Here is a 55,041-nt window from a genome sequence, read left to right on the forward strand (position 1 = left end):
CCCAGGCGATGGAAACCATGCAGAAGGACGCCGCCGTCCACGACAAGTACGCGGCCCACATACAGGAACTGGGGAAGCGGAGCAAGGAGGCGGGCGGCTGGCTGACCGGCAACACGACTGAGGAGCCGCTGATCCGGGCCACCGTGAGGCAACACCAGCCGGTTCGGGTGTCGCGAAAGCCACTTTCGCGACGTCTGATGTCCCGAAAGTGGCTTTCGCGACACAGCCTCCGGACCTGCAATCACTCGCACCCAGAATCCAGTAGGTACGTAAGACACTCCTGGTTCTAACCCGAATCGCCACTCACGACCACCTCGACCCAGGGCTCACGGCCACTCTCGTTCGTGCTCGCGCGTGACGCTCTTCCGCAAGCAGCCGTCTGCGTCCGGAGAGCGGAAGGGGCCCTTCACCGCGTGACATGCGGTGAAGGGCCCCTTCGTTACGTCTTATGCGGGGAAAGTCCCCTTCAGCTCCTAGAGCTCGTCCGGGCCGTAACCGGGCATCTTGCCGGTCACCACGAAGATCATCCGGCGCGCGACCGAGACGGCGTGGTCGGCGAAGCGCTCGTAGAAGCGGCCCAGCAGGGTGACGTCCACGGCCGCGGCGACGCCGTGGTCCCAGTCCCGGTCCATGATGACCGTGAACAGGTGCTTGTGGATCTCGTCGACCTCGTCGTCGTCCGACTCGATCGTGCGGGCGGCCTCGACGTCCTTGGACTTGATGACCTGCTCGGCCTGCCGGGCCAGCTTGACGGCCACCTCGCCCATCTTGGCGAAGTCGCCTCGCACGGCGTCGGGCAGGACGGGGTCCGGGTGACGGCGGCGCGCGGCCTTGGCCACGTGCAGCGCCAGATCGCCCATCCGCTCCAGGCTTTCCGCCGCGTGGATCGCGGCGAGGACGGTCCGGAGGTCGGTCGCGACGGGTGCCTGCAGGGCCAGCAGCGCGTACGCCTGCTCCTCGCATTCGGCGCGCGCGTCGTCGACCTTCGCGTCGTCGCTGATCACCTGCTCGGCGAGTCCGAGATCGACCTCGAGCAACGCCCGGGTCGCCCGTTCCATCGCGTCGGCGACCTGGAGCGACATGCTCGCTAGGTTCTCGGCGAGCTGTTCGAGTTCGACATGGTAAGCCTCACGCATGGCCCAACCCTACGGGGAACAGGGGCCAAAAGCCGCATCCCAGAGTGAACCTGACGTGAACCCGGACTAACGAATGATCCTCAGCCTGAGCTGCCGCTCTTCTTGGAGCCGCTGGTCTTGGCGGAGCCGGTCGGAGCGGTCTCCGTATCGCCCGCCGGGGGCGCCGGGGCCTTCTCTTCCAGCGGCGTGTTGTTGATCAACGCCTGGAAGAGCGTCTTCGATTTGCTCTGCAACAGCACTTCGTTGCCGCGCTTGTTCGCCTCTTCGGTGGTGGGCACGGTGAGGAACTTGACCTTGTCCGATCCCATCCCCTTCATCGACTTCGCCAGCGTCATCATCTGGTTGATGCCGAGGTTCTCGCCGAAGGTGGCCTTGGCGAACGCGTCGATGAAGCCGCTGAGCTTGCCGGTGTCCAGGATGACGTCCTTCGACATCACCGTCTTCAGCAGCGCGCCGAGGAAGGCTTGCTGCCGTTTGATCCGGCCGTAGTCCGACGTCGGGTCGCCCTTGACGTGCCGCGCCCGGACGTAGTTCAGCGCCTGGTCACCGGAGATCCGCACCTCGCCCGCCTGCGGGATGACCATGCCGAGGGTGTCGTCGTCGATGGGCTTCTCGTTGTAGACGGTGACACCCTGCACGGCGTCGACCATGGACTTGAAGCCGTTGAAGTCGATCCCCACGAAGTGGTTCATCTTCATGCCGGTGATCTGCTGGATGACCTTCGTGACGCACTGCGGGCCACCGACCGCGTAGGCGGTGTTCAGCTTCGTGATCTTCTGCGCGGGCGAGACCTTGTCCGAGTACGACGACGTCGCCGGATCCCAGCGCTTGCATTCGGGACGGCTGATCTCGAGGTCGCGCGGGAAGGACACCATGACGACGCGCTGCCGGTCGGCGGGGACGTGCGCGATCATGACCGTGTCCGAACGGGCGCCCGGGTTGCTTTCCGCGTCGCCGACGCCGTCTTCGGCGGCCGCGCCGTCACGGCTGTCGGAGCCGACCATCAGGAAGTTCTCGTCACCGGTCTGGCCCGCGGCGTCCTGGATGTCGGCCGAGTCCTCGTCGAGTGAGGCGACGTTGTTGAACTTCGCGTCGAACCAGGTCTGGGCACCCCACGCCGAACCGATGGACAGGAACACGAGCGCGGCCATCACGGCGGCCGAGATCCGGCCCGCCTTGGCCGCCTGCCTGGTCTTGCGTTCCTTCTTCTCCTGCAGGCGGGTCTGCGGAGACGACTGCTCGGCGCTCTCGGCCGGTTCGGCGTCCGTGGTCGTGACCACCCGCTGCAGGGCCGTGCGGGTCTGCTCCAGCAGCGCGGCAGGACGCGAGGCGAGCCGTTCGCGGCGCTCGCGCTTCTTGGCCTCTTCGGCTTCGAGCTCGTCGTGCGCGGCGGAGAACCGGGCGAGCGTGTGGTCGATCTTGCGCTTGGTGATCGTCGCGTCGTCGATCGCTTCGAGCTCGTCGGTCATCGTGAGCCGGTCCATCTCGGATCGCGGCGGGACGCCGGGCGAAAGGGACGGCGACTGCTGGACCGGCGGCTGGACCGGCGGCGGCTGGATCGGGCGCTGAACAGGGCGGCGAGGACGGCGCGGCGGTGCCGGCGCCGCGGGCTGCTGCTGCGCGCCCGGGTTCACCACCGGCGGACGGCGCTGCGTCGGCGCTTCCGGGCCGGGCGCGGCCTGCGTGGAGCGGCGCGGGAGGCGGGCACGAGGCGCGCGCGGGGCCTCGGCGGGCTGGGGGTTCCGCGGCGGCGTCTGTGCCTGCGGCGGAGCGGGATCGGCCGCGCGAGGCGCGGGCTGCTGCGGCTCGACAGGGGCAGCAGGGGCCGCCGGGCGGGGACGACGGGGCGCGGGCGCCTCCGCCCTGGCCGTGCGCGGACGGGGTCTCGGCGGCTCGGGCGTCGGCTCGTCCTGCCGGAGACGGCGCGGAGCGGGTGTCTCGGCGGCGGGGTCGAAGACCGGGCGTTCACCCGTATGACGTGCGACGACGTCGGAAACGCTGATCCCGCCGTGGGTGTCCATCGAGCGGCGGCGGCCGCCGCCGCTCTCACCGGCACTCCTGTCGGTGTGACTGTGGCGACCGGTTCCCGGGTTGTGGTGCTCGTCGGGCACTCGGTCTCCTTTCACAACTGGCGTCGAAGCTCTTTCGTTATCGTACGGACACCTCAGGTTCGTGACGACAACCATCCCGGAATTTTCTTCACCCAAGGTACCGATAAGCGCCGAACGGTCCATGCGATCGGGTGAGCGGTCCTGGTTAAAGCTGCGTTAAAAGGGAGGAACCGTTACGCAGAGTGCGACGGTTAACCGAGTGAGTGGCTAGGCGCCCGCGGACTCCGCGGCGTTCATCGTGTGGGGAATCATCTGCGACGATTCCTTATCGTGATAGGCCACTTTGTTCCGGCCTGCCCGTTTCGCCATATACAACAAAGCGTCGGCGCGGCGCAACTGCCGCTCGGGTTCCACCGTGCGATCCGGTTCCGCGTGAATCTCGTGCGCGAGCCCGACACTGATCGTCACCGAGAGGCCGGGCCGGATCCGCGGCCACGGATGGCGGGCCACCCGGATACGGGCGGTGTCGGCGATGCGCACCGCGCGTGCGGCGTCGACGTCCGGGATGACGAGCGCGAACTCCTCACCGCCGTAGCGAGCGCAGAAGGCCTCGGGCGGAAGCCCCTGTTGCAGCAGGTCGGCCACCTCGCGCAGCACCCGATCGCCCACCAGATGCCCGAAAGTGTCGTTGACGCCCTTGAACAGGTCGAGGTCCACCAGCGCGATCGCGATCCCCGGCGGGCCGCGGTGTTCGACGGCCGGGCCGTGCAGCCATTGGTCGAGGTAACGGCGGTTGTAGCTGGACGTCAGCGTGTCCCGCAGGCTGCCGGCACGGGCGAGGTCGAAGGCGGATTTGAGGTGGTGGTAGGCGCGTCGCCAGTCACCCTGGGTGGCGAGAACCCCGGCGATCGACTCGTGGAGGCTGAGCAGATCGGTACTCGGCGCGCCCGGTGGGAACGCGGCCTCGTCGTCGGCTACCACGTTCACCTCCGCCACGAATTGGTTTTCGTCGTATAGGAGGCGGCTCTTGAGGTATCGGTACGGTCCGAAGTGAATATCGCTCAAGTGGACGACGGTTTCGCACCATTGTCACGCACCGAAGTGCCGTTCTGTATGGCCGAAAACGGCTCGACGTCTTTGAGCTGCGAAAACTGATCTTTCGCCCAGTAACTCACGTCTGTCACATCATCATTCAGCAACAGTGCGTAATCACTCCAGCTCAGCCACCGCCAGTCGCCGACTTCGTCCGGATGCGGTTCCGGGTCTTCGTCGACCCAGGCCACGAAGACCGGGCAGAACTCGTTCTCGACCACGCCCTCGAACGGTGGTGTCCGGTAGCGGTACGCCGGAAGGACGCACCGGAGCCCGTCCAGCCGGGGAAGCCCGAGCTCGAAGGCGGCGCGGCGCCGGACGGCCTCCTCGATCGGTTCACCCGGTGCGGGGTGCCCGCAGACACTGTTGGTCCATACCCGCGGCCACACCTTCTTCGACGCGGCGCGGCTGGTGATGAGCAGGGCCTGGTCGCTGCTGCGCAACAGATAGCAGGAGAACGCCAGGTGCAGCCGGGTGTTCTCGTGGTGCGCGGACAGTTTGGGCGCGGTTTCGCCGGTCGGCTCGCCGTCCTCGGTGACATAGACGATACGTTCGGTGTCCACTTCGGTCGCGTTGTTCACCGGACCCACTGAACCAGCAGGCTCGCTGTAACCGGTACCGCGACCAGAGTTACCCCTGTTAGTGGGACGAGAGGTGCTCCACTAGCAAAGAAGTGACGGCCTCGGGTGCCTCTTCCACCACCCAGTGGGAGGCGTCCTCGATCATCTCGAAGCGGTACGGGCCGGTGACGCGGTTCGCGGTGTCGAGCGCGGCCGTCGAACCGAAGGCGGCGTCCTCGGTGCTCCAGATGTAGAGCGTCGGGACCTCGATCGGCCCGATCTTCCCGCCGGGACGGCCGGCGCGGTACCAGTTGAGCGCCGCTGTCAGCGCGCCCGGTTCGGACAGTCGCCGGACGTACTCGTCGATCTTGCTCGGCGACACCTTCCAGTCGAAGATGCGGCGCAGCGCGTCGGCGTTGTTCTCGAGCATCCGCCGTTCGGTGACGCGGGTCTGCCGCCACTCGGTCATGTACCCCGAACGGAGATGCTGGTCCTCGTCGGTCTTCATGGCCTCCGCCAGCGCCGCCGGATGCGGCGTCGAAACGACGGCGAGACTGCGGAGCCTGCCGGGATGCGCGTCGGCCGTCCACCACGCGACGGCGCCGCCCCAATCGTGTCCGACGAGATCGAATTCGTTCCACCCCAAACGATCCGCGATCGCGAGGACGTCACCGACGAGTTCGTCGATACCGTATTCGGAGGCCTGTTCCGGCCGGACGTCCGGCGAGTAGCCGCGCTGATCCGGTGCCACCGCGCGATATCCGAGCAAGCCGAGCGTCGCGACCTGGTGCTCCCATTCGACCGCGGCCTCGGGAAAACCGTGCAGCAGCAGGACAGGGCGGCCGTCTTCGGGGCCGGCCGCGATGGCGTCGAAGGTACCGGCCGCGGTCGGGATGCTCAGCTGCTCGATCACGACGACGACTTTACGGGGGCGGTTTCGGGCGACCGGCGAGGGATTGACGGCGTGTGTCCGATTCCCTTCTAATGATCACCGCGGCCGGCTCTCGGCCGCACTGGGGAAACTGGGGTAGTACATGTCGAACAGCTGGAGGCGCCGGCTCGCCGCCGGCGCCGCTTCCGTCGCGCTCGCGGGCGGAATCGGTGTCACCACGGCGAATGTCGCGGTGGCCGAAGGAACACCTGTTTCGATCGCGGGGGTCTGTGACGGAAATCCCGGGTGTCAGCTCGGGCCGTTCTCGACTCTGAGCAGTTGTCAGATCGAACAGAGCAATATGGCCCGGTACTACACGATCACCATGCGGTGCTTCGAGGTCGACCACGGCCAGTGGAAGTTCGCCTACAAGACCAGGGGCACCTGAGTCGTGAACGAAGACGCTCCCGCCCGCACGGCCGGCGGGAGCGTTTTTCGTTGTCTAGCCCCCCGAGTGCATGTCCTCGGCCTCGGGGACGCAGTCGTCGTCCGGATCGTCGAGCCAGCCGTGCGGCAGCGTGACCTTGCCCGGCGATCCCTGCCGCCCGCGCGGACCGGTGGCCGCGCTGGGGAACGGCGCGTCGTGGTCGAGCTGGGCGATCAGGTCGTCGAGCTGGTCCAAACTGGACAGCATCGCGAAACCGCGGCGAAGTTCGGAGCCGACCGGGAAACCCATGAAGTACCAGGCCATGTGCTTGCGGATGTCGCGCATGGCCTTGTCGTGGCCGTCGTGTTCGACGAGCAGTTCCGTGTGGCGGCGCAGTACCTTGGCGACCTCGCCGAGATTCGGCGGTGTGGGCTGCGCGCGCCCGGCAAAGGCGGCTTCCAGTTCGCCGAACAGCCACGGCCTGCCCAGGCAGCCTCGACCGACCACGACGCCGTCGCAGCCGGTCTCGTCGACCATGCGCAGCGCGTCCTCGGCCGAGAAGATGTCGCCGTTGCCGAGCACCGGGATGCTCGTGACCGCTTCTTTGAGGGCGGCGATCTTCGTCCAGTCGGCCTGACCGGAGTAGCGCTGCGCGGCGGTGCGCGCGTGCAGGCTGACCGCCGCGGCGCCCTCGGCCTCGGCGATGCGTCCGGCGTCGAGGTACGTCAGGTGGTCGTCGTCGATGCCCACGCGGAACTTGACCGTGAACGGCACGCCCGCCTCGGCCGCGGCCTTCGCCGACTCGCGCACGATGTCGGCGAACAGCTTGCGCTTGAACGGCAAGGCAGCGCCGCCGCCCTTGCGCGTCACCTTCGCCACCGGGCAGCCGAAGTTGCTGTCGATGTGGTCGGCGAGACCCTCGCCGGTGATGATGCGGACGGCTTCGGCCATCGTCTTGGGGTCGACCCCGTAAAGCTGCATGGACCTGGGCTTTTCGTTCTCGCCGAAGGTCATCATGTGCATGGTGCCGGGGTGGCGCTCGACCACCGCGCGGGCGGTGATCATCTCGCAGACGTAGATGCCCGCGCCGTACTCCTGGCACAGCTGCCGGAAGGCGACGTTGGTGATGCCCGCCATGGGAGCGAGCACGACCGGGGGATCGACCTCGTAGGGGCCGATCTTCAGGCTGGGCTTGCTCAGGGTGGCTGTCACGTCCTCCATTGTCGCTGATGACCTAGGTCACGTGGTGAGCGTGTCGGCATACGGTGCGATCGCCTCGTCAGTTTCACGGCCGCTTGGCCGCGGCGGCGGTGAGGAGCTCGTAGGTCTCTTCGTCGAAGGCGACCAGGCGGATCAGCTCGACCGCCGTCGGCGTCTCGCGCAGCGTGCGGACCGCGATCCTCGCGGCCTGATCCGGCGGGTAGCCGTAGATTCCGGTCGAGATCGCCGGGAAGGCGATACTGCGTACCCCTAGCTCGTCCGCGACCGTGAGGCTGCGGCGATAGCACGACGACAGCAGGTCGGCCTCGCCATAGGTGCCGCCGTCCCAGACGGGGCCGACGGTATGGATGACGTGTTTGATCGGCGCGAGGCCGAACGCGGGTGTCGCCTTGGCGTCCCCCGGTTCGCAGGGGGCGATCACGCTGCCGGCCTCGGCCAGTTCGGGACCGGCCGTGCGGTGAATCGCCCCATCCACACCGCTGCCGCCCAGAAGCGACTCGTTCGCCGCCGTCACGACTGCGTCGACATGCTCGTGCGTGATGTCACCGAGTACCACCTCGATTGTGGTCATGCCCCGATCCTGCCGTACCGCCGGTGTCGGCAGCTCGAGGTTTCTCGCCGCGCGAACAAGACCCGAGTTCCTGTGACGTGCGTAAGGCCAGGGTCCCGGTATTCCCCGGGTGCACCTGGCCTCGCGGCTCGTGTGATGCCCACGGCATCGCACTCTTGGTCACCGGGAAACCGCTCCGGTGACACGTCGACGGTAACCGAATTCGGTAGCACGGAAGCCGTTTCCGTGGACTCACTTTCCTCCCACCTCTACACAGCGGGTAGTCCGGAGCTGGACCTGATCATCCGGACCAGCGGCGAAGTCCGTCTTTCCGGTTCCTCCTCTGGCAGGCAGGCGCTCCGCGTCTACGCGGCCAAGAGCTCACCCCTTCGTAACGCCTGTCGTCAGGTCGGCCACTTCGGTCCACCAAGCGGGGCGACCACGGACCACGCCCTCGTCCCCTTGACGCGGGTCCCGTCGATGTAGGTCAAACTGCTGGCGACGACCACGCCCGTGTGGTCCGGCGACCTCAGTTCGATCCGCAGGTAGGGGAATCTGTACCGCTCGCTCTGGAGAACCTCGTCTTCGGCTCGGTAGACCGTCAGCTCGGGAAAGTCGAGTCTGTCGAAGTGCACCGATCGGACGGCTTCGAAGTAGAGCTCGACCGGGGTCTCGTCCGGCGGGAATCTCGACCGGAGTATCAGCTCCGAGTGTCCCGCGCCGTAGCTCCACAGCTGGAAATGGCGAGACGAGCTGAACAGCGTGTCACCCGGGTTCATCAGACCAGTATGGAGAAACCGCCGGGTGGCCGGCGACCGATGATCTTGCAGGTCGCGACCACATCGTCATCACGATTGAGTAGTGCTACGGATCCCGCGGCGGCCCTGAAGCCGCATGCTGTTCGCCATGACCACCGATGGGGATGTGCTCCTCAGGCTCGCCGGGGAGATCGACGACCTTGGGGCCCGCCTCGCGCGGGTCGGTACGGAGCTGCGGACCGCCCGGTCCGAAGCGGAACCGACGCACGAAGAGGCGCCTGAGCAGGCGCCCAAGGAGCAGGCCGAGCAGCCCGCCGAGCCGCAAACGCCACCGCAGGCGCAGCAGGCCCCGACGCCGCCCGCGCAGCCGCAACCAGCCCAACCGCAGGTGCCGCCCCTCCAGGCCCAGCCGCACCAGCAGCCTCAGCCCCAGATCCCGCAGCAGCCGTACCCGCGGTACTTCACGCACCCGCAGCACCCGCAGCACCCTCAGTACCAGGCCCAGTACCAGCAGGCCCAGTACGCGCAGTGGCAGCAGCAGAACCGCCAGCAGTACCCGCTGCCCCCGCAGCAGCCGTACCGCCCGTATCAGCCGGTCCCGAGGACCACGCTGTCCGAGAAGCTGAGCAAGGAGGGCGCCGGCAGCAGGCTGCTGGCCTGGGTCGGCGGCGCGGTCACGTTGCTCGGCATCGTGCTGTTCCTCGTGCTCGCCATCCAGCGCGGCTGGTTCGGACCGCTGCCGCGGGTGATCGGGGGCGCCGTCCTCGGCCTCACGCTGGTCGGGATCGGCCTGAAGCTGCACCGCACCCCGGCGGGCCGCACCGGCGCGTTCGCGCTCGCCGCGACCGGGATCGGGGCGTTGTACCTCGACGCCATCGCCGCGACGACGATGTACGAGTACCTCCCGGCCTACGCCGGTCTCGCGATCGGGCTCCTGATCGCGGTGGGCGGGTTGCTGCTGGCCGTGCGGTGGAAGTCGTCGCTGCTCGCGACGGCCGTCGTGCTCGGCTGTGTGGTCTGCGCGCCGTTGATCACGCAGGGTTTCACCCCCGAACTGGTCGCGTTCCTGCTGGTGGTCCAGGTCGCCTCGACGCCGGTGCAGCTGCGCCAGTCGTGGCCGTCGGTCGCGGTCGCCGCCGGGATCCCGCCGCTGGTCGCGTCGATCTTCAGCACGGCGTTCACCGGCTTCGGCGGCAGCGTCGCCAACACCGCCGCCGCGCTGGCCGCGGGTGCCGTCGGACTCACGCTCGCCCTGATCGTCACCACCAAGCGTCCCGGTGACGCCGCCGCGCTCGCCCTGCTCGCCGTCGCACCGGCGCCGTCGTTGCTCGCCGCGCTGTTCCTGCCGAAGACGTCGGCCGTGCTCGTCACCGCGTCGGTCGCGCTGGTGCTGCTGGGCGTGTGGGCGGCGGGCCAGTGGCTCAACGGCTGGACCGGCGACCTCGCGGGCGCCGCGGGGCTCCTCGCGGCCTTGCAGACGACGATGACGCTCTTCGACGGCAGCGCCCGTTCGGCGATCCTGATCGGCGAAGGGGTCTTGCTGGCCCTGGTCGCGTTGTGGACGAAGAAGCACGTCGCGCTCTTCGGCGGGCTGGGCTTCGCCGTCATCGGCGGGTTCATCGCGCTCGCCTTCGACGTTCCGCCGACGCTCTTCTTCTTGATCAGGAACCGGCCTGACGCCAACCTCGCCGCCGCCCTGCTGGTCGCCGTCGCGATCGTGGCCGTCTCGATCACGCTTCCGTGGGTCGCGCACCGGCTCGGGCTGTTCAAGACCGCGTCGGAGAACGTGGCGCCGTGGCTCTTCGCCGGGGTCTGCGCGCTCTACGGCGCCGGCGCGATGGTCCTGTGCGGCGCGCTGCTGGCCGTCCCCGGCCGTTCGGGTTTCCTTGTCGGCCACGTGGTGATCACGGTGTCCTGGACGGTCGCCGCGCTCGTGCTGCTCATCCGCGGCATCTCGGTGGTCGGCCTGCGGGTGACCGGTCTGGTGCTGGTCGGCGCGGCGGTGCTGAAGCTGGTCCTGTTCGACCTCTCCGCGCTCGACGGCCTCGCCAGGGTCGCGGCCTTCCTTCTCGCCGGTCTGGTGCTGCTCGGCGCCGGGACGCGCTACGCCAAACTCGTCGCGTCTCGCTGAGGCGGACACGGAAGAAATACCGGCGGGTCGTGGTTGGTCGGTTCATGACCTACCAACCCGACCCGCGCCTCGCCGAGCGGGCGAAGGAGAGCGTCGCCTGGCTGACCACCATCAGCCCGAAGGGCAGGCCTTCGCCTCGCCCGGTGTGGTTCGTGCTCGACGGTGAAGACATCGTCATCTTCAGCCGGCCGGACACGGCGAAGACCCGGCACATCGAAGCCAACCCCGAGGTCAGCCTCCACTTCAACAGCGACGAGCACGGCGGCTCGATCCTGGTGATCGGCGGCAAGGCCGAGATCCTGCCGGACGGTGTCGCGTCAGAGCAGCCTGGCTTCCTCGGCAAGTACGAGAAGCACTACCCCGCGCTCGACTACGACACCCCGAAGTTCGACAGGGAGTACAACGTCCGGATCAGGATCCGGCCGGAGCGCACCTGGGGGTTTTAGAAAACACGGCTAGAAGTCGACCGTCACGCACGCCAGCCGTGCGCCCGCCGTCCCGGCGTGACCCGGGTCGGTGTGCGTATGCGTTTCGTGGATCACGATCGACTTGGCCCGCCGGGCGTCGAAAGTCCAGTCCACTTTGGACACGGAGGCGCCGCGGCCGGCGGCGTCGGTGGTGAGGTCGAGCCAGATCTCGTTGCGGGGGTTGGCATAGGCGGGATCCACCGACGGCTTCACCGGGTCTTCGACGTTCTGGTGGTGCGGGCCCGCGAGGTCTCCGGTGGCACCGCACGGTTTCGTGTGCGCGTGCGCGCCGTATTCCCGGTTGGGCAGCAGGCCGGTCACGAGGACCGCGGTCGAGGTGCCGTAAGCCTTCGAGGTCAACCCGAAGACGTGCGCGCGGGCACCGGGCGGGACCAAGTCCGGTTTGTAGACCGTGAGGCCGCTCTTGGCGGTGATGACGTGCACCCGGGAACCGGGGGCGGCGGCGGTGGCGGGCCCGGCGCCGGAGGTGAAGGCCAAGGCGGCGGCGGACAGGACAAGGGTGACTAAGGGGACAGGGCGCATGCGCCCTGCTTAGTCCGCAAGACATCGGGCACGCCAGAGCGGTCACTCGGTCGGGCGATCATTCTCAAACTATGAGCACAGTGCGCGCGCCAGCGTCCGTTGAGGGCGGCGGCGGGGGCATGGATGGAAGGGTAAGTGAGTACTAATCCTCCGGATCGCACTTGGCTGGTCGCGGTCGCGGCCGCACTTTGGGGCACAGACGGACTTCTGCGGCTTCCGCTCGCCGAAGCGCTCCCCGCGGCCACCGTCGTCTTCTGGGAGCACTTGCTGGTGGTGCTCGTGTTGAGTCCCCTCATCCCGGGCGCCTTCCGCGCGCTGCGCCGGGTCGGACCGCGGGAGTGGCTGGCCGTGCTCGCCATCGGCGGCGGTTCTTCCGCGCTCGCGACGGCGATGTTCACCGCGGCCTTCAAACTGGGCGACCCCGTGACGCCGTTGGTGCTGCAGAAGCTTCAGCCGGTGTTCGCCGTTCTGGCGGCGTATTTCGTCCTCCGCGAGCGGGTCCGCCCCGGATACGCCTTCTTCGCGATCCCGGCGCTGCTGGGTGCGTGGCTGCTGGCGTTCAAGGATCCGCTGAACATCCAGGTCGCCGCCGCGAAGGCGGCGCTGCTGGCGATCGGCGCGGCGGCGTTGTGGGCGGCGGGAACGGTGCTCGGCAGGATGCTCTCCACCGAGCTGGCGCCGAAGGAGGTCACCACACTTCGCTTCACCGTCGGGCTTCCGGTCGCGGCGGGGATCGTGGCGGTCCAGGGCGGCGGGTTCGCGGTCGGCTGGGACAACGCGCTCGGCCTCGTCCTGCTCGCGCTGGTTCCCGGTCTGCTGGCGCTGAGCCTGTACTACGTGGGCCTGCGGTCGACTCCCGCCGCCAGGGCGACGTTGGCGGAGCTGGCTTTCCCTGTCACCGCGGCCGTTATCGGCGTATCGTTCCTGAACGCGCATTTGTCCGGTACGCAGTGGTTCGGCCTCGCCGTCGTGGTCGTATCGGTGACTTCGCTCGGCTGGCACGAAAAAGTCAGGCGTCAACCGATGGTCTTGGAGCCGCCGCATGGTCGAGCACACCGAAGAGACGAAGAACGAGCGCCTGACCCGCAACGTCAGTGAACTCCTGCAGGAGCTCCGGGTCGCTCAGGCCGGTGTCCAGATCCTCTTCGGGTTCCTGCTCACGGTGGTGTTCACCGACGAATTTCACGAGGCGAGCGGATTCGAGAAGTCCGTTCACCTGGTGGCCGTCCTGCTCACGGTGTGCTCGACAGTGTTGCTGACGGCGCCGGCCGCGTGGCACCGGCTGCTGTTCCGCACCGGGAACCGTGAGCGGATCCTCACCTTCGGCAACCGGTCCGTCCTGGTCGGGCTCGGCTGCCTCGCGGCCGCGATCACCACGACCGTCGCGCTCATCGCCAAGGTCGTCTTCGGACCGATCGCGATGACGATCCTCGGCGTGGTGACGGCGGTGCTGTTCGTCGTCCTGTGGTTCGTCGTGCCGAAGCTGATCGACCGGAACGGCGACTGATCAGCTCCGCGCGCGGACCGGGGTGTCGTCCGGCAGGCCGAACGCGGCGGCCGACACCGTCTTCGGGTCGTCCGGGCTCGCGCCGTGGATCACCCGGCGCGCGCCGATCCACGAGAACATCGCCTTGACCGAAGGCGAGTAGCCCGCCCCGTCCTCCGCGAGTTTCCGGTCGAGCACGCGGTACCCGGACGGTGTGCGCTCGACGAGATAGACCATCGGCTGCCGTCGGAATCCGCTGCCGACGACGAGCCCGCCGCCTTCTTTCGTGACCTCGTCGCAGCTCGCGACCAGGCCGATCTTGACGCGCTCCCCGTCCGGCCGGGTCTCGATCACCTTCTGCGTGCACACCCAGCGGACATCCGGGAAGCCGGTGGCCGCGAGCGTCCCCGCCCAGAGCTTCGCGCGCAGATGCTCGTCGATCGGCGGCAGCGCCTCCCGGGCGACGGCGTCGTCCACCGCGGGCATCTCGTCCACGATCCACCAGGTCGCCGCGGCCACCACCACACCGACCCCGGCGAGTACGGGCCAGCGTTTGACGTTCCCCATGAGACGAAGCTACCGAGCGGAGCAAGTGTTCATCCGCGGTTCGAGACGCGTTGCCCACGGATGCGTAGGTTGCGGCCGTGAACGACTCCTCCAGACGGACCTTCCTGCGCGGCGCGGGCCTGCTCGGCGCCGGTGCGGCGGTGTCCGCGTTGCCCGCGCTCGGTGCCCCGGCGGCCTCCGCGTCCTTCGGCCATCACGGCCCGGACGCCGAAGACGCTTGCTTCATCCTCGCGGTCCTGCCCGACACCCAGTACCTCTTCGACGCCGACCGCGGTGACCCCGCGCCACTGGACGCCACGCTGCGCCACGTCACCGGCGGCGACGAGAACATCGTGTTCCTGGCGCATCTCGGCGACCTCACCGAGAACGGGCAGCAGGGCGAGTTCGACCAGATCAGCCGGTCTTTCCAGCATCTCGACCGCCGCCGGTTCCCGTACAGCACGCTCGCGGGCAACCACGACATCAAGTCCTCGACCGACGACCAGCGCGGCCGCACGCCGTACCTCGACGCGTTCGGCCCGCAGCGGCAACGCGGTTCACGGACCTTCCGCGGCGCGAGCCCGGACGGCTACAACAGCCACCACGTCTTCCGGGCCGGCGGGCGCGAGTGGCTGCTGCTCGCGCTCGACTGGCGGCCGTCGGCGGGCGGGCTGGAGTGGGCGCGGTCGGTGCTCGCGCGGAACCCGCGGCTTCCGGCGATCCTGACCATCCATGAATTGGTATGGGCCGACGAGGCGGGTCAGGCTCAGCTTTCCGAGTTCGGGCAGAAGGTCTGGGACGAGCTGATCGACGGGAACGACCAGATCTTCCTGACGCTCAACGGGCACTACTGGCCGCCGGGCCGCGCGGTGAAGCGCAACAAGGCGGGCAACGACGTCCATTTGCACATCACCAACTACCAGGACCGCTACTACGGCGGCAGCGCGATGATCCGGCTCTACCGGTTCGACCTCACGCGGAACGTGATCGACGTCCGCACGGTCTCGCCGTGGCTCGCCGACCAGGCGCCGAGGCTGAACGAGTTGCAGCGGCAGGAAATCGAACGCACCGGCCCGGCGGACTACTTCAGTCTGGAGGTCGATTTCGAGACGAGGTTCGCCGGTTTCGCGCCGGTCCCGGTCCCGCCCGCGCGGCCCGCCGAACGGCAACTGATCCGCGGGACCGTGGCGTACTGGCGGTTCGAAGGCCGTGACGGCGCACCGGTCGACAGCGTCCGCGACCTGTCCGGCAGGGGCAACGACCTGGTCCGGGTGACCCTGCCCGGCAGTGCCGCGGGCGCGCTGCGGTTCTCCGGCGAGTTCTCCGGGCGGCAGCCGTCGAGGTCGAGCCTCCGGTTCGACGGCGGCAAGAAACCGGCTCGCGGGGCGTATCTGCGCACGGCGGACTCCGCGCCGATGAACGCGGAGGCGTTCGCGCGCGGCTACACCGTCGAAGCGTTCGTGAAGCTGCCCGAGGATTTCAAGGACGGCGGCCACGCGTGGGCCGCGATCTTCGGCAGGCAGGGTGCCGGCGGGAAGGCGGGGAAGACCGGCGACGATCCCGGCGAGCCCGCGGCCACACTGTCCCTTTCGGACGGTGCGGCGTTCCAGTGGGCGGTGTTCCCGGTGAACCAGAACGGGATCTCCACCTGCTGGGGCCACGAACTGGCGTTGAAGGAATGGATCCACGTCGCCGCCGTCAACGACGGCAGGCGGACGACGCTTTACGTCGACGGGTGTCCGGTGTTGCGGAATCCGAAGACGACGGCGGCGGGGATCGCGAATCCCGGCGGCTCCTGGCTGATCGGCGCCTACGCCTACGACTCGATCGTCGAGCAGGCGTTCCACGGCTGGCTGGGCGACGTCCGCGTGGTGGGGCGGGCGCTGGAACCCCGCGAGTTCATGCTCGGCTGAGTGGTTCGAGGCAACGCGGATCGTGCGCGGTAATGGCGGGCTGTGGTTCCCATTATCGCGCACGATCATTTCCGGAGTGATACCGGGTCCCTCTTGACAGGTGGTGGACAATAAAAAATCGGCGCCTGATCAGGAATGCTGATCTGAACGCCGAATACCTGAGTAGTCTAAACGCTGTGAGGGGAACTTGTCAAATCAGGGGTACGACGAGGAATTGCGATCCGAACGGGAGTACATCGCGTCGCTCTACGAGCGGCTGGACACCGAACGTACGCGGGTGGGCGAAGCGTATGCCGGTGCCCTGCGGGGAGAAGGCTTCGTGCTGTCCGACCGGGAAGTCTCCGTCAGCACGAAAGCCCGCGAGATGGCCAGGCTGAAGATCGCCGACGAGGGCCTTTGTTTCGGCCGTTTGGACGCCCTTTCGGGAGGGCGGACGTACGTCGGCCGGGTCGGCCTTTTCGACGAACGGAACGACTACGAACCTTTGGTGCTGGATTGGCGGGCACCGGCGTCGCGCGCGTTCTACTGCGCGACCGGCGCGTCCCCCGAAGGAATGGTGCGACGCCGTCAGTTCCGCACCCTCGGGCGTAAGGTCCTCGATTTCACCGACGAGGTCTTCGGGCGTCCGGATCCGGCGGGGGAACGGGGTGACGTCGCGCTGCTGGCCGCGGTCAACGCGCCGCGCGGCGAGGGGATGCGGGACATCGTCGCGACCATCCAGGCGGAGCAGGACGAGATCATCCGGCTGGACCACGCGGGCGTCCTCGTGGTGGAGGGCGGCCCCGGCACCGGCAAGACCGCGGTGGCGCTGCACCGCGTGGCGTACCTGCTCTACACGAAGCGGGAGCGCATGGAACGCCGCGGCGTGCTCGTCGTCGGGCCGAGCAGTGGCTTCCTCGACCACATCGGCCGAGTCCTGCCGTCGCTCGGCGAGACCAGTGCCGTCTTCACGACGCCGGGAGGCCTCGTCCCCGGCCTGCGCACCGAACGCGAGGACCCGCCGCCGGTGCAGCGGCTCAAGGGCTCGCTGGCGATCCTGGACGTGCTCGAGGCGGCGGTGCGGGACCGGCAGGAACTGCCCTCCGAACCGGAGCCGATCGAACTCGACGACGTCACCGTGCCGCTCGACGCCGAGATCGCGGCGGCCGCGCGCGAGGTGGCCAGGGACAGCGGCCTGCTGCACAACGAGGCGAAGGCCGTCTTCGAACGCGAGGTGATCACCGCGCTCGCGGCCCGCGCGGTCGATCGGATCGGGGCGGGCTGGCTGCCGGTGGACGACGGGAACACCCGCCCGGAGATGCTGAAGAACGTCCGGCGCGATCTGGAGGGCAGCGTGGGGCTCGGCACGGTGCTCGACCGTCTGTGGCCGGTGCTGACGCCGCAGCGGCTGCTAGCCGGCCTCTACGCCTCGCCGGAGCGGTTGCGGGCGGCAGGGGCCGATCCGGCGCTGTTCCGCGAGGACGCGGCCGCGTGGACGGTGTCCGACGTGCCCCTGCTGGACGAGGCCGTCGAACTGCTCGGCTGGGACCGCACGGCCGAGCGGCGGGCGGAGGAGCGACGGCAGCTGGCGCAGAAGGAGTACGCCGAGCGGGTGCTGGAACTCATCGAGGTCGAAGAGGATCACGACGACTACGAGTTCGCGCTCCGGCCGACCGATGTGCTGAAGGCCGAGGATCTGGCGGAGCGGTTCGCGAAACGCGACGATCGGGATCTGGCCGAGCGCGCCGCCGCCGACCGGGAATGGACCTACGGGCACGTCGTCGTCGACGAGGCGCAAGAACTGTCCGAAATGGACTGGCGGGTTCTGATGCGGCGTTGCCCCAGCCGGTCTTTCACCGTGGTCGGGGATCTCGCGCAGCGCCGGTCGCCGTCCGGCGCGCGGTCGTGGGACGCGATGCTCTCCCGGTACGTCGCCGACCGCTGGCTGTACCGGAAGCTGACCGTCAACTACCGGACGCCGTCGGAGATCATGGCGGTGGCGGCTTCCCTGCTGGCGAGTTTCGCGCCCGACGTCGTTCCGCCGGAATCCGTGCGCTCGTGCGGCGTTCGGCCCTGGGCCCGTCGACTGTCCGAAGTGGACATCGAAGACGCCGTCGCGGAGTTCACCCGCGAGGAATCGGGGCGGGAGGGGACGTCCGTGGTCATCGGGCCGCCGGGTGTGCCGGGAGCGATCGTGCCGTCCGCGGCCAAGGGGCTGGAGTACGACGCCGTGCTGGTGGTGGAGCCGGAGCGGATCCTCGCGGAAGGCCCGAGCGGCGAGGCGGAACTGTACGTCGCGCTGACGCGGGCGACGCAGCGGCTCGGGGTGCTGTACAGCGGTTCGCTGCCGAAGGTCCTCCGCGGTCTCGAATCCGGACGGCGGACTCCGGACGCGTATCTGCGTTGCGTCTAGCCTTCCGCGCGTGCAATGAAAGGCCCGTTACTTGCAAAATTTGCAAGTAACGGGCCTTTCATTGCACTGAGCCGCGGGCTACCGGGTCAGGTTGCCCCAGGCGTATGTCTGTTTTGCGAGTTTCAGGTAGATCAGGGTCTCGGTGCTGACGACACCCGGGATGGGCCGGATGTCGTCGTTCAGCACACTCAAGAGGTGTTCGTCGTCCCGGCAGGCGATCTCGGCGAGCAGATCGAAGCTTCCGGCCGTGAGCACGACGTAATGGACGTCCGGCAACCCGGAGAGCTGATCGGAAACAGCTCGCGGATCGCCTTGGACTCTGATCCCGACCATCGCCTGACGGCCGAGCCCGACATTCGCCGGATCCGTGACCGCGACGATCTGCATCGTCTCGTCCCGCAGCAGCCGTTGGACGCGCTGCCGTACGGCGCCCTCCGACAGTCCGACGGCCTTGGCCAGCGCTGTGAACGAGGCCCGCCCGTCGACTTGCAGTAGAGCGATCAGAGTGCGATCGGTATTGTCCAAACCTCTAGGTGTGCGCTGCTCCATCTGCGCGCGTGGTTCGTCACCCATGCCGTCCCTCCCTTTGTTTCGGCATGCGATTCTTGTCGCGCAGCGTATCGATCAATGTCCAGAATGCTACCGCCGTTAAGTTGTTTGTCGCGATTCTCTTTCTCGGAGCCGTCGTGCGAAGGATTCTGTCGCACGACAGGGAGGGCGCCGAGGTTTTCGGAAGGCTTGTCAGCCGAGGTCGCGTTTCAGCAGGTCTTCCTCGGTTTCGCGCCGGACGAGCAGGGTCGCGGCGCCGTTCGAGACGCCGACGACCGGCGGCCTGCCGACGAGGTTGTAATTCGAGGCGAGCGAGTGGTGGTATGCCCCGGTGCACGGGACGGCCAGCAGGTCGCCGGGGTGGACGTCGTCGGGCAGTGAGAGCCCGTCGGCGAGGATGTCGCCCGATTCGCAGTGCCGCCCGACCACCGTCATCGGCCGCCTGGCCGCGCGGCTGCGCCTGCCGATCAGGCGTGCGGTGTACGCCGCCCCGTAGAGCGCGGGCCGCGCGTTGTCGCTCATCCCGCCGTCGACGGCGACGAACGTGCGCGAACCGCGTTTCACCGCGCAGACCCGGTACACGGTGATGCCCGCCTGGCCGACGATCGCGCGGCCGGGTTCGATCGTCAGTTTCGGCAGAGGGAAGGCGCGCGACGTGCATTCGTAGGCGAGTGCGACACGCAGACGCCGGACATAACCGGCGATGTCGAAACCGGTGTCCCCCGGCAGATAGCGGACGGCGTGCCCGCCGCCGAGGTCCAGTTCCCGCAGGGTGACGCCGTGGGTCTCGCGGAGCCCGGCGAGCACCCCGATCATCTTGCGGGCGGCCTGTTCGTAGAAGTCCACACGCGACACCTGCGAACCGATGTGGCAGTGCAGCCCGGCCAGGCGGAGCCCCGGCTGCGCGAGGACGGCGGAGACGGCTCGTCCGAGGTTGTCGCGGACCTCTTCGCGCAGTGAGAAGCCGAACTTCTGCCCTTCGGTGCCGGTGGTGATCGCCGCGTGCGTGCCGGCGGCGACGTCGGGTGTCACGCGGATCAGCACCTGCTGCGCGCCGGTGGCGAGCGCTCCGAGCTGCTCGATCTCGTCGAGCGAGTCCACCACGATCCGGCGGACGCCGTAGGACAGCGCGGCCTTGAGGTCTTCGGGGGTTTTCGCGTTGCCGTGCAGCAGGATCCGCTCGGCGGGGAAACCGATCGACCGCGCGACGGCGATCTCGCCCGCCGAGCAGGTGTCGAGTGAAAGTCCTTCCTCGGCGACCCAGCGCAGGACCGCGCGAGTGCACAGCGCCTTGCTCGCGTACGCCACCTCGGCGTCGGGAAGGGCCCGGCGGTACGCGCGGGCGTTCTGCCGGACCTCGTCCTCGTCGAGCAGATACGCCGGTGTCCCGAACCTCGCGGCGAGGTGGGACACCGGCGCACCGGCGAACAACAGTTCCCCGCCCGGTCCGAGCTTGGTGCTCCGGGGCCAGACGCCGGGTTCGAGATGGTCGGCGGCCTCGCAGCCGAGGCTGGGAAGGAGCTCGCTGAGCGTCACGGTTACCTCCGCGTCGATCGGTCAGTGCCCTGTCAGCACAACTCCGATCGACCCGGCCCGGCCGCTTCGCCAACACCTCCCTGACGCCTTCCGGGGTGTCACTGACGCGTTGTTAACGCGCGAGTAACCCCGGCCACAGTGGTTCAGGAGGCCAGTGTCAGCGGACCGGCTCCGGGACGGTGTCGAGCGCCCGCACCATGTGCACGGCCAGTGAGAACGCCGCCTCGTTGTCGAGTTCGGTGTGCTCGTTGACGATCTTCTTCACGGTGTCGACCCGGATCTCGTAGCGGGAGACGGGGACGGTGTCGGCGTTCATGGCGATCCTCTATTCGGTTGTTTCGGGTTTCGTGGCGCAGGTGCAACCGCGGCTGAAGCCGCCGGCCGCGGTCGCGGTGCAGAAGCGCCGGGCGATCGCGTCGTGCGCGGACATCGGATGCGGGCAGTTCGGGCAGCGGTCGTCGGCGGCGGGTTCCTCCACGACGCCGAGGGAGCGGGAGGCGGTCATCGCGCGACCGCCGTCGCCGGGGCGCGCAACGGGGCGCCGACCTCGTGCAGATGTTTGAGAACGTACCCGTAGGACGCGGCCCAGCCGCATTGCGCGTAGTCGATGCCGTGCTTCTCGCAGAACTCCCGCACGATCACCTGCGCGTGCTTGAGGTTCGGCCGCGCCATGCTCGGGAACAGGTGGTGCTCGATCTGGTAGTTGAGCCCGCCGAGGGCGAAGTCCACCACCGGCCCGCCGCGCACGTTGCGCGAGGTGAGCACCTGCTTGCGCAGGAAGTCGAGCTTGTGACCGGCCGACAGCGTCGGCATGCCCTTGTGGTTCGGGGCGAACGAGCAGCCCATGTACACACCCCAGAGGCCTTGGTGCACGGCGATGAAGACGAAGCCGACACCGGGCGAGAGGACCACGAACACGGCTGTCAGGTACGCGGCGACGTGGGCGAGCATCAGCGCCGCCTCGAGCTTCCGGCGTTTGAAGCCGCGCTGGAACATCGCGGTCACGCTCGACGCGTGCAGGTTCAGGCCTTCCAGCAACAGCAGCGGGAAGAACAGGAACGCCTGGTATTTCGCCATCCAGCGCAGGAAACCACGCCGCTCGGTGCCCTGCGCCTTGGTGAAGATGAGCGCGGCGAGGTTGACGTCCGGATCCTCGTCCTCGTGGTTCGGGTTGGCGTGGTGACGGGTGTGCGTGCCGATCCACCAGCCGTAGCTGAGCCCGGTCAGTCCGCCGTGGACGAATCCGGTGACGTCGTTCGCCTTGCGGCCGCGGAAGATCTGCTTGTGTCCCGCGTCGTGGCCGATGAAGGACAGCTGCGTGAACATCATCGCGAAGAACGCGGCGAGGAACAGCTGCCACCACGAGTCGCCCAAGTGCGCGAACGCGACCCAGCCGCCCGCGAAAGCGAGGAGGTTCAAGGAGATCTTCACCGCGTAGTACACGCGCCTGCGTTTGAGCAGGCCGGCGTCGATGACCAATTTGGACAGTTCGGCGAAGTCGCTGCCCTGCCTCGTCTGTGTGGAGGTCATGGGAGATCACACCGTTCTGGTTCTCGTGAAAGTGGGCAAATCCAGCAACGGGTTCAGAACACCGAAGGGGTCCGGTTCGGCCGAGAAGGCACTGGTACCACAACACGCCACGGACGCTCCGTGGTCTTCTCCAAGCGTCCCATGCGAGCGGGGCGGAAGCAATTCACCAAATCAGCACGATCTGGCGTACAGTCAAGGACATCGAGGGAAACTTCCCCCGGTTCCGTCCGGTCGCGAGGTTCGACCGGAGACAGGAGCACCGGCCAGACATCGTTTCCCTCGCGTTCATGGTCCCGCCGGCTTTGTCCGGTGAGCAGCCGCCCGCCGCGCTCCACCGCGCGCCCCGAGGCGCCCATAAGGGCCAAGCCGCGATCGTCGATGGCCACGACCTCTGACCTGTCGCCGTGTGCGCGCCCGCTTTTGCCGGGCGCGCACACGGTCATAAATTTTTCGGTGTAGGCGCCATTTTCGACCCTTCCCGCATTCGCCGCCGGTCGGTGGGCGGACGTCCGGGCGGCGGAAACCCGGCTTTGCCAACGCTTCCCTCGGCCCGTCGAGCGCGACTGGGTCGGGTGTCCTGAAGAGTGGGACGAAGGTCCGGAGATCGCCCGGTCTCGGGTGCAACCGGCCGGCCCGTTCCGCCCGTCTTCCTCGCATGCGAAGACAGTGGCTCTGGGGCACTCCGGCGAAACTGCTCCTCTTCGGCGCGGCGATCTTGTTCCTGAACACCTCGTGTGGCCCGCCCGCGCTGGGCGACTCGTTCACGGTTCGCCTCGGCGGCTGGATCGTGTTCCCGAAGGAAGATCTCCGTCTCGGCTATCTCGCGGTGCTGGACGAGCGGTGTGCGCCGGACGCCATGTGCGCGTTCGCCGGACGCGCGATCGTGACGATGTCCTACGCCCGACCGTCGACGGGCCCGAGGCTGTCCTTCACGATGGACGTGGTCGACCCGCGGCAGAAGACGTTCGGCGGCTATCGGGTCGACCGCGTGTCCCTCTCGCCCAACGCCGCCTTCCTCACCTTGCGGCTCGATCGGAGCGCGACGTCCACTTAGGACAGTGCGGCGAGGAAGACTTCCAGTTGCTCGACGACGAACGCGTGGTCGTCGGCCTGCGGCAGTCCCGAGACGCCCACCGTGCCCACGGGGCCCACGCCGTCGACGATCACCGGGAAGACGCCGCCGTGCGCGGCGTACAGGTCCGGGTCGAGGCGCGAGTCGGCCTCGAACGTCGTGCCCTTCGCGCGGAACCGCTCGCCGACGAGGAACGAGCTGTGCCCGTAGCGGTCGACGACGCGGCTCTTGCGGTCGATCCACGCGTCGTTGTCGGCCGAGGTGCCCGGCAACGCCGCGTGGAACAGCCGCTGTCCGCCGCGGCGGACGGAGACCGTCACCGGGAGGGCGCGGTCCCGCGCCGCCGTGAGCAGGTGGATGCCCAGCTTCAGTGCGGTCTCGTTGTCGAACCGGCTGAAGACCAGGCGCTCCTCCTGCGCGGCCAGGACGGCCAGGGTGTCATCGCTCATGCCACCCATTAAATCAACACTGTTGTGTAATAGCTACCGGAGTGCGTCCAGGGCGAAGGCGGCGTACATCGCGACGCCGTTGGCCATGGCGTCCTCGTCGAAGACCACGCGGTTCGAGTGGTTCGCCTCGACCGTGGCCAGGTCGGCATCGGGCGGGCAGGCGCCGAGGAAGGCGAAGGCGCCCGGAACGCGTTGCAGGACATACGAGAAGTCCTCCGCGCCCATCACCGGGTTCTCCATGACCTCGGCGTTGCGGGCGCCGAGGACCTCGGCCGCCAGTTCCAGCACCCGCCCCGCGACCTGCGGATCGTTGACGGTGACCGGGTAGCCGGGAACGACTTCGGCACTCACGCGGACGCCGTGCGCGGCACCGATCGCCTCGCACACCTTCGGCAGTTCCTCGCGCACGAACGCCAGCGTCCGCTCGGACAGCGTCCGGATCGTGCCCTCCAGGAACGCCGTCTCCGGGATGATGTTCGTCGTCGTCCCGGCCTCGATGCGTGTCACCGAGACCACCGCGGGCTCGAACACGCTGACCTTGCGGGTCACCATCGTCTGCAGCGCGGTGACGATCGCCGCCGCCGCGGGCACCGGGTCGATCGCCTGATGCGGCGCCGAACCGTGGCCGCCCCGGCCGGTGACCTTCACGTGGAAGCTGTTCGCCGACGCCATGATCGGACCCGGTCGCGTCTGCACGATGCCGGACTCGACCTGGGTGAAGATGTGCAGGCCGAAGGCCTTTTCGACGCGTTCACCCGCGGCTTCGAGCACGCCCTCGTGAATCATGTGGCGCGCGCCGTGCTGGCCCTCTTCGCCCGGCTGGAACATGAACACCACCGAGCCGGCCAGCTCGGCGGCATGCTCGCTGAGCAGGCGCGCCGCGGACGCGAGCATCGCGACGTGGGTGTCGTGCCCGCAGGCGTGCATCATGCCGTCGTCGTCGGAGGTGAAGTCGAGGCCGGTGTCCTCCTGGAGCGGTAACGCGTCCATGTCGCCGCGCAGAAGGATCGCCGGACCGGGCTTGCCGCCCCGGAGGACGGCGGTCAGCGAGGTGGTCGATTTGCCCTCGGTGATCTCCAGCGGCAGGCCCTCGAGGGCCGCCCTGATCGAGGCCTGGGTCTTCGGCAGGTGGAGGCCGAGCTCCGGATTCCGGTGGATCTCCCGGCGGAGCTCTACGGTTTTCGCTTGGAGCGCGCGGGCTTCGGCCAGCAAACCGGCGAAGCGCGCATCGGGGAGGGTGGGCAGGTCGGTGGGTCCGGTCATGTCTCGATAGTGGCGCATGCGGCGCTTCGGGTGCACCGTGCGTGCGTTCCGAATGCGGGCGGAATACGGTGTGCGCATGGCGGTGCAAGAGCCGATCACGGGGTTCGCGGTGGCCGTGGTGCGGGAGGACGGTCGGTGGCGGTGCAGCTCTCTTGATCCAGGGGCACTCGCCGAACTCGACGCTGCGATCACGGAGCTCGGCAAACTGCGTTCCACCGGTGCCGCCTTCGGGCTGCTGGCGATCGACGACGAGTTCTTCGTGATCGTCCGGCCGAGTCCCAGAGGGCCCTCACTGCTGCTGTCCGACGCCGCGGCGGCGCTCGACTACGACATCGCCGCGGACGTCCTCGACGTGCTGAGAGTCGATCCACCGGACGAGGACGACGACGCGGTCTGGCCCGAAGGCGACCTGGAGATCCTGTCCGATCTCGGCTTGCCGGGGGCCGAACTCCAGGTGATCGTCGGCGAGGTCGACCTCTATCCCGACGAACAACTCCAGATGGTCGCGCAGCGGTGTGGATTCGCCGCCGAGTTCACCAAGATCCTGGACGAGATCTGAGCCCCTCCGCCTCCGCCGCCGACATCGCCGCCGTCCAGGCGGCGATCGCGGCGGCGCGGGGTGCGGGCGACGACGTGCCGATCGGCGCCGTCGTCCTGTCCCCGGACGGGACCCCGCTCGCCTCCGCGCGCAACGCCCGTGAAGAGCTGGGTGACCCGACGGCGCACGCGGAGATCCTCGCGCTGCGGGCCGCGTCCGAGATCTACGGTGACGGCTGGCGGCTCGAGGGCTGCACGCTCGCGGTGACGCTGGAGCCGTGCACGATGTGCGCCGGCGCCCTCGTGATGGCCCGGGTCGCGAAGCTCGTCTTCGGCGCCTGGGAGCCCAAGACGGGGGCCGTGGGGTCGCTGTGGGACGTCGTCCGCGACCGGCGGCTCAGCCACCGCGCGGAGGTCGTCGGCGGCGTGCTGGAACCCGAGTGCGTGGCCCTGCTCGAAGACTTCTTCCACGGGCACCGGGGTAACCGCACCGGGTGACAGATGTGTCGGTTCCGGCTCTCCGGGTACTCCAAGATCACGCGGCCGCAAACGGTGGCCGCAGTCGAAGGAGGAACGTCCGCCATGAGCGTTTTCGACAAGGCGAAGGACAAGGCCGAGCAGGCCATCGGCGCCGCCAAGGAGAAGCTCGGCGAGAAGACCGGTAACCAGGACCTCGAGAACTCCGGCCGGGCCGACCAGACCGAAGGTCAGGTCAAGGAGACCGGGCACGATCTTCGCGACCGCGCGGAAGGCGGCGTGCAGGACCTCAAGGACAAGTTCAACAAGTAGGCCACACGCAGAAGAGCCGGTCTCCGTGGAGACCGGCTCTTCGCTGCGGTGGCGGTGGGATTTGAACCCACGGACGGTTATTAGCCGTCACACGATTTCGAGTCGTGCTCCTTCGGCCGCTCGGACACGCCACCGCCGAGAACAATACCGGAGGGCCTTCCCGGCCTCGCAGGGGGTCAAGGAAGCTGCGCGGTGATCTCGTCGATCGCCGCCGTCTGGTTCTCGACGATCTCCTGTGCCAGCGCCTTCGTCTCGGCGTGCTCGCCCGACGACAGCACGGTTTTGGCCATCGTGACGCCGTTGCGCAGGTGTTCGGCCATCAGCGGGAGCCACGTCTTGTCGAACTCGGCGCCGGTCAGGTTCTGCAGCGAGGCGACCTGCCCGGCGGTGATCATCCCCGGCATCGAGTGTCCCGCGTGGCCCGCCGCGGGCAGTACGGCCGCGTTCCACGACTGCAGCCAGCCGGTCATCGTCTGGACCTCGGCCGATTCGGCCTTGATGATCTTGGCCGCGGTGGCCTTCACGTACTCGGAAGCCGACCGTTCCGAGGCCAGGTTCGCGACCTGGATCGACTGCTGGTGATGCGGGACCATCTGCTGGGAGAACGTGATGTCGGCCTGGTTGGCGCCAGGGGCGTTCGGTGCCGCCGGTGCGGCGCCCGTGGCCGTCGAGCAGCCCGCGAGCACCCAGACGACCAGCCCGAACAGTGCCATCGGCAGTCGCCGTCGCATCGATACCTCCGTAGTCGTGGGGAATCCGGTCCTCCGCTCTGTGATACGGCTGTGACCTTCCGGCGGTTCAAAATCGGATTAGCCTCGGTAGGCATGACGGATCCGAAGACCGTGGTGACCGGTTTCCTTCAGGCTCTCGAAGAGCTCGACATCGATCGCGCGCTGAGCTTCGTGGCGATCGACATCGTCTACCAGAACGTCCCGCTTCCCCCGGCCCGTGGCCTCTCGGCGGTGGAGAAGCAGCTGCGCACCATGGCCCGCTACGGCAGCGGGTTCGAGGCGCGCACCCACCACATCGCCGCCGACGGCCCGATCGTGCTCACCGAGCGCACCGACGTCCTCCGGCGCGGTTCGTGGGAGGCGGAGTTCTGGGTGTGCGGCACGTTCGAAGTGCGCGACGGCCGGATCGTGCTGTGGCGCGACTACTTCGACTGGACGACGTTCCTGGCCGCGAGCGCGAAGGGCGCGGGCAAGGCCGCCGTCGCCGGGGCGAAGTCGCTCATCGGCAAGTACCGGGCGCGGCAGGAGCTCGAGCGCTGAAGGCCGGGCGGAAACGACACACCGCCGGTGTACGGGCTCCGTCCTCCCCAGACGGGTCCCGTGCACCGGCGGTGCACCCCCAGTTCCCCCCGCTCGCCCTCCCCGGCGAGCGTCTGAAAGCTCTGGCGTTGTGAGGGAGGATTGTGCCCTCGCTCACAACGCCAAAGGTAACTCCGGAATTGCCGGGTTGTACCCGGACTTGAGGTTCATTTAAGGCAGGGAAACCCCAATGGGCTATTTGCGCGGCATTCCCGCGACATAAATGTCACCGTCGGCCACGGCGACGTCACGCGCGCTGGACGCGCCGGTCGCCAGGATGCGGGCGGGGTCCCGGAAACCGGTGATCACTTCGACGCGCTGGACCGGTTTCGGTGTGGTGATCAAGGTTTCCGGCTTCCAGACGCGTCCGTTCTCGAGCAAGAACGTTTCGATGTCCGGCTGTCCGTCCCGGGTTCCGTAAACGCGCCAAGTGCCGCCATTGAGCTGTTCGATCTCACGCAATCGGAGTCCGTTCGCGACTTCGCGCACTTCCCAGTCCCGGCCGTTCCACGCGCCCGCGAAATCGCGCGGCGAGCCCGCGGCGTCGAACTGGAACCAGGTGACGAACGGCTTCCCGTCGCGCTGCGTGCCGACCTGCAGGATGTAGTCCGGCGACTTGAGCCCGCCGGGGAGTTCGAGCGGGGTTTCGGCGACCTTGAGGTACCGCTCCTGCTCGGCGTCGTCGACCTGGGTGCCGAGGTCGCGGCCCGCCGCGGAGTGGAAGCGCAGGGTGCGGACGTCGAACGACAGGTAGTAGACGTTCCGGTGGTAGACGTCGTGCTTGTGCTGCGCCGGCCCGCCGCCCGCGAGCGTGTAGACGAACTGGATCCGCCCGGACGACGGCAGGTACCGCAGCTGGCCGACGTAGATCTCGTCCATGTGGTCGGCCCGGCCCAGCGAGCCGAACGCCCACTGCTTCCCGGTCAGCTGCACGGAGTTCTTCCACGTCTTCCCGTTGTCGCGGGACACGATGTACTTCATCGGGCGGAAGTCGGTGTTCGCGGTGGGATCGAGCTCGTTCGTCGTCTCGCGGTAGAACAGGAACAAGGTGCCGTCGGTGGTCTTGACCGGCATCGGGTAGCTCGCCGAGTCGCCCTGGGGCACCTCGGTGTCGGTCCAGGTGCCCTCGAGGGAATGGGCGAGCGGCGCGCGGCTGATCACGGTGCGCGTGTTGTGCATGCCGCGGAAGATCAGCAGGTGGCCGTCGCCGGCGAGCAGCATCGTCGGGTAGTTGTGCGGATCGGATTCGCCGTCGGCGATCTTCTTCGGTGCGGTCCAGCCGCCGGTCCGGTGGTCGTAGGCCTGGACGTGGGTGTCCGCGGCCTTGCCCGACCACGAGATGAAGGTCTTGCGCGCGACGGGGTCGTACACACCGCCCGCGTTCGGCCGCCGGTCGGTGCGGGACGCGACCGTGCTCGCCGGGGTCATCACCTCGAACGCCGCCTTCTCCGGTGGCTTCGCGGCCTGGGCGGGCGGGGTCACGAGACCTGCCGCGAGGAGTGGGATGAGCGCGCAAAGAAGTCTGCGCATGAAAACGCCTCCTGTGTGTGGCAGGCGGCGGATCTTGATCCTCTCACGGGGGAACACGGCAAAACCAGCCCTGAAAACGACGAAGGGGTTAGTGCGACCGGCCCAGCGGTCACGAATCGTTGTCTCGTCGTCTTCCTCATTTCACTTGTTCGGGGGAGTATTCCTCGACCGATCTTGCGAAGAGGGGACTCAGCGTGACCACATCCCGCCGTGCTGCCAGGAGACGGGCCCTGACCGTGGCCGTCACCTCCGGCCTGGTCGTGAGCGGTGCTGCCATCACAGCCGCTCCGGCCGCGCTCGCCGCGCCCAGCGCCGACGCCGTGATCGCCGAGGTCTACGGCGGTGGCGGCAACTCGGGTGCGACGCTGAGCAACGACTTCATCGAACTCGCCAACCGCGGCGCGGCGGCCGTGAGCCTGGACGGCTTCAGCGTCCAGTACGCGCCCGCGTCGGGGAACAGCTGGCAGGTCACGCCGCTGACCGGCGGTGTCGCGCCGGGCGCGCGGTACCTGGTCGCGGAGGCGAAGGGCGCGGGCGGCACGGTCGCCCTCCCGACGCCGGACGCCACCGGGGCGATCCCGCTGTCCGCCACGGCGGGCACCATCGCGCTCGTCCAGGGCACCACCGCGCTGACCTGCAAGACCGCCGCCGACTGCGCGGCCGACCCCCGGATCAAGGACCTGGTCGGCTTCGGCCCGGCCGCGGTCATCCGCGAGGGGGCCGCGGCACCCGCGCCGTCCAACACCGCGTCGGTCGCCAGGGGCTCGGCGCTCGCGGACACCGACGACAACGCCGCAGACTTCACCTCCGGTGCGCCCACCCCGACGAACAGCAAGGGCGAGACGCCGGGTGAAACCGGTCCGCCGCCGGTGACCGCCAAGATCCACGAAATCCAGGGCACCACCCGGATCTCGCCGTTCAAGGACCGGAAGGTCGCCGGGGTCACCGGTGTCGTGACCGCGATCCGGAGCTTCGGTTCGGCCCGCGGGTTCTGGGTCACCGACCCCGCTCCCGACGCCGACCCGCGCACCAGCGAGGGCCTGTTCGTCTTCACCGGTTCGACCACGCCCGCCGTGGCCGTGGGTGACGCCGTGACCGCCACCGGCACCATCCGCGAGTTCTACCCGGACGCGCCGGCGACCTCGCCGTACCAGTCGCTCACCGAGCTGACGAGTGCACAGTGGACGGTCGATTCGAGCGGAAACGCGCTGCCCGCACCGACCGTCGTCACCCCGGACTCGGTCCCGGACACCGTCGCCCCGGCGCCGGGCGGCAGCATCGAGCCGCTTCCGCTGGAGCCCGCGAAGTACTCGCTGGACTTCTGGGAGACGCACGAGAGCGAGATCGTCAGCGTCTCCGACGCGCGCGTCGTCGGCCCGACGTCGTCGTTCAACGAGCTTTACGTGACCACCAAACCGAAGCAGAACCCGAGCGTCCGCGGCGGCGCGGTGTACCTGGACTACGACCGGCTCAACACCGGCGTGCTCAAGGTCGCGTCGCTGATCCCGTTCGCCGAGGTCCCGTTCCCGAAGGTCAACACCGGCGACGTGCTCACCGGCGAGACCTCCGGTCCGGTCGAGTACAGCAACTTCGGCGGCTACACGCTGTTCGCGACGAAGCTGGGCGCCACCAAGGACAACGGGCTCAAGCGCGAGAGCACCCGCGCGCAGCGCAGCGGTGAGCTTTCGGTGGCCACCTACAACGTCGAGAATCTGTCCGCTCTGGACAGCGCGGAGAAGTTCGGCGAGCTGGCCAAGGCGATCGCCACCAACCTGGCGAAGCCGGACATCCTGAACCTGGAGGAGATCCAGGACAACAACGGCCCGGCCAACGACGGCACCGTCGTGGCGGACCAGACGCTGCAGAAGTTCGTCGACGCGATCGTCGCCGCCGGTGGCCCGCGCTACGAGTGGCGTCAGATCGACCCGGAGAACGGCAAGGACGGCGGCCAGCCGGGCGGCAACATCCGCGTCGGCTTCCTGTTCAACCCGGCTCGTGTGTCCTTTGTGGATCGTCCGGGCGGCACCGCGACCACCCCGGTCGACGTCGTCAAGGAACGCGGCAAGACCCACCTGACCGTCTCGCCCGGCCGCGTCGACCCGGCCAACGAGGCGTGGGAGGCCAGCCGCAAGCCGCTCGTCGGCGAGTTCGTCTTCCAGGGCCGCACCGTGTTCGTCATCGCGAACCACTTCAACTCCAAGGGCGGCGACCAGCCGACCCACGGCCGCAACCAGCCGCCGGTCCGGAGCTCCGAGGTGCAGCGGGCCAAGCAGGCGACCGTGCTGCGGGGGTTCATCGACAAGGTGCTCGCGTCGGACAAGAACGCGAACATCGTCGTGGCCGGTGACCTGAACGACTACCCGTTCTCGCCCGCGGTGAAGACCCTGACGGCGGGCGGCGTGCTGAAGGACCTCATCGCGTCGCTGCCGGAGAACGAGCGGTACAGCTACGTTTTCGAGGGTCAGTCGCAGGTGCTCGACCACATCCTGGCGTCGAAGGCGCCGCGCGGGACCGACTACGACGTCGTCCACCTGAACGCGGAGTTCGCCCAGCAGGCGAGCGACCACGACCCGCAGGTGCTGCGGTTCCGGCCGAGTGCGGGCAACCCGGTCCAGGACGCGTTCTACGACCTGGCGGACTACCTGGAGAAGGTCCTCGGCCCTTACCTGCCGAAGCCGTAAACGCTGCCATGAAAGGCCCGTTACTTGCAAAATTTGCAAGTAACGGGCCTTTCATGGCATGGGCGCCGGGTCACGAGCGTTTCGCGCGCCATCCCAGGGAAAGGACGGCCTGCACGAGTTCCTGGTAGCTCGGCTTGACCTCTTCCAGGTACTTCTCCAGGTACCCGGCCCGCGCGGTCGGCACCGGCTGCGGGTCTTCGTCGTCCGGCAGCCAGGTGAGGCCCTCGACGTTGTGCTGGGCCATCTTCCACCACCGGGAAGCCCTGTCGACCGCGCGCTGCTCGCGTTCGGCGGCGTCCGCGACGGACTGGTGCGCCTCGGCGAGGCGGGCCTCCAGTTCGTCCGCGCGGGCGACCTCCCAGCCTCGGAGGTTCTCCGCCGAGGCACGCGCGAGGCCGACGATCTCCTTGTACCGCATGGCCGCGGTGATGCCGTCATCCATCGAGAAGCCCTTCCGGACGCTGGAACGGGATGATCACCTCAGGGGCGCCGTGGGTGGTGCGGTCGAAGAACAGCGCGCGACCCGGTCGCGGCGACCAGTGCACGACCTGCCCCGCGGCGAACGGCGACAGTTCGTTGCCCTGGACGTCCAAGGCCGCCCAACTGCCGATGTCGTCGGTGCCCGCGAAACCGAGTGTGTCCTTCAGCCGCGCGATGCTGCGCCACCAGCCGATGGTGTGGACGCCGTGCCCCGGACCCTGCTTCAGCAGCACCCGCAGCTGGTCCAAGCCGCTCTTGAGCTGGCCGGGCGCCTTGGCCTCCAGCGCGGGGATCGAGGCGTCGACGCCGTAAAGCAGGAGCACGTGAGCTTTGTCCAAAGAGGACAGCTTTTCCGCGATATCGATTACCCGGCCGGGCAAATCGTCGACCAGTGTCGCCTTGTGGCCCTCCGCTTCCAAGCGCGCGGCCAGATCGGACACCGCGGGGAAGCATGCTTCGATGGGACACGAAAGCACGAACTCCACCGCACCGTCGTGATGCTGGCGAGCCAAGGAGCGTGCGGCGGAGTCCATGATGGACAGTGCCTCCGCCGTGGCGGCGCCCAAGACCGCGACATTCCGTCCAGGCGCCTTCGGCAGTTCGACACCGCAGGCGGCTTCGTCGACGTCGATGGACTGACCGAGCAGCGCCCGCGGTTTCTTCGTGGGCTTCAGATCGTTGAACGCCGGGAACTGTTCCAGCACCGGCGAATGCGCCCCGTCGAACAGCCGCGGCCGTTTGAACGACTCCGAGTACCGTTCCCACAACCGGTGCTGCAGCTTGACGAAGACGTCCTTGCTGCTCGCGTCCGGGACGTGGGCGAGCTGGTTCCCGTGCGCCACACCGGAATCGTGGTTGATCACCGCATGCCACTTCGGTGCCGAGACCGCCGCGTTGTTGGTCTCGGACAGCACGCGCCGCGCCTTCGGCATCGCGATCCGCAGCGTGCACTGCTCGAACACCGCGGGCTTGCCCCAGAACGCCTCGATCCCGGCGACGTCCTGGCTCGCCAGCACCAGGTGGATGCCCTGAGACCGGCCTCGCCGCGCGATGTCCTCCAGCAGCTGGGTCGCGGTCGCCGTCACGCCGTCGCGGCCGGCGAACAGGTACTGGAACTCGTCGATCACCGCGACGATCCGGGGCCAGTGCCCGCCGGGGTCCTGCTCGCGCAGGTCCGCGAGGTTGGTGACCTCGTGCTGTTTCGCCGCGGCGGACCGGCGCCGCAGCTCGTCGGCGAGGTAGCGCAGCAGCGCCAGGCCGAACTCGCGGTCGGTGTTGACGTTGACCCCGATGAGCTTGGCGTGCGGCAGCCAGCTGGCGTCCCGCCGTCCCGGCGCGAGCCCGGCGAACGACACGCCTTCCTTGAAGTCCAGCAGGTACAGCGCGAGCTCGTCCGGCGAGTACCGCGCCGCGAAGCTGCCGAGCAGCGAGTACAGGAAGTTCGTCTTCCCCGAACCACTCGGCCCGCCGATGAGCACGTGCGGGCTGGCGTCGCCGATGACGACCTCCACCGCCTCGCCCTCGAAGAAGCCGACCGGCGCCCGCAGCTCCCGCGCCGAACTCTCCTTGCCCAGTTCGGTGGGCAGCAGGTCGGCGAACGCGCGGGGGCCGCCCTGTTTGGCGATCAGGGCCTCGGCGATCCGCCCGGCGGCCCGGATGACCTGCCCGGACGGCATCGGCGGGTCCAGGTCGACGATCAGGTCGGGGCCGGTCATGCTGCTGATCGCGTGCCGGTCGTCGGTCAGGCTCAGCGATTCGACCGACGTCGACAGCATGGTCGGCACGTCGATCAGGATCAGGCAGATCCCGGCCGCGAGCGCCCCGGTGGCGACGCGTTTCAGCTCGCGGGCCCGCTCCGGTTCGAGGGTCTCCCCGTTGCCGTAGAGCACCGCGACGCGGAACGGTTCGACGCGCTGTCCGCTCGCCCGCCGGATTTCCCGCAGCGACGTGTGTCCCGCCTGCATCCCGGTCGCGTGGATGCGGCGGATGTGCCCGGCCAGTTCGTCGAGGAGGTCCTCGAGCCGCCCCGGGTCGTACAGCGTGAGCGCGCTCGTGCGGCTCAGCGGGTAGAGGTCGGGCAGGATCGCGGTCAGCTGCCCGACGTCCCACAGGTGGATGCGCACCGCGCCGGGTTCGAACGTGCTCAGCACCCGCATCAGCAGGTTCTGCACGATGCCGTCCACCGCCGCCCGGGTCTTCGGTGCCGACCTGATCGACAGATGCGACTCGTCGAGCAGGGGTATCGCGACGTCGAACGTGCGTTGAATGTCCTGGCCCGGCACGGTCGCCGAGCCGACGCGCCACAGGCCCGGCGCGGTGATGCCGGGGTTCCCGCCGACGCGGCCGAGCCAGTTGCCCGGCTGCTGACCGGCGGGACCCGGCGCGTTGTTCGTGACCAGGTCGCGCAGGGCACCCGGCCCGGCTTCCCAGTCCGCGTAGAACTGGCCGCGCACGCTGCCGAGCATGCCGAACACCTCGTTCGCGGCGGGATGCTGTGACCACTCGGCGTACTGGTCCGAAGTGGAGTTGTTCATCCCCACCCGGACGATGCGCTGTTCCAGCTCCAGCTTGGCCAGTTCCGCCTCGGCGGCCTGGCGGGCACCGGCGGCGGCGCCGAGGACGAGCCCGATCTGGTGACGGACCCGCTCCAGCGCCGTAACGACGCGATTGCGCTGTTCACTCGCTTTGCTGCCCATACCGGCTCGCCGATCTCAGAGGCGTGATTGGTAACCGCTGACCAGGTCGTCAGCGGCGGAAAGGCGCGTCAGGAGATTTTCCAGGCCCTCGTCGGCCTGCGCCAGCTGCGGCGGCACCCATGGCACGGCTTGGGCCTGCGGTTCGACCAGGGCGCGCCGGGACTCCTCCAGCAGGCTTCTGGCCCGCTCGGCATGGGCACGTCCGTCGGCGAGGCCGGTTTGGACGGCCGTCAGCAGCTGGTGCAGTTCTTCGAGGTACATGGTTTAGAGGCGGGTCGAGTACGACTCGGCCGACGAAATGCCCGCCTGGATGGTGCTCTGCATGCCGGTGATGCCCTGCAGGGCCTCGGCGAGAAGCCCCTGTGCCTGGCTCACCTCGTGCTGGGTGCTGCCCTGGGTGGCCTGTGAAAGGGAAAGCTGGGCTTCTTCAAGAGACTGCGCTGCCTGCTGAAGTGCGGCGATGCTCGCAGATGCCTTCTCGTTCGCGAGCGCGATACCAGCGCGGATCTCTTCGACTCCGGCCATTTTGGCGGACTCCTTGGGACGTCGGGGGCTGGAACGACCACGTCTAAACTTAGCGTGATCAACTGACTCTGTTAAGTGAAGGTCCTGCTGTGTAATCAACAAGGCCCCGGACGTCGGAACGTCCGGGGCCTTGCTGATGGCGGAGGATACAGGATTCGAACCTGCGAGGGCGTGAACCCAACACGCTTTCCAAGCGTGCGCCTTAGGCCGCTCGGCCAATCCTCCGTGGGGAACTTTACCGGATGCCCTTCCGGCCTTTCGAAGGTGGGTCTGACCTGCCTTTCCGGCCGGAACGCCTCACGGGTGCGCGGGCGCGAGAACGTCGGCGACGACGCAGGTGATGTTGTCCGGTCCGCCGCCCTCGTTGGCCAGGTGGATCAGCCTCGGGACGGTCTCTGCGGGATCTTGGAAGGTGCCGAGGACGTCCTTGATAACGGTTTCGACAACCGTTGCCGTTAACCCATCCGAGCACAGGAGAAGACGGTCGCCGGGGGCCGCCTCGAAGGTCCAGATGTCCGCTTCGCCGCTCCCGGTGCTCAGGAGCGCCTTCATGAGCAGTGAACCGCGAGGGTGTCCCTCGACTTCCGAGGCGTCGATGCGCCCGTCGTCCGCGAGGGCCTGCGCGAGCGTGTGATCGCGCGTGAAGCGCTGAAGCGTGCCGTCGCGCAGGAGATACCCGCGGGAGTCTCCGATGTGCGCGGCGGCGAAATGGGCGCCGTCGAACAGCAGCGCGGTCAGGGTGGTGCCCATGCCGCGGGTCTCCGGTTCGCGCTCGGCCGTCGCGATCAGCCGGTCGTCGATCGCGCGGACACCGCCGGAGAGGACCTCGATCAGGTCGACGTCCGCGAGGTCGAAGCCGCTGAGGTCCGCGTCGAGCCGGGACAGGACGCCGACCGCTTCGGCGCTCGCCACCTCGCCGTGCGGCTGGCCGCCGATGCCGTCGGCGACCGCCAGCATCCGGGCGCTGGTGTAGAGCGAGTCCTGGTTGACCTGACGGCGTCGCCCGACGTCCGAGCCGGCGGCGTACCGAAGGGTGTACGTCATGTGACCCAGTAAAGCAGTTGTGTACTGAGTTCACAAACATAGGTCTGGAATGGTCAGCTGTCGGTTACGATGCGCCGATGGAGGAGCAAGCCACCGTCAGCGCGGCGGACATCGCGCACATCGCCGGCGTCGGCCGCGCCGCGGTGAGCAACTGGCGTCGACGGTACGGAGATTTTCCGCCGCCCGTCGGCGGGACGGCGTCGAGCCCCCTCTTCTCGCTGCTCGACGTCGAAAACTGGCTGCGTGAGCGCGGGAAGCCGTTCGAGCTGTCGCTCGGGGACCGGATCTGGCAACGGCTGCGGAACCTCGGCGACGACCTGTGGCTGAGCTCCCGGGTCGGCAGGGTGGGCACGTTCCTGTCGCGGCGGGCCTCCGGGGAGGAGTGGGATTTTTCGCCCCGCTACGACGATCCCGAGTTGCTCGAACTCTTGGACCGCTTCGCGGGCGAGGTGGGGGCGCGCGAGGCCTTCGAGTTCCTGTGCGAACGCTACGTCGAGGCGCACTCCCGCCAGCTGTCCGTCACGCCGGAACCGGTGGCCGCGTTGATGTCGCGGCTCATCGGTCCCGAACCCGGCGTCGTGCTCGATCCCGCGTGCGGGCTCGGGACGCTGTTGCTCGCCTCGGGCGGCACCCGGCTGCTCGGCCAGACCGACGATCCGGCGATTTCGTGCATCGCGGCGCACCGGCTGCTGCTCGCGGGCGCGGACATGGAGATGTACGGCGCGGACGCCCTGCCGATGGACTCCTACGAAGGACTTCTGGCGGACGCCGTCGTCTGCGACCCGCCGTTCAACGACCGGGAATGGGGTCACGACGAACTCGTCGGCGACCCGCGCTGGGAGTACGGCCAGCCGCCGCGCGGCGAGCCGGAACTGGCGTGGGTCCAGCACTGTCTCGCGCACGTCAAACCCGGCGGGCTGGTCGCGATCCGCATGCCGCCCGCCGCCGCCGGGCGCCGGACCGGACGCCGGATCCGCGGGAACCTGTTGCGGGCCGGTGCTTTGCGCGCGATCGTGACGGTCGGCGGCGCGGATCTCTGGCTGCTGAGGCGCCCGGAGCCCGGTGAGCGTCCGCCGTCCCGGTTGCTCCTGCTGGCCGATCCGTCCACTGTGGAGGAACAGTGGCGGGAGCACCTGCGCGGCGCCGAGGTGCCGGGCGCGGTCCGGATCATCGACCTGCTCGACGAGGAGATCGACCTTTCCCCCGCCCGGCATCAGGCGCGGGACGGGCACGCGGGCGAGGCCTTCCTCGAAGTCCGGAAGCATTTCGAGGGGATCCGGCCGGAACTGCCGCCACTGGCGATGGCCGATGAGACCCCGCAGTTCACCACGATCGGCGAGCTGCTGAAGTCCGGGGTGCTCACGGTTCCGGAATCGGTGGAGGAGGGAGACGTCGTCGCGTCGCCCGCCGTGCCCGCGTATGTCCACAGTGGAGCGCCGGTCACGGTGGAGTCGCCGATGTCGAAGTACCGCACCGATCCCGAACGGCTGGACGCCGCGTTCCTCGCCGGCTGCCTGCGCGCGGCCGGGCAGATCGCGCCGACCTCCTCGACCAGGATCGACCTCAAGCGCACCCGGATCCCGCGTCTGCCGATCGAAACGCAACGTGCCCACGGGGAGGCGTTCACCCGGCTCGCCGCCTTCGAGGACGCCCTGCGCGAGGCGGCGGAATCGGGCCTGGAGCTGGTGCGGCTAGGCTTGGCAGGGCTAACGGAAGGTCAACTGAGGCCAGGGAACTAAGTGCTGATCGCGGACCGCTACGAACTCGACGAGCTGCCGCTCGGCCGGGGTGGGATGGGCGCGGTCTACGCGGGCCACGACCGGCATCTCGGCCGCCGCGTGGCGGTGAAGTTCCTCGGGCTCCCCGGCGGTCCGGACGCCGAACTCGAACAGCGGTTCATCCGCGAGGCACGGATCCTCGCCACCCTGGAACACGCGGGTGCGCCGACGCTGTACGACTTCGGCACCTACGACGAGCGGTTGTTCCAGGTCATGCAGTTCATCGAGGGCGTGACCGTCGCCGATCTCGCCGCCGAACACGGTCCGCTGCCGGTGCCGTGGGCGGCCGCGATCGCGGCGCAGGCCTGCGCCGTGCTGTCCGCCGCGCACGCGCTCTCCATCTGTCACCGCGATCTCAAGCCCACCAACCTGATGCTGTGTCCCGACGGCAGCGTGAAGGTGCTCGACTTCGGGCTCGCGATGCTGCGCGAGACCGACGTCGCCCAGTTCACCCGCGCGGGGCAGATCCTGGGCACGCCCGCGTACATGGCGCCCGAGCAGATCCAGCGCGGGATCGCCGGGCCGCGCAGCGATCTGTACGCGCTGGGCTGTGTCCTGCACGAAATGCTGACCGGCAGGCAGCTGTTCACCGGCCCGACGGCGTACGCGGTGTTCGAGAAGCAGGTCAAGGAGAGTCCGGCCGAAGTGGACGGTGTCCCGGGTGGACTGAACGTCTTGCTCGCGGACCTGCTCGAGAAGGATCCCGAGCGCCGTCCCGCGGACGCGAACGAGCTGTTCGGACGGTTGGCCGTGTTCGCGCGGGACCTGCCGCCGCTGCCCGGATATCTGGACGAAGGCGCCAATCCGGGCCGGATGTACGCGCGGGTCGTCGGCCGAGTTCCCTGATTTCCGCAGGTCAGCGGTCTTGAGACAGGATCGTGACCTTCCGGCCAACAACCCCTTACGGGTGAGCTCCGTCTTTACCCATGTCAGACGCACTACGGACAATCGGGGGTAAGGGTCGTGAAGAAGTTCCTGGTGGGGGTGACCGCACTGGCCACCGCGCTGGTGTTGACAGCGTGTTCCGGCGACGCCGGGGGCGGCTCGCCCGGTGGCGGCGCCGTCGCGCAAGGCGATCCGGTGGGCGGGACGACGACCACGTCGGCGCCATCGACGTCCTCCGCCGCGCCGACCACGTCCTCCCGGACGCCGAGCAGCAGCAGCTCCGCGCCGAAGCCGTCCACGTCGTCGAAGCCCAAGCCGACACCGAAGCCCACGCCGAAACCGGCGGCCAAGCCCGCCGCGAACGCCGCCGACGTGCCGTGCAAGGCCGCGCTGGCCTCGCCGGGCGTGAGCGCCTGTGTGGACCTCTCCGCGCTGAAGACGTGGCTGCTGCAGGACGGCAAGGTCATCTACGGTCCGGTCAAGCAGCTGCCCGGCAAGAAGGGGCACGCGACGCCGACCGGTGTCTTCCACGTTTCGGCCAAGGTCAAGAACTACCACTCGAAGCAGTTCGACGCGCCGATGCCGAACTCGGTGTTCTTCCTGCCGGGGATCGCGTTCCACACCGGCAGCCTCTCGGTGTACTCGCACGGCTGCATCCACCTGGCCGCGGCGGCTTCGCAGAAGTACTTCACGACGCTGCAGAGCGGCGACGTGGTGCAGGTCGTGGCCTGACCCTTTTTGTCCGTGAAGGCCCCCTTTCCTACCCTGAGGGTGGGGAAGGGGGCCTTCACGTAATAAGAGGAGACCCGCCCCGCGCCCTCGCTACGTGAAAGCCTCCTTCCCGCGTGTCATGTGGTGAAGGCCTCCTTCACCACATGCGACCCGGTGAAGGAGGCCTTCGCTACGTCGTTGGTCTGATGTGCCGTGGTGGTCGGACGCTCGACGTGGGCTGACCAGCGCGAGGTGTACGCAGAGCGAGGGGTGTGTGGAAATAGGGACACTGAACGTCCCTATTTCCACACACCCCTCGCGTCTCCGGCAGTCTGGATCGCTCCCTTGCTACGCGAAGGGAGCCTTCCCCGCGTCACATGCGGCGAAGGCTCCCTTCATCGCGTGTGACGCGGGGAAAGTCCCCATCAGCTCCCCGCTCCGGGCGGAACCTCACGCGGATCATTGCGGTTCGGTTGCTTTGAGATAAATGAAAGCTCCTGGCGGCAATGCCCGCCCCGTTCCCGGCGACGTGCCATGACACGCCGGAAATGGGGAAGTGCCGATGAACCGGAGCCGGGTCCTCACTCGCACACTCGTCGCACTGTCGGTTTCCATCCTGCTTTTCCCGGGATGGGTGGGCGCTCCGGAAGCGACCGGGGCGCCCACTCTGCCGTCCGGCTTCGTCCTCCGTGACCAGCCGAGCGGTCAGGCCGCCTTCGAGCTGACCGATTTCGCTTATCTGCCCGACGGTTCGGTGCTCAGCACCGGCAAGAGCGGCAAGGTCGCGTGGGTGTCCACCGCCGGCCAGACGCGGACGATCGCGACACTGCCCGTGCACGGCAACGGCGATCTCGGCCTCGTCGGGCTCGCCGTCGCCCCGGATTTCGCGACGTCGCGCCAGATCTACCTCGCGTGGTCGTTCGACACGGGAGGTGGCGCGTTCACCATGCGGGTGGCGCGCTGGACGGTGGCCGGTGCGGACGGTCCCACCGGCCTCACGACCGAGCGGGTGCTCGTCGACCTTCCCGGTTTCCACGACGTCCACGGCATCACCGGGCTCATCGCGGCCGACGACGGGACGGTGTGGATCTCCATCGGCGACGCCGCCGACTTCACCAGAATGGATCCGGGCGCGCTGCGTTCGCTGGACCTCGATCAGTTGTACGGCAAGATCCTCCACATCACTCCGGACGGTGCCGGTGTGCCGGGCAACTCGTACTACTCCGCCGCGGCGCCGAACGCGAACCGCTCCAAGGTCTTCTCCAGCGGTTACCGCAGCCCGTTCCGGTTCTCCCTCGACCCGCGTCTCGGCCTGCCGGTCGTCGGCGACGTCGGCTGGAGTACCTGGGAAGAGGTGAACGTCGTGCGGCCGGGGACGAACCACGGCTGGCCGTGCTGGGAGGCGAACGTCCCGACGCCGGGGTACGCCGGGCTCGCGGGCTGCGCCGGTGTCGTCAACACCCCGCCGATCACCGCCTACCGTCACGGTTCCGGGGTGGACGAAGGAAACAGCGTGACCGCCGGGATCGTCTACAGTGGATCGTCCTATCCGGACGAATACCGGGGCGCGTTCTTCTTCGGCGACTACGTCACGCAGAAGATCTGGACGATGACCTACGACAGTCAGGGCAGGCTCGTCCAAGCGCCGCAACGGCCGCCGAAGTTCACCGGTGTCGGCGGCCCGGTCAAGTTCGCGGCTGCGGCCAACGGCGACATCGTGTACGCCGACATCCACAGCGGGAACCTGCGGCGGCTCAGCTACCCCGGCACGAACGCGGAACCGGTCGCGGTGGCGACGTCGGGCACCGAGCCGTCGACGAGGACGGTGACCTTCGACGGCACCGGTTCCTACGACTTCGACGGCGACCCGCTGACCCATCACTGGGACTTCGGGGACGGCACGAGCCAGACCGGCACCCGGGTGACCCACACCTACGCGGCGGACCTGGTGAGGACCACCGCACGGCTGACCGTCACCGACCGGCTCGGCGCCACCGGCGGCACGGACGTCGCCGTGGTGCCGGGAAACCACTCGCCGGAACCGGTGATGACGGATCCCGGCGCGCGGACCTTCGCGGTCGGGGAACCGGTCGTCGTCGGCGCGACGGCGACCGACGCGGAGGACGGCGTGCTGCCGGTCACCTGGACCACGCTGATCCGGCACTGTCCGGAGGAGGCGACCTGCCACGCGCATCCCGGTTCGCCGGGCAGCGGCCCGGTCCTCACCTCGCCCTTCACCGACCATCAGGACTCGCGGGTCGAGATCACCGCGACGGTGACCGACAGCGCCGGGGTGACCGCGAGCAGGACCTATGTGGCCAGACCGCGTGAACACCGGCTGACGTTGACCGGCAACACCCCCGCCGCGCTGATCATCCCGGCGGAGGGCGGGGTCAACACCGCGATGGTGACCGAGGGCGCGACGTTCGAGGTCGTGGCGGAGGAGGTCGCCGCGGACGGCGTCGCGACGTTCGCGAACTGGTCCGACGGGAGGACCACGCGGACGGTGACCGTCACCGTCCCGGCGCACGACCTGACGCTGACCGCGACCTATCTCACCCCGATCGACCGGCGCTACCAGTCGGAACCCGCGCTGCGGCAACGGCTTGGCGCGCCGACCGGGCCGGAGGTCGTCGACGGGCCCGTGCGGTATCGGCCGTACGCGGGCGGCAGGCTCTACTGGAGCGCCGAGACCGGCGTGAAGCAGATCGAGGGCCAGATCCTGGCGAAGTACCTCGCGCTCGGCGGGCACGGGAAGTTCGGTCCACCCGCGACCGACGAGACCGCCACCGCGGACGGCGCCGGCCGGTTCAACCTCTTCCCGAACCGGCCAGGCACGCTGCAGTCCTCCTTCTACTGGACACCGTCGACGGGCGCGCATCCGGTGTACGGGCGGATCAGGGTCAAATGGGCCGCGCTGGGCTGGGAGGCCGGGCCGATGGGCTACCCGACGACGGACGAACTCCCCACCCCCGACAGGACCGGCCGGTTCAACCACTTCAGCAAGAGCGCGTCGATCTACTACACGGCGCAGACCGACGCCAAGGCGATCTGGGGCCGCATCCGGGTCCGGTGGGCGGCGCTCGGCTGGGAGGCAGGCCCGCTCGGCTACCCGGCGACGGACGAGACCGCGACCCCGGACGGCGCCGGCCGGTTCAACCACTTCACGAAGGCGGGCTCCGTCTACTGGTCGATGGCGACGGACTCGCACGCGATCTACGGGGCGATCCGGCAGCGCTGGGCCGCGCTCGGCTGGGAGCGGTCGTACCTGGGCTACCCGGCGACGGACGAGTTCACCGTCCCCATCGGACGGCAGAACAGCTTCCAGACCGGCTACGTCACCTGGAACCGGAGCACGGGGCAGGTGATCGACCGACGGTGGTGATCACAGTTCGATAAAGCCACTCGAAAGTGTGAAATGTCCACCTAGACCCCGTCGATGAGACGTTCGACTGGGGAAAGGGGCTTCTGCATGCCTTCGAGATTCCGTGCGCTCTGTCATGCCCTCGTGACACTGCTGATAGTGACCTTGCTGGTGCCGTTGACGTCCACTGTGGCGTCCGCGGCGCCCGTGTTGCCACCCGGCTTCGTCCTTCGTGACCAGCCGAGCGGTCAGGCTCCGTACGACCTGACCGACTTCGCCTACCTGCCCGACGGTTCGATCCTGACCACCGGAAAGGGCGGCAACGTCGCCTGGGTGTCCACCACCGGACAGGCGCAGAACATCGCCAGCCTGCCCGTCCGCAGCACCGGCGACCTCGGCCTGGTCGGGATCGCGATCGCCCCCGACTTCGCGACCTCCCGCGCGGTCTACACCGCCCGCGCGGTCGACGTCGCCGGTGGCGGTATCGCCCTGCGCGCCTCGCGCTGGACGGTCACCGGCACCGCCCAGCCGACCGGGCTGACCGCGGAGAAGGTCCTCGTCGAGGGCGCGGCCAACACCGACATCCACGGCATCACCGGTGTCGTCGCCGCCCCTGACGGCACGGTGTGGGTCTCGACCGGCGACAGCTCCCGGTTCCAGGGACAGGCGGACCCGTTCGCGCTGAACGTGTACGACCTCGACAAGATCTTCGGCAAGATCTTCCACGTCACCGCGGACGGCGCCGGCGTGCCGGACAACCCCTACTACGCCGCGGCGAACCCGAACTCGCTGCGTTCCAAGGTGTTCGCGAGCGGCTTCCGCAGCCCGTTCCGGTTCAGCCTCGACGCCAGCACCGGTCTCCCGGTGGTCGGCGACGTCGGCTGGGGCACCTGGGAAGAGATCAACTTCGTCCAGAAGGGCGCGAACCACGGCTGGCCGTGCTTCGAGGGCAACCAGCCCGCCGACGGTTTCTCCGCGATGCCGCAGTGCGCCTCGGCCGTGAACACCCCGCCGATGCTGGTGGTCCAGCACGGCCAGGGCCCCGACAACGGCAACAGCATCACCGGCGGCATTGTCTACAATGGAGAGTCGTACCCGGAGGAATACCGGGGCGCCTACTTCTTCGGCGACTACGCCACGCAGAAGCTGTGGACGGCCAAGTACGACACGCAGGGCCGGGTCGTCCGCGCACAGGAGACGCCGCCGAAGTTCACCGGTATCGGCGGTCCGGTCAAGTTCGCGGCCGCGGCCAACGGCGACCTCGTCTACGCCGACATCTACACCGGCATGCTGAAGCGGCTCAGCTACACCACCGGGAACAAGGCGCCGGTCGCGGTCGCCACTTCCGAGACGAACCCCGAAACCCGCACGGTTTCGTTCGACGGCAGCGCTTCCTACGACTTCGACAACGACCCCCTGACCTACGAGTGGGACTTCGGCGACGGCACCACCGGCACCGGGGCGAAGGTCAGCCACACCTACGCGGCGGGGACCGAGAAGTTCACCGCCAAGCTGACGGTGAAGGACGGCCTGCAGGCGGCGGGCAGCACGGACCTGGCCGTGGCGCCGGGGAACCACTCGCCGAAGCTGACCATGACCGACCCCGGTGACCGCCTGTTCGCGGTCGGCGAGGAGGTCAAGGTCGGCGCGACCGTCACCGACACCGAGGACGGCGCCCTGCCGGTCACCTGGACCACGCTGGTCCGGCACTGCCCGGAGAACGCGGTCTGCCACGCGCATCCGGACCACGGTGCCACCGGCCCCGAGTTCACCATGCCGTTCACCGACCACACGGACTCGAACCTGGAGTTCACCGCGTCGGCGACCGACAGCGCCGGTGTCACGGTCTCGAAGACCTACGTCGCGAAGCCGAAGGAACACCGCCTCACGCTGACCAGCAACGTCGCCGCCGCGCTCGGCATCACGCCGGAAGGCGGGGCGGCTTCGGCGATGGTGGTCGAAGGCGCGACAGTGGAGATCCAGGCGGCCGAGGTCGCTGCGGACGGTTCGTCGTTCTTCACCGGCTGGTCCAACGGGGCCACCGGGCGGCTGACGAACGTCACCATGGGCACCACGGATCTGACGATCACGGCGAACTACATCACGCCGATCGACAAGCGCTACCGCGACGAACCCGCGGTGGCGCAACGACTCGGCGCGCCGACGGCGCCCGAGGCCGTCGACGGCACGGTCCGCTTCCGCACCTACGAGCGCGGACGGCTGTACTGGTCCAAGGAAACGGGCGTCAAGCAGATCGAGGGCGAGATCCTCAAGAAGTACCTCGCTATGGGCGGCCACAAGGAGTTCGGCCCGCCCGCGACCGACGAGCAGACCACCCCGGACACCATCGGGCGCTTCAACGACTTCCCGATGTGGCCCGGCAAGATGCAGTCGTCGATCTACTACACGGTGAACACGGGCGCGCATCCGGTGTTCGGCCGGATCCGGGTGAAGTGGAAGGCGCTGGGCGCGGAGGCCGGTGAACTCGGCTACCCGAGCACGGACGAGCACATCACGCCGGACAAGGCCGGTCGCTACAACCACTTCAGCAAGAACGCGTCGATCTACTACACGGTGCAGACCGACGCCAGGGCGATCTGGGGCCGGATCCGCGCGAAGTGGGCGGAGCTCGGCTGGGAAGCGGGGCCCCTCGGATACCCGTCGACCGACGAGTCGGCGACTCCGGACAGCGTCGGCCGGTACAACCACTTCACCAAGGCCGGGTCGGTCTACTGGACGATGGCGACCGACGCGCACGCGATCTACGGGGCCATCCGGCAGCGCTGGGCCGCGCTCGGCTGGGAGACCTCGTACCTGAGGTACCCGACGTCCGACGAGATCGCGGTCTCCGGCGGACGGCAGAACAACTTCCAGGGCGGCTACGTGTTCTGGAACGCCTCCAACGGCGCGGTGACCGACCGCCGCTGGTAAGGCCGTAAGTACGTGAAGGCCCCCTTCATTGCGCCTAGCGCAGCGAAGGGGGCCTTCACGTATCTAGCGGAGAAGGTCGTCCGGTGAGGTGCCCGCCGAGGTGAGCGGGAGGCCGAGCGCGACCCGTTCGGTGAGCCAGCCGCTCGGCCGGTAGCGCTGGTCGCCGGTGCTCGCGACGAGTCCGCGCAGGACCCGCAGCACGAGATCCGCGCCCGCCTCCTCGCCCCAGGTCAGCGGTCCGCGCGGGTAGCCGAGGCCGAGCCGGACGGCGGTGTCGATGTCCTCCGGCGTCGCGAGCCGTTGCCCGGCGATGAAGCAGGCGGTGTTGACGATCGACGCCAGCAGCCGTTGCGCGATCGGCGCGGGGCCGTCGCGGACCACGGTCACCGGCAGTCCGGTCGCGGCGAGCGCGCCCCAGGCGGTGCGGCCGGCGGCGGGGTCGAGCGCGGGATGGACCGAAAGGGTCAGGCGTTTCCCGTAGCCGCCGAGGGGATCGACCCCGACGACCCGGTCCGCCGGGAGACCCGCGGCCAGCGCGGCGTCCACAGTGGACGATCCGATCGGGCTGACGATCAGGACGGTGTCCGGGTAGGCGGAGTGCACGACCTGGATCCCCGCCGCCGAGAGCAGCGTGCCGAGGCGTTCGTCCTCGACCCAGACCGGTGTCGCCGGCGCTTCCGGGGCGGGCGGCTCCGGGTCGGCCTGCTGCGCGCCGTCGACGTAGCGGTAGAAGCCCTCGCCGTTCTTGCGCCCGAACAGCCCGGCGGCGACCCGGGGCCGCGTCTGCCACGACGGCCGCAGCCGCGGTTCGCCGTGGAAACCGCTCCAGATGCTTTCGAGCACGGCGTGCGAGACGTCGAGACCGGTGAGGTCGAGCAGTTCGAACGGGCCGAGTTTCAGGCCCAGCACGTCACGCGCGACTCGGTCCACCTCGGCCGGGCTCGCGATCCCCTCGGAGAGGATCTGCAGTGCCTCGGTGCCCAGTCCGCGGCCGGCGTGGTTGACCAGGAAGCCCGGCGCGTCGCGGGCGAGGACGGGTTCGTGTCCCCAGCCGCGGACGAGTTCGGTCATCGCGGGCGGCAGCCAGGCCGCGGTCCGCGCGCCGGGGACGACCTCGACCAGCCGCATCAGCGGGACCGGGTTGAAGAAGTGGAGGCCGAGCAACCGGCCGGGATCGGTCAGCGCGGCGCCGATCTCGGTGACCGAAAGCGAGCTGGTGTTGGTCGCGAACACGGTGTCCGGGCCGCAGACGCGTTCCAGTTCGGCGAACAGCGCGCGTTTGATCTCGAGGTCCTCGCGGACGGCTTCGATCACGAGATCCACGCCGTCGGCGGGCGCCAGCGGTCCGTCGGCCGCGATCAGCCGCCCTTTCGCGGACGCGGCGGCTTCTTCGGTGATCTTGCCCTTCGAGGCGAGTTTGCCGAGCATCGCGCCGACGTGGTCGATGGCCTCGCCGACCGCGTCGGGCCGGGCGTCGGCCAGCTCGACTTCGAGCCCCGCCGTCACGGCGAGCTGGACGATGCCCCGGCCCATCACCCCGGTTCCGATGACCCGGATCCTGCCGACCTGCTCCGCCCACTTCTCCACCGCGAGCCGCCTTTCCCTCGATGCCGTCCCCGGCGTGACGTTAGCCGTCACGCCGATATCTCGCCCGGAAGGGTGATCCGTGCCCTACCCGGCGTAAGGCCACCGAACCGGCGCGGTCCCATCCGCGAAAACCGAGTGTTCCGCGCACCACCCCCGAAGGGAAAGCTCCCATGGCCACCGTCCCCGCCGCCGCAGCCGTCCGGACCACGCCGTTGCTCCTCGTCGCCGTTCTCTTCGGGGCCGTCGGCGCCCTCTTCGCGAGCCAGGCGTTGTGGCCGCTCACCGCGCTGGCCGTCGTGGTCGCCGTCGCCGTCCTCGCGGGCGGGGTCTGGCTGACCGGACGGCAGGGAAGCCGCGAACTCTAGGATCGCCATGTGACGGCGAAACGCTTGACGCGGGAAGAAAGCCGCGAGCAGACCAAACAACGCCTGCTCGCGGCGGCCGCCGAGCTTTTCGCCGAACGCGGGGTCAACGGCACGTCGGTCGAGCAGATCGCCGAACGCGCCGGCTTCACGCGCGGAGCCTTCTACGGCAACTTCGACGGCAAGCACGAGCTGGTCGTCGAGCTGCTGCGCCGCCGGACCCAGCGCGAGGCCGTGGAGGTGGCCGCGCTGAGTTCGGGCGTAAGTTCCTTCGCCGAGCTGATGGACCGGCTGCGCGCTTGGAACGTCGAGCGCGCCGAACACCTCGAAGGCTGGCTGATCCTGCGCACCGAGCTGGCCCTGTACGCGCTGAGGAATCCCGAAGCGCGGCCGCTCGTCGGCGAAGGCGAGAAGTCGACAAGGGCACTGCTGGAGACCTCCGTCCGGACCGAGCTCGCCGCCCGGGGCGCGACGCCGCCCGCCGACCCGGCCTTTCTCGCGCTGATCCTGCACGCGCTCGAGGACGGTCTCCTGCTGCAACGTTTCCTCAGTCCCGAGGGGACCGGCGACGAGGACGCGGTGGACGCCGTCCAGCTGCTGATGCGGTCTTGGACCGCGCTCAGCCGGTCATCTTGATCCCGGTGAACTCGGCCATCTGACGGATTCCGTGCGCGAAGAAGGCGTCCGACGGGTCGACGGAGCCGACGTACTGGCCGAATAGCTCGAAGTTGATCATCCCGAACAGCTGGGTCCACGCCATGATCAGCCGGGAAGCCGTCTCGGGGGCCAGGTTGATCTTGAGGATCCCGGCGACGGCGTCGAGCTGGTGCAGGAGTTCGACGGGCATCTCGCCGACCTCGGTCTCGACCCGGAGGTTGGCGTCGCGCAGCACCGCGACCAGCGCGAACGCCACCCGGCCCGCGGGCGCGATGGTGTCCTGCGGGGCCTGGTAGCCGGGAATCGGCGAGCCGTAGATCAGCGCGTACTCGTGCGGGTGCGCCTTCGCCCAGGTGCGGACCGCGTGCCAGATCGCTTCCCACCGTTCCAATGAGGACTTCTTCGCGTCGTCGGCGGCCTCCGCGGCCTCGCCGACGGCGTTGTAGGCGTCGAGGATCAGGTCGGTCAGCAGCTGCTCGCGACTGGAGAAGTACCGATAGAGCGCCGACGAGACCATGCCCAGCTCGCGCGCGACGGCGCGGAGTGAAAGGCCGAGCGCGCCGACTTCGGCGAGCTGGCGGCGGGCTTCGTCCTTGATTTCGCGGGTGAGCTCGGCACGGGCGCGTTCGCGCGCGGTCTGGGTGGCGGCCATGCTCTCACTGTAGAGCATCGCACCTAAAGGAGAGCACTGCTCTTGACGCGAGGCGCCGCTCTGGTGTTCACTGCTCTTAACAGAGAGCGCTGCTCTCGCAGTATTTGATTCAGCAGAGCGAGATCCAGCAGAGTCCGAGGAGACGAGATGACCACCGCAGCCACCGCCACCCGCTACCTCAAGCCTGCCAAGGCGACCAGCGCGTTCAACGAGTTCGTGCTCAAGCTGACGAAGCTCGGCGTCAGCGTCCTGGGCAGCCGGGTCCTCTCGGTCCGCGGTCGCAAGAGCGGTGAGCTGCGCTCGGTCCCGGTCAACCTGCTGAAGCTCGACGGCGAGCGCTACCTGGTCGCGCCGCGCGGTGTCACGCAGTGGGTCCGCAACCTGCGCGTCGCGGGCGAAGGTCAGCTCAGTGTCGGGCGGCGCACGGAGACGTTCACCTACACCGAACTCGCCGACGACGAGAAGCCCGAGATCCTGCGCGCCTACCTCAAGCGCTGGAAGTTCGAGGTCGGCGTGTTCTTCGACGGTGTCGACGCGAAGGCGTCCGACGAAACCCTCCTGGAGATCGCACCTGGGTACCCGATCTTCAAGATCGCGAGCCGGTGAGAGGTAAGGCGGGAGGGGCGTGGTGGGTCGGGTTGGTCGTGGTCGCTTGAAGTACGTGATGGCCCCCTTCCTTGCGCTAGACGCAAGGAAGGGGGCCATCACGTACTTGGGGAAGGTGCGAAGGTCGAGTTTCCTCGGCTGAGCCGAGGGAAGGGGTCTTCACGCGCGGCCGCTGTGGCTGCTGGTGCGTGTGGGGCGATTGTGGCGATTGTGGCGATCACGAAGGTAGTGAAGGCCTCCATCACTACGGTCAAGGTAGGCAAGGGGCCCTTCACGGCCCGCCCCCCGTGAACGACCGCAGCCAGAGGCCGGCAGGTGACCAAGACACCCTCGGCCCCAACCCGAATCGCCACTCACGACCAGCCCGCACCGATCGCCACCCCCTGCCCGCGTTGCGAAAGCCACTTTCGCAACCTTCAACGTTGCGAACGGCACTTTCGCAACACCCGCCCTGAGGCCGACACCGAGGGACGGCACGAGCACGACCACCCGCACCGATCGCCTAGTCCTCGGATCGTGCCCGTCGCGTGCGGCGGGCGGTGGCCGCCACCAGCACCACCCCGACCAGGAAAGCGACGAGCCCGATCAGGAACCACAGTTTCTGCCCGGTCATGAAGCTGCCGGTCAGCACACCGGCGCCCTGGAGCACCCAGACACCGCCGACCAGCAGGAAGACCAGTCCGATCGTGAGCGTGACCCAGCGTTTCATGCGCAGCTCCCCGCCTCGACGTGCCTTGGGGCGATTCTGGCACCGCGAGCCCCGTCCGGCGAACCGATCACCGGCCGCCGACGAGACCGTTGCGGTAGGCGTAGACGACGGCGTGCACCCGGTCGCGCAGCCCGAGTTTCGCCAGGATCCGGGAGACGTGGGTCTTCACCGTCTCTTCGCCCACGTGCAGGCGCACGGCGATCTCCGCGTTGCTGGAGGCGTCGGCGACCAGCATGAGGACTTCGCGTTCGCGTGAAGTGAGCCGCTCCAGCTCCGCCGGTTCGGCGGCGACGGGTTCGATGCTGGTGGCGAAGGTCGACACCAGCCGCCGGGTCACCGTCGGGTCGATCAGCGCGTCACCGCGCGCGGCCACCCGCATGGCCGAGACGAGCTCTTCGGGGGCGAGGCTCTTCAACAGGAACCCGCTCGCCCCGGCCCGCAGCGCGCGGTAGACGTACTCGTCGGAGTCGTAGGTCGTCAGCACGAGGACGCGGGTGTCGTTACCCGGCGCGGACATGATCGCCTCGGTCGCGGCCAGGCCGTCCAATTTGGGCATCCGGACGTCGAGCACCGCGACGTCCGGGCGCAGCGCGGCCGCCTGCGCGACGGCCTCGCGCCCGTCCGCGGCCTCGCCGACGCATTCGAAATCCGCCTGGGTGTCCAGTACCGCGCGCATCCCGGACCGGAACATCGCGTGGTCGTCCGCCAGCAGAACCCGGATCACTCCGCCTCCAAAGGAAATCCGACTCGAACCCGCCAGTGCCGCCCGTCGTCGAGCGGTCCGCATTCCGCTTCCCCGCCGAACAACGCGACCCGCTGCCTGATCCCGGCGAGACCGCGTTTCGTCGATTCGGCGGCCGAGTTCCGGCTCGTGCGGCCGATTCCGTTCGTGATGGTGAGGACGACCTCGGTCTGCCGGTAGGCGAGGTCGATTTCCACGGTCTTGCCGGAGCCGTGCCGGAGCGCGTTCGTCAGCGCCTCCTGCGCGATGCGGTACAGCGCGATGTCCACCGACCCCGGCAGTTCCCGCGGTCCGCCGTGACTGGTCAGCCGCGCGGGAAGTCCGGCGGTGCGGAGGTTGTCGAGCAGCTCGTCGAGGTTGTCCAGCCCCGGTTGCCGCTGCGCGTCCCCGTTCTCCTTGCCGTGCAACAGATCCAGCAGGCGCCGCAGATCGGCCATCGCGGCCCGGCTCGACGATTCGACGGCGGCGAGCGAACGCCGTACGGCGGGTTCGCCCTCCGGCAGCCCGAGCCGCGCGGCGCCGGCGTGCACGCCGATCGCGCTGACATGATGCGAGATCACGTCGTGCAGGTCGCGGGCGATCGTCGTGCGCTCTTCGATGACGGCACGGCGCACCGCCTCGGTTTCGTGTTGTCGCCGTTGATCCTCCGCGCGCTGGAGATCGGCGATGTACGCGCGCCGCGCGGTCGTGTAGCGGCCGACCATCCACGGCAGCAGCCCGCTCACGCCGACGTCGATGAGCAGCAGCCGCCAATCCCGGTCGCCCCGGTCGACCGGGATGACGTTGCAGGCGACCAGCCCGGCGAGCATCGCGCCGAGGGCGGCCAGCGCGGGTTTCGTCGAAAGCCAGGCGCCCGCGCGGTAGCCCGCGATCAGCACGCCCGCGTTCGTGGCCTGCAGATAGTGGTCGTAGGGGAACAGCAGGAGCGGAGCGGCGGTGAGCAGCACGCCGTGCGCGGCCGAAACCCAGCCGGAGTACCGCGACGGTCCGGCGAGCGCGGCGTTGGCGAGGATCCCGCCTGCCAGCACCACCCACGCCTGCCAGCCGAGCGAGAGCGGCGGCCCGGCGATGAGGAACAGCCCGGCGTCGGCCACCAGGCAGACGGCCGCGACCGCACACGCCTGTCTCGCCAGCGAACCACTGATGTCCCGCACGCGCCCAACTCTGCCCTATTTCGGTGGACAGGGGTTCCTAAGATCAAAAGCCATGACGGCCGTGAAGACGCCCGTGCTCTGGACGACCGGGGCACCGGGAGCGGGAAAATCCACCACCGCCTGGGGTTTGTACACGCGCATCACGGAATCGGGCGGCAACGTCGCTTACGTCGACATCGATCAGCTCGGCCTGATCGGCCCGCCCCCGGGAGGCGGCGAGGCCTCGCACGCGATCAAGGCGGCCAATCTGCTGCGGGTGCTGGAGATCCTGCGCGGCCGGGGTGTCAGGCAGGTCGTTGTGTCCGGGGTCGTGGACCCCGAAAACGGTATCGAGGCGTACTTCGAGGGCCGCGACTTCGAGTTCACGCTCATCAGGCTCACTTGTGCTCGCGACGAACTCCGGAGCCGGTTCCTCGAACGCGGTTCACCCGCCGCCGCCCTGCCCGACCTCTTCGCGGTGGCGGAAGCCTACGACCGCACCGGTTTCGGCGAGCGGCTGGACACGACCGGACAGAAGCCCGACGAGACCGTGGACGCCCTGTTCCGCCGCTGCGTCGTGGAAGACGGGCCGGTCCTGCCGCCGGATCCCGTGGAGCCACTGCCCGGACCGGTGACCGTGGTGACCGGCCCGACGGCGGTCGGCAAGTCGACGGCCGCGTTCAGCGCGCTGCGGGACTTCTGGGCGCAGGGGGAGCCGGTCGCCTACGCCGATCTCGCGCAGTTCGGGTTCGTGCACCCCGGCCCGGATCCGGCCGTGGAGGCGGCGATCCTCGCCGCTGTCTGGCGCGGTTACCGCGACGCAGGAGCGCGGCGACTGCTCGTCGTGGCCAGGGAATTCCGCCCGGAGCACCGGCAAGTCTTCGACGAGATCAAGGTCGTCCACCTCGACGCCGACGCCGCGACCCTCACCGACCGCGTCCGCCGCCGGGCCGAGGGCGAATCCGCGCTGCTGGCCGGCGACGAACTCCGCGGCGTGCCCTCCGGTGTGCGGGACGGGGTGGTCGCCCGCGCCGTCGACGAGGCAGCTCGGATGCGGCGTTTTCGCGGCGACCGCGTCGTCCTCGACACCTCCGGACAGGAACCCGCCGAGACGGCCGCCGCGCTGCTCGCCGCCGTGCGTCAGTAGCCGGGCGGCGGTCCGTCCTGGCCAGGCTGGCCTTGACCACGCTGGCCCTGCCCCGGCTGGCCGCCGTTCTGGCCGCGCTGGTTCTGCCCGGCCTTGCCGAGGGTCGTCGCCGTCGCGGTGTTCCCGGAGACCTTGGCGGTCACCGTCACCGTCTCGCCGATCTTGGGATCGCCGGTCTTCCGTGTCGACGAATCGACCGTGTAGACCTGCTTGTAGCCGTCCTTGCTGGTCAGGCTGACGGATGTCGCGCTGATCTCGGTGATCTCCCCGGTCTGCAGCCGCTCGGTGCTGTAGCCGCCTTTCCCGTCGGAGACGACGAAGTCGCCGTGCAGCGCGTCGCGCGGCATCCCACCGCCGGGGCCGACGAGCACCCGGCCGCCCGGGCCGCCCATCATCCCGCCCTGTCCCTGTTCGGCGCCGTTCGCGGCGGTTCCGGCCCAGATCGCGGCGCCGCCACCGGCGGCGATCACCACCGCCACCCCGGCCGCGATCGCGGTCTTGCGGCCCGACCAGGCCTTCTTCGGTTCGCCCGCCGGAGCCGGCGCGCCCCAGGCGGCTGTCTCACCCGCCGGGGGTTCGGCGGGTTTGGTCGGTTCGGTCATCTGGTCGCCTCCGTGTACTCGGTTGCGGCCAATGCTGTTCGCCGTCGCTGTGCGGAAGCTGTGCCGTCGGTGGGCACGCGCTGTGTTTCCTTCCCCTGCCGGGTGATCGTTCACAGGAAACGCACAGGCGGGACACAGGGAAGGCTCACCGGCGCCGCCCAGGATGGCAGCATGACCAGTGTGAACGTCCCTTCGTCCGGTTCCGCGAAGGCGGGCCTGCGCCGCGCCGACGGCAGCCCCGTGCGGGTGCTGGTCGTCGACGACGAGGCGACCTTGTCCGAACTCGTGTCGATGGCCCTGCGGATGGAGGGCTGGGACATCCGCACCGCCGCCGACGGCACCGAGGCGGTCCGCGTCGCCAGGGAATTCCGGCCGGACGCGGTGGTGCTGGACGTCATGCTGCCGGACATGAGCGGGCTGGACGTCCTGCGCCGCCTGCGTTCCGAGGTGCCGAACCTGCCGGTGCTGTTCCTGACCGCGAAGGACGCGGTGGAGGACCGGATCGCCGGTCTCACCGCGGGCGGCGACGACTACGTCACCAAACCGTTCAGCCTGGAGGAAGTCGCCCTGCGGCTGCGCGCGCTGCTCCGGCGCGCGGGCGGGGTCGCCGGGCCGAGCGGTTCGACGCTGGTCGTCGGCGACCTGACCCTGGACGAGGACAGCCGCGAGGTGCACCGCGGCGGCGATCCGGTGCCGCTGACCGCGACCGAGTTCGAACTGCTGCGCTATCTCATGCGCAACCCGAAGCGCGTGCTGTCGAAGGCACAGATCCTCGACCGCGTGTGGAGCTACGACTTCGGCGGCCAGGCCAACATCGTCGAGCTGTACATCTCCTACCTCCGCAAGAAGATCGACGCCGACAGGGAACCGATGATCCACACGATGCGCGGCGCCGGATATGTCCTCAAGCCCGCGGGCTAGGCGGCCGTGGTCCCTGCGGCGGCGGCTGATCGCGCAGGTCGCGGGGCTGCTCGCGCTCGTCTGCCTGGTGGTGGGCGTGGTGACCGAACTGGCGTTGCGGGACATCCTGATCGACCAGC

At 68.9% G+C, this 55,041-nt stretch carries 54 protein-coding genes, 2 tRNA genes and 1 pseudogene (1 of these 57 only partly in view); 25 read left to right on the top strand and 32 right to left on the bottom strand.

The features are described 5' to 3' along the window. Positions 1 to 473: 473 nt before the first annotated feature. From phoU to ACLJRM_RS41075, 5 genes are all read right to left on the bottom strand, one after another. Entirely contained in the window at positions 474 to 1,136 is a 663-nt protein-coding gene (gene phoU / locus ACLJRM_RS41055) for a phosphate signaling complex protein PhoU (protein WP_101611248.1), read from the bottom strand. Between the two features lie 80 nt (positions 1,137 to 1,216). After that, positions 1,217 to 2,620, bottom strand: coding sequence for an LCP family protein (locus ACLJRM_RS41060; RefSeq protein ID WP_101613590.1), 1,404 nt, complete (start codon positions 2,618 to 2,620; stop codon positions 1,217 to 1,219). Between the two features lie 834 nt (positions 2,621 to 3,454). Then, positions 3,455 to 4,183 (bottom strand): GGDEF domain-containing protein, encoded by a 729-nt coding sequence (locus ACLJRM_RS41065; protein ID WP_101611247.1) that lies wholly within the window; start codon positions 4,181 to 4,183, stop codon positions 3,455 to 3,457. A gap of 65 nt (positions 4,184 to 4,248) precedes the next feature. Continuing rightward, positions 4,249 to 4,860, bottom strand: a complete 612-nt coding sequence (gene idi / locus ACLJRM_RS41070) for an isopentenyl-diphosphate Delta-isomerase (protein WP_410666126.1) — start codon at positions 4,858 to 4,860, stop codon at positions 4,249 to 4,251. A 58-nt stretch (positions 4,861 to 4,918) separates the two neighbouring features. Further along, on the bottom strand, positions 4,919 to 5,752 hold the full coding sequence (locus ACLJRM_RS41075; RefSeq protein WP_410666127.1) for an alpha/beta fold hydrolase: 834 nt from the start codon (positions 5,750 to 5,752) through the stop codon (positions 4,919 to 4,921). 121 nt (positions 5,753 to 5,873) lie between these two features. On the opposite strand from ACLJRM_RS41075, the gene ACLJRM_RS41080 reads away from it, so the two are divergent. Then, positions 5,874 to 6,158, top strand: a complete 285-nt coding sequence (locus ACLJRM_RS41080; RefSeq protein WP_410666128.1) for a hypothetical protein — start codon at positions 5,874 to 5,876, stop codon at positions 6,156 to 6,158. A 54-nt stretch (positions 6,159 to 6,212) separates the two neighbouring features. Here the strand turns inward: ACLJRM_RS41080 and dusB are convergent, their stop codons facing one another. Further along, the gene (gene dusB / locus ACLJRM_RS41085) at positions 6,213 to 7,358 is read right to left on the bottom strand and encodes a tRNA dihydrouridine synthase DusB (RefSeq protein ID WP_410666129.1); all 1,146 of its coding nucleotides are present in this window, start codon (positions 7,356 to 7,358) and stop codon (positions 6,213 to 6,215) included. Between the two features lie 64 nt (positions 7,359 to 7,422). Beyond that, positions 7,423 to 7,929 carry an O-acetyl-ADP-ribose deacetylase gene (locus ACLJRM_RS41090; protein WP_101611243.1) on the bottom strand — a complete coding sequence of 169 codons (507 nt, stop codon included), beginning with the start codon at positions 7,927 to 7,929 and terminating at the stop codon, positions 7,423 to 7,425. Between the two features lie 219 nt (positions 7,930 to 8,148). Here ACLJRM_RS41090 and ACLJRM_RS41095 point away from each other — a divergent pair. Beyond that, positions 8,149 to 8,261 (top strand): annotated as a pseudogene (locus tag ACLJRM_RS41095) (undecaprenyl diphosphate synthase family protein); the annotation flags it as partial. Between the two features lie 51 nt (positions 8,262 to 8,312). On the opposite strand, the gene ACLJRM_RS41100 reads toward ACLJRM_RS41095, so the two are convergent. Continuing rightward, entirely contained in the window at positions 8,313 to 8,687 is a 375-nt protein-coding gene (locus tag ACLJRM_RS41100) for a hypothetical protein (protein ID WP_410666130.1), read from the bottom strand. 115 nt (positions 8,688 to 8,802) lie between these two features. Between ACLJRM_RS41100 and ACLJRM_RS41105 the strand changes: the two genes are divergently transcribed. After that, positions 8,803 to 10,797: a DUF2339 domain-containing protein gene (locus ACLJRM_RS41105; protein ID WP_410666131.1), complete on the top strand. Its 1,995-nt coding sequence runs from the start codon at positions 8,803 to 8,805 to the stop codon at positions 10,795 to 10,797. Between the two features lie 44 nt (positions 10,798 to 10,841). Next, on the top strand, positions 10,842 to 11,243 hold the full coding sequence (locus ACLJRM_RS41110; RefSeq protein ID WP_101611241.1) for a TIGR03667 family PPOX class F420-dependent oxidoreductase: 402 nt from the start codon (positions 10,842 to 10,844) through the stop codon (positions 11,241 to 11,243). 9 nt (positions 11,244 to 11,252) lie between these two features. Here the strand turns inward: ACLJRM_RS41110 and ACLJRM_RS41115 are convergent, their stop codons facing one another. After that, positions 11,253 to 11,807 (bottom strand): superoxide dismutase, encoded by a 555-nt coding sequence (locus ACLJRM_RS41115; protein WP_101611240.1) that lies wholly within the window; start codon positions 11,805 to 11,807, stop codon positions 11,253 to 11,255. A gap of 135 nt (positions 11,808 to 11,942) precedes the next feature. Between ACLJRM_RS41115 and ACLJRM_RS41120 the strand changes: the two genes are divergently transcribed. Further along, positions 11,943 to 12,905 carry a DMT family transporter gene (locus ACLJRM_RS41120; RefSeq protein ID WP_410666132.1) on the top strand — a complete coding sequence of 321 codons (963 nt, stop codon included), beginning with the start codon at positions 11,943 to 11,945 and terminating at the stop codon, positions 12,903 to 12,905. Further along, on the top strand, positions 12,850 to 13,314 hold the full coding sequence (locus tag ACLJRM_RS41125; protein ID WP_101611238.1) for a DUF6328 family protein: 465 nt from the start codon (positions 12,850 to 12,852) through the stop codon (positions 13,312 to 13,314). Before ACLJRM_RS41120 ends, ACLJRM_RS41125 begins: the two co-directional genes overlap by 56 nt. On the opposite strand, the gene ACLJRM_RS41130 is transcribed toward ACLJRM_RS41125, so the two are convergent. Beyond that, positions 13,315 to 13,860 (bottom strand): hypothetical protein, encoded by a 546-nt coding sequence (locus ACLJRM_RS41130; protein ID WP_101611237.1) that lies wholly within the window; start codon positions 13,858 to 13,860, stop codon positions 13,315 to 13,317. A 77-nt stretch (positions 13,861 to 13,937) separates the two neighbouring features. On the opposite strand from ACLJRM_RS41130, the gene ACLJRM_RS41135 reads away from it, so the two are divergent. Together ACLJRM_RS41135 and helR are read left to right on the top strand one after the other, a co-directional pair. Further along, positions 13,938 to 15,752: a LamG-like jellyroll fold domain-containing protein gene (locus ACLJRM_RS41135; protein ID WP_410666133.1), complete on the top strand. Its 1,815-nt coding sequence runs from the start codon at positions 13,938 to 13,940 to the stop codon at positions 15,750 to 15,752. 187 nt (positions 15,753 to 15,939) lie between these two features. After that, positions 15,940 to 18,144 carry an RNA polymerase recycling motor ATPase HelR gene (gene helR, locus ACLJRM_RS41140; protein ID WP_410666134.1) on the top strand — a complete coding sequence of 735 codons (2,205 nt, stop codon included), beginning with the start codon at positions 15,940 to 15,942 and terminating at the stop codon, positions 18,142 to 18,144. Positions 18,145 to 18,222: 78 nt separating this feature from the next. Here helR and ACLJRM_RS41145 read toward each other — a convergent pair whose 3' ends face one another. The 5 genes from ACLJRM_RS41145 to ACLJRM_RS41165 form a co-directional block, all read right to left on the bottom strand. Then, on the bottom strand, positions 18,223 to 18,717 hold the full coding sequence (locus ACLJRM_RS41145) for an Lrp/AsnC family transcriptional regulator (protein ID WP_101611234.1): 495 nt from the start codon (positions 18,715 to 18,717) through the stop codon (positions 18,223 to 18,225). A gap of 168 nt (positions 18,718 to 18,885) precedes the next feature. After that, the gene (gene lysA, locus ACLJRM_RS41150) at positions 18,886 to 20,229 is read right to left on the bottom strand and encodes a diaminopimelate decarboxylase (protein WP_410666135.1); all 1,344 of its coding nucleotides are present in this window, start codon (positions 20,227 to 20,229) and stop codon (positions 18,886 to 18,888) included. 157 nt (positions 20,230 to 20,386) lie between these two features. Then, positions 20,387 to 20,545 carry a DUF6307 family protein gene (locus ACLJRM_RS41155; protein ID WP_168214436.1) on the bottom strand — a complete coding sequence of 53 codons (159 nt, stop codon included), beginning with the start codon at positions 20,543 to 20,545 and terminating at the stop codon, positions 20,387 to 20,389. Between the two features lie 9 nt (positions 20,546 to 20,554). Next, entirely contained in the window at positions 20,555 to 20,734 is a 180-nt protein-coding gene (locus ACLJRM_RS41160) for an RGCVC family protein (protein WP_101611232.1), read from the bottom strand. Beyond that, a complete protein-coding gene (locus tag ACLJRM_RS41165) occupies positions 20,731 to 21,759 on the bottom strand; it encodes a fatty acid desaturase family protein (protein ID WP_101611231.1) in 1,029 nt (342 codons plus the stop codon). The genes ACLJRM_RS41160 and ACLJRM_RS41165 overlap by 4 nt, the downstream gene beginning before the upstream one ends. Before the next feature lie 655 nt (positions 21,760 to 22,414). Between ACLJRM_RS41165 and ACLJRM_RS41170 the strand changes: the two genes are divergently transcribed. Continuing rightward, positions 22,415 to 22,813 carry a hypothetical protein gene (locus tag ACLJRM_RS41170; protein WP_101611230.1) on the top strand — a complete coding sequence of 133 codons (399 nt, stop codon included), beginning with the start codon at positions 22,415 to 22,417 and terminating at the stop codon, positions 22,811 to 22,813. On the opposite strand, the gene ACLJRM_RS41175 is transcribed toward ACLJRM_RS41170, so the two are convergent. Together ACLJRM_RS41175 and ACLJRM_RS41180 are read right to left on the bottom strand one after the other, a co-directional pair. Beyond that, on the bottom strand, positions 22,810 to 23,280 hold the full coding sequence (locus ACLJRM_RS41175; RefSeq protein WP_101611229.1) for a heme-degrading domain-containing protein: 471 nt from the start codon (positions 23,278 to 23,280) through the stop codon (positions 22,810 to 22,812). The genes ACLJRM_RS41170 and ACLJRM_RS41175 overlap by 4 nt on opposite strands. A gap of 33 nt (positions 23,281 to 23,313) precedes the next feature. Then, positions 23,314 to 24,543, bottom strand: a complete 1,230-nt coding sequence (locus ACLJRM_RS41180) for a M20 metallopeptidase family protein (protein ID WP_410666136.1) — start codon at positions 24,541 to 24,543, stop codon at positions 23,314 to 23,316. A gap of 76 nt (positions 24,544 to 24,619) precedes the next feature. On the opposite strand from ACLJRM_RS41180, the gene ACLJRM_RS41185 reads away from it, so the two are divergent. The 3 genes from ACLJRM_RS41185 (at position 24,620) to ACLJRM_RS41195 (ending at position 25,869) form a co-directional block, all read left to right on the top strand. Beyond that, positions 24,620 to 25,102: a tRNA adenosine deaminase-associated protein gene (locus ACLJRM_RS41185; protein WP_199192882.1), complete on the top strand. Its 483-nt coding sequence runs from the start codon at positions 24,620 to 24,622 to the stop codon at positions 25,100 to 25,102. A 23-nt stretch (positions 25,103 to 25,125) separates the two neighbouring features. Beyond that, the gene (locus tag ACLJRM_RS41190; protein WP_101613588.1) at positions 25,126 to 25,578 is read left to right on the top strand and encodes a nucleoside deaminase; all 453 of its coding nucleotides are present in this window, start codon (positions 25,126 to 25,128) and stop codon (positions 25,576 to 25,578) included. 84 nt (positions 25,579 to 25,662) lie between these two features. Then, complete coding sequence (locus ACLJRM_RS41195) at positions 25,663 to 25,869, top strand: CsbD family protein (protein ID WP_101611226.1); 207 nt, start codon at positions 25,663 to 25,665, stop codon at positions 25,867 to 25,869. Between the two features lie 46 nt (positions 25,870 to 25,915). Here ACLJRM_RS41195 and ACLJRM_RS41200 read toward each other — a convergent pair. After that, positions 25,916 to 26,003, bottom strand: a tRNA-Ser gene (locus ACLJRM_RS41200). A gap of 42 nt (positions 26,004 to 26,045) precedes the next feature. Continuing rightward, positions 26,046 to 26,600, bottom strand: coding sequence for a DUF305 domain-containing protein (locus ACLJRM_RS41205; protein ID WP_101611224.1), 555 nt, complete (start codon positions 26,598 to 26,600; stop codon positions 26,046 to 26,048). A 93-nt stretch (positions 26,601 to 26,693) separates the two neighbouring features. Between ACLJRM_RS41205 and ACLJRM_RS41210 the strand changes: the two genes are divergently transcribed. Then, positions 26,694 to 27,140 carry a limonene-1,2-epoxide hydrolase family protein gene (locus tag ACLJRM_RS41210; protein WP_410604877.1) on the top strand — a complete coding sequence of 149 codons (447 nt, stop codon included), beginning with the start codon at positions 26,694 to 26,696 and terminating at the stop codon, positions 27,138 to 27,140. Positions 27,141 to 27,374: 234 nt separating this feature from the next. Here the strand turns inward: ACLJRM_RS41210 and ACLJRM_RS41215 are convergent, their stop codons facing one another. Next, entirely contained in the window at positions 27,375 to 28,709 is a 1,335-nt protein-coding gene (locus tag ACLJRM_RS41215) for a BNR-4 repeat-containing protein (RefSeq protein WP_410666137.1), read from the bottom strand. 194 nt (positions 28,710 to 28,903) lie between these two features. On the opposite strand from ACLJRM_RS41215, the gene ACLJRM_RS41220 reads away from it, so the two are divergent. Beyond that, entirely contained in the window at positions 28,904 to 31,390 is a 2,487-nt protein-coding gene (locus ACLJRM_RS41220) for an endonuclease/exonuclease/phosphatase family protein (RefSeq protein WP_410666138.1), read from the top strand. Between the two features lie 70 nt (positions 31,391 to 31,460). Here the strand turns inward: ACLJRM_RS41220 and ACLJRM_RS41225 are convergent, their stop codons facing one another. The 6 genes from ACLJRM_RS41225 to ACLJRM_RS41250 all read right to left on the bottom strand — a co-directional run bounded on the left by ACLJRM_RS41225 (position 31,461) and on the right by ACLJRM_RS41250 (position 36,135). After that, entirely contained in the window at positions 31,461 to 31,832 is a 372-nt protein-coding gene (locus ACLJRM_RS41225) for a hypothetical protein (RefSeq protein ID WP_101611221.1), read from the bottom strand. Further along, positions 31,825 to 34,566, bottom strand: a complete 2,742-nt coding sequence (locus ACLJRM_RS41230; RefSeq protein WP_101611220.1) for an FtsK/SpoIIIE domain-containing protein — start codon at positions 34,564 to 34,566, stop codon at positions 31,825 to 31,827. Before ACLJRM_RS41230 ends, ACLJRM_RS41225 begins: the two co-directional genes overlap by 8 nt. A gap of 15 nt (positions 34,567 to 34,581) precedes the next feature. Further along, entirely contained in the window at positions 34,582 to 34,827 is a 246-nt protein-coding gene (locus ACLJRM_RS41235) for a hypothetical protein (protein WP_101611219.1), read from the bottom strand. Positions 34,828 to 34,830: 3 nt separating this feature from the next. Continuing rightward, positions 34,831 to 35,091: a hypothetical protein gene (locus ACLJRM_RS41240; protein WP_101611218.1), complete on the bottom strand. Its 261-nt coding sequence runs from the start codon at positions 35,089 to 35,091 to the stop codon at positions 34,831 to 34,833. A gap of 137 nt (positions 35,092 to 35,228) precedes the next feature. Continuing rightward, a tRNA-Ser gene (locus ACLJRM_RS41245) sits at positions 35,229 to 35,316 on the bottom strand. A 72-nt stretch (positions 35,317 to 35,388) separates the two neighbouring features. After that, positions 35,389 to 36,135 (bottom strand): PP2C family protein-serine/threonine phosphatase, encoded by a 747-nt coding sequence (locus tag ACLJRM_RS41250; protein WP_410666139.1) that lies wholly within the window; start codon positions 36,133 to 36,135, stop codon positions 35,389 to 35,391. A 77-nt stretch (positions 36,136 to 36,212) separates the two neighbouring features. On the opposite strand from ACLJRM_RS41250, the gene ACLJRM_RS41255 reads away from it, so the two are divergent. The 5 genes from ACLJRM_RS41255 to ACLJRM_RS41275 all read left to right on the top strand — a co-directional run bounded on the left by ACLJRM_RS41255 (position 36,213) and on the right by ACLJRM_RS41275 (position 45,804). Then, complete coding sequence (locus ACLJRM_RS41255; RefSeq protein WP_101611216.1) at positions 36,213 to 37,874, top strand: N-6 DNA methylase; 1,662 nt, start codon at positions 36,213 to 36,215, stop codon at positions 37,872 to 37,874. After that, a complete protein-coding gene (locus ACLJRM_RS41260; protein ID WP_101611215.1) occupies positions 37,875 to 38,759 on the top strand; it encodes a serine/threonine-protein kinase in 885 nt (294 codons plus the stop codon). It abuts the gene before it with no gap. A 117-nt stretch (positions 38,760 to 38,876) separates the two neighbouring features. Further along, a complete protein-coding gene (locus tag ACLJRM_RS41265) occupies positions 38,877 to 39,530 on the top strand; it encodes a L,D-transpeptidase (RefSeq protein WP_410666140.1) in 654 nt (217 codons plus the stop codon). A 541-nt stretch (positions 39,531 to 40,071) separates the two neighbouring features. Then, positions 40,072 to 42,894 (top strand): PQQ-dependent sugar dehydrogenase, encoded by a 2,823-nt coding sequence (locus ACLJRM_RS41270; RefSeq protein ID WP_410666141.1) that lies wholly within the window; start codon positions 40,072 to 40,074, stop codon positions 42,892 to 42,894. 87 nt (positions 42,895 to 42,981) lie between these two features. Then, a complete protein-coding gene (locus ACLJRM_RS41275) occupies positions 42,982 to 45,804 on the top strand; it encodes a PQQ-dependent sugar dehydrogenase (RefSeq protein WP_410666142.1) in 2,823 nt (940 codons plus the stop codon). Positions 45,805 to 45,867: 63 nt separating this feature from the next. Here the strand turns inward: ACLJRM_RS41275 and ACLJRM_RS41280 are convergent, their stop codons facing one another. Further along, positions 45,868 to 47,391 (bottom strand): 3-hydroxyacyl-CoA dehydrogenase, encoded by a 1,524-nt coding sequence (locus ACLJRM_RS41280; RefSeq protein WP_101611212.1) that lies wholly within the window; start codon positions 47,389 to 47,391, stop codon positions 45,868 to 45,870. Between the two features lie 170 nt (positions 47,392 to 47,561). Between ACLJRM_RS41280 and ACLJRM_RS41285 the strand changes: the two genes are divergently transcribed. After that, entirely contained in the window at positions 47,562 to 47,756 is a 195-nt protein-coding gene (locus ACLJRM_RS41285; protein ID WP_101611211.1) for a hypothetical protein, read from the top strand. Positions 47,757 to 47,765: 9 nt separating this feature from the next. Then, a complete protein-coding gene (locus ACLJRM_RS41290) occupies positions 47,766 to 48,389 on the top strand; it encodes a TetR/AcrR family transcriptional regulator (protein WP_410666143.1) in 624 nt (207 codons plus the stop codon). Here ACLJRM_RS41290 and ACLJRM_RS41295 read toward each other — a convergent pair. After that, positions 48,373 to 49,062: a TetR/AcrR family transcriptional regulator gene (locus ACLJRM_RS41295; protein ID WP_410666144.1), complete on the bottom strand. Its 690-nt coding sequence runs from the start codon at positions 49,060 to 49,062 to the stop codon at positions 48,373 to 48,375. The two genes, ACLJRM_RS41290 and ACLJRM_RS41295, sit on opposite strands and share 17 nt — an antisense overlap. A gap of 147 nt (positions 49,063 to 49,209) precedes the next feature. Between ACLJRM_RS41295 and ACLJRM_RS41300 the strand changes: the two genes are divergently transcribed. Continuing rightward, positions 49,210 to 49,668, top strand: coding sequence for a nitroreductase family deazaflavin-dependent oxidoreductase (locus ACLJRM_RS41300; protein WP_410666145.1), 459 nt, complete (start codon positions 49,210 to 49,212; stop codon positions 49,666 to 49,668). Positions 49,669 to 50,170: 502 nt separating this feature from the next. On the opposite strand, the gene ACLJRM_RS41305 is transcribed toward ACLJRM_RS41300, so the two are convergent. The 3 genes from ACLJRM_RS41305 to ACLJRM_RS41315 form a co-directional block, all read right to left on the bottom strand. Next, the gene (locus tag ACLJRM_RS41305; protein ID WP_410666146.1) at positions 50,171 to 50,377 is read right to left on the bottom strand and encodes a hypothetical protein; all 207 of its coding nucleotides are present in this window, start codon (positions 50,375 to 50,377) and stop codon (positions 50,171 to 50,173) included. Between the two features lie 67 nt (positions 50,378 to 50,444). After that, on the bottom strand, positions 50,445 to 51,101 hold the full coding sequence (locus ACLJRM_RS41310; RefSeq protein WP_101611206.1) for a response regulator: 657 nt from the start codon (positions 51,099 to 51,101) through the stop codon (positions 50,445 to 50,447). After that, a complete protein-coding gene (locus ACLJRM_RS41315; protein ID WP_410666147.1) occupies positions 51,098 to 52,273 on the bottom strand; it encodes a sensor histidine kinase in 1,176 nt (391 codons plus the stop codon). The genes ACLJRM_RS41310 and ACLJRM_RS41315 overlap by 4 nt, the downstream gene beginning before the upstream one ends. A 52-nt stretch (positions 52,274 to 52,325) precedes the next feature. Between ACLJRM_RS41315 and ACLJRM_RS41320 the strand changes: the two genes are divergently transcribed. Continuing rightward, complete coding sequence (locus tag ACLJRM_RS41320) at positions 52,326 to 53,399, top strand: hypothetical protein (protein ID WP_410666148.1); 1,074 nt, start codon at positions 52,326 to 52,328, stop codon at positions 53,397 to 53,399. Here ACLJRM_RS41320 and ACLJRM_RS41325 read toward each other — a convergent pair. After that, a complete protein-coding gene (locus ACLJRM_RS41325; RefSeq protein WP_101611203.1) occupies positions 53,393 to 54,001 on the bottom strand; it encodes a hypothetical protein in 609 nt (202 codons plus the stop codon). The genes ACLJRM_RS41320 and ACLJRM_RS41325 overlap by 7 nt on opposite strands. Before the next feature lie 171 nt (positions 54,002 to 54,172). Here ACLJRM_RS41325 and ACLJRM_RS41330 point away from each other — a divergent pair, with 171 nt between their 5' ends. Continuing rightward, positions 54,173 to 54,922, top strand: coding sequence for a response regulator transcription factor (locus ACLJRM_RS41330; RefSeq protein WP_101611202.1), 750 nt, complete (start codon positions 54,173 to 54,175; stop codon positions 54,920 to 54,922). Continuing rightward, positions 54,900 to 55,041: the start of a sensor histidine kinase gene (locus ACLJRM_RS41335; RefSeq protein WP_410666149.1), read on the top strand. Its footprint extends 1,331 nt past the window's final position; the window shows 142 of its 1,473 coding nt (coding positions 1-142); the start codon lies at positions 54,900 to 54,902; its stop codon lies off the right edge, out of view. The genes ACLJRM_RS41330 and ACLJRM_RS41335 overlap by 23 nt, the downstream gene beginning before the upstream one ends.

It is taken from the genome of Amycolatopsis sp. lyj-84 (assembly GCF_046549075.1).
Lineage (GTDB): Bacteria > Actinomycetota > Actinomycetes > Mycobacteriales > Pseudonocardiaceae > Amycolatopsis.

Bases quoted from the DNA above. Each gene is read 5' to 3' on its own strand.
- phoU (WP_101611248.1), bottom strand. From the start codon at position 1,136: ATGCGTGAGGCTTACCATGTCGAACTCGAACAGCTCGCCGAGAACCTA.
- ACLJRM_RS41060 (WP_101613590.1), bottom strand. From the start codon at position 2,620: ATGGACCGGCTCACGATGACCGACGAGCTCGAAGCGATCGACGACGCG.
- ACLJRM_RS41080 (WP_410666128.1), top strand. From the start codon at position 5,874: ATGTCGAACAGCTGGAGGCGCCGGCTCGCCGCCGGCGCCGCTTCCGTC.
- dusB (WP_410666129.1), bottom strand. From the start codon at position 7,358: ATGGAGGACGTGACAGCCACCCTGAGCAAGCCCAGCCTGAAGATCGGC.
- ACLJRM_RS41090 (WP_101611243.1), bottom strand. From the start codon at position 7,929: ATGACCACAATCGAGGTGGTACTCGGTGACATCACGCACGAGCATGTC.
- ACLJRM_RS41100 (WP_410666130.1), bottom strand. From the start codon at position 8,687: ATGAACCCGGGTGACACGCTGTTCAGCTCGTCTCGCCATTTCCAGCTG.
- ACLJRM_RS41105 (WP_410666131.1), top strand. From the start codon at position 8,803: ATGCTGTTCGCCATGACCACCGATGGGGATGTGCTCCTCAGGCTCGCC.
- ACLJRM_RS41110 (WP_101611241.1), top strand. From the start codon at position 10,842: ATGACCTACCAACCCGACCCGCGCCTCGCCGAGCGGGCGAAGGAGAGC.
- ACLJRM_RS41115 (WP_101611240.1), bottom strand. From the start codon at position 11,807: ATGCGCCCTGTCCCCTTAGTCACCCTTGTCCTGTCCGCCGCCGCCTTG.
- ACLJRM_RS41125 (WP_101611238.1), top strand. From the start codon at position 12,850: ATGGTCGAGCACACCGAAGAGACGAAGAACGAGCGCCTGACCCGCAAC.
- ACLJRM_RS41130 (WP_101611237.1), bottom strand. From the start codon at position 13,860: ATGGGGAACGTCAAACGCTGGCCCGTACTCGCCGGGGTCGGTGTGGTG.
- ACLJRM_RS41145 (WP_101611234.1), bottom strand. From the start codon at position 18,717: ATGGGTGACGAACCACGCGCGCAGATGGAGCAGCGCACACCTAGAGGT.
- ACLJRM_RS41155 (WP_168214436.1), bottom strand. From the start codon at position 20,545: ATGAACGCCGACACCGTCCCCGTCTCCCGCTACGAGATCCGGGTCGAC.
- ACLJRM_RS41160 (WP_101611232.1), bottom strand. From the start codon at position 20,734: ATGACCGCCTCCCGCTCCCTCGGCGTCGTGGAGGAACCCGCCGCCGAC.
- ACLJRM_RS41165 (WP_101611231.1), bottom strand. From the start codon at position 21,759: ATGACCTCCACACAGACGAGGCAGGGCAGCGACTTCGCCGAACTGTCC.
- ACLJRM_RS41170 (WP_101611230.1), top strand. From the start codon at position 22,415: ATGCGAAGACAGTGGCTCTGGGGCACTCCGGCGAAACTGCTCCTCTTC.
- ACLJRM_RS41175 (WP_101611229.1), bottom strand. From the start codon at position 23,280: ATGAGCGATGACACCCTGGCCGTCCTGGCCGCGCAGGAGGAGCGCCTG.
- ACLJRM_RS41180 (WP_410666136.1), bottom strand. From the start codon at position 24,543: ATGACCGGACCCACCGACCTGCCCACCCTCCCCGATGCGCGCTTCGCC.
- ACLJRM_RS41185 (WP_199192882.1), top strand. From the start codon at position 24,620: ATGGCGGTGCAAGAGCCGATCACGGGGTTCGCGGTGGCCGTGGTGCGG.
- ACLJRM_RS41195 (WP_101611226.1), top strand. From the start codon at position 25,663: ATGAGCGTTTTCGACAAGGCGAAGGACAAGGCCGAGCAGGCCATCGGC.
- ACLJRM_RS41205 (WP_101611224.1), bottom strand. From the start codon at position 26,600: ATGCGACGGCGACTGCCGATGGCACTGTTCGGGCTGGTCGTCTGGGTG.
- ACLJRM_RS41210 (WP_410604877.1), top strand. From the start codon at position 26,694: ATGACGGATCCGAAGACCGTGGTGACCGGTTTCCTTCAGGCTCTCGAA.
- ACLJRM_RS41215 (WP_410666137.1), bottom strand. From the start codon at position 28,709: ATGCGCAGACTTCTTTGCGCGCTCATCCCACTCCTCGCGGCAGGTCTC.
- ACLJRM_RS41225 (WP_101611221.1), bottom strand. From the start codon at position 31,832: ATGGATGACGGCATCACCGCGGCCATGCGGTACAAGGAGATCGTCGGC.
- ACLJRM_RS41230 (WP_101611220.1), bottom strand. From the start codon at position 34,566: ATGGGCAGCAAAGCGAGTGAACAGCGCAATCGCGTCGTTACGGCGCTG.
- ACLJRM_RS41235 (WP_101611219.1), bottom strand. From the start codon at position 34,827: ATGTACCTCGAAGAACTGCACCAGCTGCTGACGGCCGTCCAAACCGGC.
- ACLJRM_RS41240 (WP_101611218.1), bottom strand. From the start codon at position 35,091: ATGGCCGGAGTCGAAGAGATCCGCGCTGGTATCGCGCTCGCGAACGAG.
- ACLJRM_RS41250 (WP_410666139.1), bottom strand. From the start codon at position 36,135: ATGACGTACACCCTTCGGTACGCCGCCGGCTCGGACGTCGGGCGACGC.
- ACLJRM_RS41255 (WP_101611216.1), top strand. From the start codon at position 36,213: ATGGAGGAGCAAGCCACCGTCAGCGCGGCGGACATCGCGCACATCGCC.
- ACLJRM_RS41270 (WP_410666141.1), top strand. From the start codon at position 40,072: ATGAACCGGAGCCGGGTCCTCACTCGCACACTCGTCGCACTGTCGGTT.
- ACLJRM_RS41275 (WP_410666142.1), top strand. From the start codon at position 42,982: ATGCCTTCGAGATTCCGTGCGCTCTGTCATGCCCTCGTGACACTGCTG.
- ACLJRM_RS41285 (WP_101611211.1), top strand. From the start codon at position 47,562: ATGGCCACCGTCCCCGCCGCCGCAGCCGTCCGGACCACGCCGTTGCTC.
- ACLJRM_RS41295 (WP_410666144.1), bottom strand. From the start codon at position 49,062: ATGGCCGCCACCCAGACCGCGCGCGAACGCGCCCGTGCCGAGCTCACC.
- ACLJRM_RS41300 (WP_410666145.1), top strand. From the start codon at position 49,210: ATGACCACCGCAGCCACCGCCACCCGCTACCTCAAGCCTGCCAAGGCG.
- ACLJRM_RS41305 (WP_410666146.1), bottom strand. From the start codon at position 50,377: ATGAAACGCTGGGTCACGCTCACGATCGGACTGGTCTTCCTGCTGGTC.
- ACLJRM_RS41320 (WP_410666148.1), top strand. From the start codon at position 52,326: ATGACGGCCGTGAAGACGCCCGTGCTCTGGACGACCGGGGCACCGGGA.
- ACLJRM_RS41325 (WP_101611203.1), bottom strand. From the start codon at position 54,001: ATGACCGAACCGACCAAACCCGCCGAACCCCCGGCGGGTGAGACAGCC.
- ACLJRM_RS41330 (WP_101611202.1), top strand. From the start codon at position 54,173: ATGACCAGTGTGAACGTCCCTTCGTCCGGTTCCGCGAAGGCGGGCCTG.